The organism is Labrys sp. E2SS-1L, assembly GCF_057073705.1.
This window is the reverse complement of the sequence record NZ_CP172712.1, coordinates 2,828,143-2,883,369: the sequence shown is the minus strand read 5'-3', so window position 1 is coordinate 2,883,369 and position 55,227 is coordinate 2,828,143. Positions and strand designations below refer to the sequence as shown.

Here is a 55,227-nt window from a genome sequence, read left to right as displayed (position 1 = left end):
TCAACCAAGTCCGACGAGTGGCGACGGCGAGCCGGCGGACATATTACCAGCTATCGGCACCGACGGGTGGCATCGATGGCAAACCAGCCTTCACGCCGCATCGATCTTATGGATCAGGTTCATGATGCCTTCGCTCATGGCGCCGTAGTCGCGGCTGTTGTGCAGGTCTCCCGCCACCCGGTAACCGTTCATCACCACGATCCGATCGGCCAAGGCGATCATCTCCGGCATATCGGAGGTGATCAGCAGGATCGAGGTGCCGGCATCCGACAGTTCGCGAATCAATTCATGCAGATAGGCCTTGGTCTTGATGTCGATTCCAACCGAGGGTTCGTCGATGATCAGGAGCCGCACCCCCGCGGCCAGCCACTTGGCCACGCTGATCTTCTGCTGGTTGCCGCCGGAAAGATTGCCGACGGTCTGCCCCAGCGAAGGCGTGCGCACCTCCAGCTTGCGGATATAGGGCTCGATAGCCTTGCGCACGGTGCGATCGGTGAGCAGGCCGCCGAAACCGGCGAGCTTGCGCCAGATCGCGATGCCGGCATTGTCCAGTACCGAATGCAGCAGGATGAGCCCCTCCTGCTTGCGATCCTCGCTGACATAGCCGAGCCGGTGGGTGTGGATCGCCTCGCCGACACTGGTGATGGTCACCTGCTTGCCGTCGAGCCGGATGGTACCCGCTGTCGCCGGCTGCAGCCCCATGATCGACTTGGCGAGCTCGGTGCGCCCTGCCCCGACCAGGCCATAGAGCCCGACGATCTCGCCGCGACGCACGGTGAGATCGATGTCGCGATGGCCGAAGGGTGTCGCCACCTTGTCGAGCTGCAGCACCGCCGCCGCCCTGGCATGGTCGCGCGGTTTCCAGTCCGGGATCTGCTCGCTGCGCCCGATCATCAGGCGCACCAGGTCCTGGCGGCCGAGCCCTTCCATCGAGCGGCTGTCGCAGGCATTGCGCCCGTCGCGGAGCACGGTGACCTGATCGCAGATCTCCTGCACCTCCTCCAGCTTGTGGCTGACGAAGAGCATGCTGACGCCCTCGTCCCTGAGCTTCTTGAGGAGAGCGAACAGGGCGACGGTCTCGTGCGGCGTCAGGGAGGCGGTCGGCTCGTCGAGCAGCAACACACGCGAACGCAGTGACAGCGCCTTGGCGATCTCGACGAGCTGCATCTTGGCCACGCTGAGCTGCGAGACCGGCGTTGCCGGGTCGAGGTCGAGCCCGAGCACGTCGAGCCAGCGCCGCGCCTCGGCATTCACTGCGGCATAGTCGATCGGCTTGAACAGGCTGGCGCTCAGGCGCTCCAGCATGATGTTCTCGCCCACCGAAAAGCGCGGGATGAGGTTGCGTTCCTGATGCACGACGCCGATGCCCCTGGCGATGGCGTCGCGGGTCGAGGCGAAATGTGCGGGCTCACCATCGACCACCAGTTCGCCCTCGTCGGGCCTGAGCACGCCGGTGATCAGCTTGATCAGCGTGGATTTGCCGGCACCGTTCTCGCCCAGCAAGGCATGGATCGAGCCGGGGCGCAGCGAGATCGAGACGCCTTCCAGCGCCTTGACGCCCGGGAAGAACTTGCTGACGCCGCGCGCCTGGAAAACCGGTGCCGAAGTCTCTGTCGCCATGTTCAGATCCTCTTCAGGCCGCGGCTGACGCGAATCTCGCGCCAGCGGTTCATGCCGACAGCCCACAGGATCAGCGCGCCGAGAACGACCTGCACCAGGAAGGGGTCGATATGGAAGAGCACGAGCGCCTGGGTGATGATGGCAACGATGATCACGCCGAGCAGCGTGGCAAAGCTGGAGACGTGACCGCCCGCGAGCACGGCACCACCGATCACCGGTGCGGCGAAGGAGAGGATCAGCCAGTCGTCACCGATGGTCGGCTGGCCGATCTCCAGCCGCGCCACCAGCGCGATACCGGCCAGGGCTGCCAGCAGGCCCGAAATGGCATGGGCCGATATCACCGTCCGCGACACCGAAATGCCCGACAGTTCGGCCGAATGGGCATTGCCGCCCACGGCCAGGATGAAGCGCCCGAGCGGCAGGCGGTTGAGCAGGTACCACATCGCTGCGAACACGATGGCTGCGGGGATCACCAGCCAGGGCAGAGGTCCCAGGACGGTGGTGTTGCCGAAATCCTTGACGCTCTGCGGCACGCCATAGAAGGGCTGCGCCTTGGTGATGGCGAGGTTGATGCCCTTGAACACCGACAGGGTGGCCAGGGTGATCACGAAGGCCGAGATGCCGGTGCCGGCGATGAAGGCCCCGTTGACGATGCCGGCCAGCAGGCCGATTCCCGCCGCCAGCAGGGCGGCCAGCGGCGCAGGCAAACCCCAGACCTGCATCATGCCGGCAAAGGAGATCGCGGCGAGTCCCCCGATAGCCCCGACCGCCAGGTTCATCTGCCCGATAGCGATGATGATCATCTGCGAAAAGGCGATCAGCATGTTCACGGTGATGGCGAGCAGCAGCACCTGGATGTTGAGTGGCGACAGGAAGGACGGATTGAAGCTGCCAATGAGGGCGATGGCCACCACTGCGATGGCCAGGGGGCCGAACCAGTCTGTCTGCATGAAACGGGGCATCACACCATCCTCCGATGGGCGAGATAGGAACGGCGCGCTTTGTCGATCAGCACGGCGGTGAGCAACAGGCAGCCGAGGCACGCCTGCACCCAGAACTCACCGATCTGTAAGAGCAGCAGGCCGTTGGTGAGCATCGTCACCAGGATGGCACCGAGCACCGTGCCGCTGACCGAGACCCGCCCGCCGCTGAGCAGCGTGCCGCCGAGCACCGGGCCGAGAAAGGCGGGCAGCAGCCAGTCCTGCCCCAACTGTCCAGCCATCGAGGGAATGGCGGCCCCGGTACGCGCCACAACGAGCATGGCCGTGATGGCGGCGAGCGCGCCCGACAGCATGTGGCAGAGGATGAAGATGCGTCCGACTCGCACGCCTGAAAGTTCGGCAGCCTCGGGCCGGGCGCCGGCCGCCAGCATCTCGCGGCCGAGAACGGTGAAGCGGTAGAGCACGCCGAGCGCCACGGCCACGACAAGGGCGACGACGAGAAGCGGCGAGACCAGGCCGAACAAACGCAGCCGCCCGAAATTGGAGAAGTCCGCCGGTATGCCGCGGAAGGATTGCGCCTTGGTCAGATAGATCATCATTCCGAAGAAGATGCTCATGCTGGCCAGGGTGATGATGAAGCTGTGTAGGCCGGAACGCACCACCACGAAACCGTTGATCCAGCCGAGCGCCGCCGCCAGGGCGATGGCGCCGAGGGCGGCAACCGGCCAGGGCAGGCCCACCAATTCCACCAGGGCCCCGAAGGCCATGGCCGCGCAGACGCCGATGGCACCGACAGCCAGGTTCAGGCCGCCGGTGACGATCACCACCATCATGGACAGGCCGACCATGATGTTGACGGCGGCGACGCGCCCCAGCGTGAACTGGTTGAAGGGGGAGAAGAAGCCCTTGGTGGCGAGGCCGAACAGGCAGGCGAAGACCACGATCAGGACCAGCAGGCCGAACTCGTTGGTCAGGTAGAAGCGCACCGTGCCGCTTTGCATCGGCTTGCCGGTCGCCGGGGCGAGCGTTGCGGTTGGGGATTCGTCACCGGCCATCGGCGGTCTCGAGCTCCATCGGAAGAGAGTTGCAGTCGGGCGCCCGATCTCGTTGCGATCGAGATCGGCACGGCTCGCGGGATCGATCGCGAATAGAAGCTTCTTTTGTCTCGTCGCGCTGCCCCTCACCCTTCCCCTCTCCCGCAAGAGCGGGGCGAGGGAGGCGCAAGCGTCGCGATTTATCCTCAAAGCTCTCATCTGGCTTGGCGGTTGGGCCAGGTGATTGCGTTTCGGCACAAACAGGCCGTCGAAGTCCCCCTCGCCCCGCTTTTGCGGGGAGAGGGTAAGGGTGAGGGGCTGCACACCCGTCAAACAATGCGGCAGTCCTCCGCCCGCTTACTTGCAGGTCAGATAGGTCTTCTCGAAGCTCGCCAGCAGCGTCTTGGTGATGCCCTGCATGGCCGAGATGTAATTGTCGACGCCTGAGGCATCGACGAAGACCGTGCCCGAATCGATGAAGTGGCTGGTCAGCGCATTGGACTTCCAGGGCGCATCGGCCTTCACGGTGCAGCCATTGCGCAGCTTGTCGGCGGCGAAGGAACCGATATAGCCCTGGCCATAGGGGTTCTGCAGCATGGTGCCGCTGACGAAACCGTCCTTGATCGCCTTGAGCACCACCTCGTCATGGTCGATGCCGACCATCTTGATGCGCTTGTCACCGATCTTGCGCAAGGCGTTGGAGGCGACCACCGCCGGCACCCAGGCCGTGGTGACGATACCGTCGATCTCGCCGGCATGGGCGGCGAGATAGGCATTGATCTTCTCTTCCGCCGGCTCGGGCGCGTCGATGTCGGCGATGACCTGCACCACCTGCCCGCCTTCTTCCTCGGCGGCCTTCTTCACCGCATCGATGCGGAGCTGGGTGTTCGGGTCGACCAGGAAGCCGGTGAAATGAGCGATACGCTTCTTGCCGCCCATCGCCTTGAACAATTCCTTGGTGCCGAGATAGGCCGAATTGCCGGTATCGGTGCCGAGGCAGAAGGCCGCCTTGGAGGGATCCTTCAGACAGCCGGCCAGCGCCATCACCGGCGCGCCGGTATCGGCCAGTTCATTGGCGGTGGCCACCGAGCCGACCGGATCGCCCGGGAAGATCAGGAAGGCATTGTAGCCCTGCGTGACCAGGCTCTCGAGCAGTTCGTTCTGCTGGCTGAGCTCCCATTTCTGCGGAACCTTGTAGTCGGCTGCGCCAAGGCCGAAATCCTTGGCCGCATCCTTGCCGGCCTGGTCCCAGGCGGCGAAATAGGGATGCGGACCACCGGGCACCAGCGCCACCTTGGTATCGTCGGCGGCCAGGGCCGGCAGGGTACTGGCAAACAGGGCAGCCACAGCCGCGCAAGCAAAGAGCTGACGTCGAACGAACATGAAATTCCCTCCCTCTGGGCATGACGTGCCGCGGGCGCTCCTCACATTGCTCGGCCCGCTTGACAGAGATGGATACTAGGATCCAAGCTCGACATATGCAACAGTGTTTGCGAGATGATGGTCGCGAACGTCACCTTTCCTGCATGCCATTCCGATTCAGGATGAAGCGCCATATCATTGCGATCATTACGGTTTTAAAGGAGCCGGCCGATGTCTGCCTTGCCCAATAAACAGCCCGGGCCGGACGATGACGGGCTGGGCTTTGCCGTCGACATCAATCGCAAGCACCCGGTGGGCGATCAGATCTACGAGGCCCTGAAGCAGGCCATCATCACGGTGAGGCTGATGCCCGGCACCTCGATCAGTGAGAATCGCATCTGCCGCCATTTCGGCGTCTCGCGCACGCCAGTGCGTTCGGCGGTGGTACGGTTGAGCGAGGACGGCCTGATCGACGTCTATCCCCAGCAGGGCAGCTTCGTCTCTCCCATTCGCCTGGCCGAAGTGCGCGACAGCCATTTCATCCGCAAGCATCTGGAGCTGGCCCTGCTGCGCGAGGCGGCGGCCCGCTGGACATCGGCCAAGAGCGCCGAGGCCCGCGCCATCGTGGAAACGCAGCGCCAGGCCATGCTCGCCGATGACAAGGATCGCTTCTTCGAGCAGGACGAGCGCTTCCACTATGCCTTTGCCGGTTTTGCCGAGCGCGAAGGCGTCTGGCCGACCATCCTGCAGGTCCGTGCCCGCCTCGCCCGCTTCGTGCGGCTGTTCGGCACGCCATCCCGTCTGCCCCTGGTGCTGGAGGAGCACCTGGCCGTCCTCGATGCCCTCGACGATGGCAGGACGAACGAGGCCGCCGATCGGCTGGAACGGCATCTCGACATGATCTTCACCATGCTTGCCCAGTTGCCGGACGAGTACGGACCCTATGTTACGGAGTAGCTCGATGCGTCTCAACGCCACGACCCTCGCCCGCCTCAAACCCGGCATCGCCACGCCGCGCTACGATCGGGCCGCCATCCGGCCCGGCATCGTGCATCTAGGCACCGGCGCCTTCCATCGGGCGCATCAGGCCGTCGCCATCGATGATTGCCTGGCACGCGGCGAGACGGATTGGGCCATTCTCGGGAGTTCGCTGCGCGGCACGCAAACGCGGGACGCCCTTGCTCCCCAGGACGGGTTGTACACTCTCGCCATACGCGACAGCGGCCGCGAAGAGTTGCGCGTGATCGGTTCCGTGCTCGGCGTTACCGTTGCGCCGGAAAATCCAACCGTCCTCCTCGACCAGCTTACAGACCCGGCCATCCGGATCGTCACGCTGACCATCACCGAAAAAGGCTATGCCGTCGATCTCGGCAGCGGCGGCCTGAGGCAGGACCATCCCGACATCGTGCATGATCTTGCCAATCCGCAGGCGCCCCGCTCGGCCCTCGGCTTCCTGGTGGAAGCGATCGCACGCCGCCGCCGCGACGGCAGCCGCCCCTTCACCGTCCTGTCCTGCGACAATCTTCCGCAAAACGGACGGACGCTGAAACGCGTGCTCGGCGAGTTCGCAACGTTGCGGGACAAGGATCTGGCGGCCTATATCGCCGGCGAGATCCCCTGCCCCTCCTCCATGGTCGACCGCATCGTGCCGGCGACGACAGATGCCGATCGCGCGGCCATTTCCGCTTCGCTCGGTCTCGAGGACGCTTGGCCGGTGCTGGGCGAGCCGTTCAGCCAATGGGTGATCGAGGATCGCTTTGCCGCCGGACGGCCGCGGCTGGAGGAAAGCGGCGTCGAGTTCACCGACGATGTCGAGCCCTTCGAGCATATGAAGCTGCGCCTGCTCAACGGCACCCATTCCACTATCGCCGCAGTAGGGCGGCTGGCCGGCCACGACTTCGTGGCGCAGGCGATCGCCGATCCGACCATCCGCGACCTGATCGAACGCTATTGGCAATGTGCGATCCCGACGCTCGCCATCCCGGCTGATCGGGCCTTCGCCTATACGAGGCAGCTTCTCGCCCGCTACGGGAACACCTCGCTGCATCACCGCACCGCGCAGATCGCCTCCGACGCGTCGCAGAAATTGCCGCAGCGTATTCTGTCGCCCTTACGCGATTGCCTCGCCAAGCGCCTGCCCTGCGGTCCGCTCGTCTTCGCCGTCGCCGCCTGGATCCGTTCCTGCGGCGGCAGCGACGACCAGGGCCGTCCTCTCCCCCTCAACGATCCGACCTTCGAAGCCTGGACCGGCCGACCCGACCAGCGCAGCACCGCGCCGCAGGCCGTAGTCGAGGCTTTTCTCGGCCTTTCCGCCATTTTCGGCGGAGACCTGCCGCGCAATGCGGCCTTTGTCGACGATCTGCAGGCGGCCTATCGGGCGATCGCCGCCCAGGGCGTCCTTGGCGCCGCCCAATCCTGGAGGCAGAAATGAGAGCCCTGAGCTGCGACGAACCCGGCAAGCTGAGCATCATCCGGCGCGACGAGCCGCGCCCTGCCGGGAACGAGGTGCTGGTGCGCATTCGCCATGTCGGCGTCTGCGGCACCGACTATCACATCTTCCACGGCAACCAGCCCTATCTGAGCTATCCACGTGTCATCGGACATGAGCTCGGAGCCGAGGTCGTCAGCGCGCCGCCGGGATCGGCCCTGCGCACCGGCCAGATCGTCTCGATCATGCCGACGATCTATTGCGGCCACTGCCGCGCCTGCCGGATGGGCAAGACCAATTGCTGCCAGCACCTGGAAGTCCTCGGCGTGCATCGTGACGGCGGGGCCTGCGACTTCATCGCCGTGCCGGAAGCCAACGTCATTCCAGCCGATGGCCTTACGGCGAGGCAGGCGGCCATGGTGGAATTCCTGGCCATCGGTGCCCACGGCGTGGCACGCGGCGGCATCGGGCCGGGGCAGCGCGTGGCCATCGTCGGCGCAGGCCCCATCGGCATCGCCGCCGCCGTCTTCTCCAAGGTGGCCGGCGCCCATGTCAGCGTGGTCGACATGAATCCGCGCCGCCTCGCCTTCTGCGCGGACGAATTGGGGGCGGATGCCGTCTTCGAAGCTTCGGCCGATATCCGCGACCGCCTCGGCCAGGCGACGGGCGGCGATTTCTTCGATTGCGTCATCGACGCCACCGGCAGCCCCGGCGCCATGCAGAAAGGGTTCGATCTCGTCGGCCATGGCGGCGCCTATGTGCTGCTGTCGCTGGTGCGCGCGGACATCGCCTTCAGCGATCCCGAATTCCACAAGCGCGAAACCACACTCTATGCCAGCCGCAATGCGGTCCGGCAGGATTTCGAAACCGTGCTGCAGGCCATGCGGAACGGCAAGGTGCCCCTGCAGGCGCTTGCCAGCCACGAGGGCAGCCTGGACGACGCGCCGGGCCTGATACCGGAATGGTCCAGGCCGGAGACCGGCGTGATCAAGGCGATTCTGAGCGTTTAGGACTTGAGAAAATCGTGTATCGGCTGGTTGTCATCCCCGGCGAGGCCGAAGGCCGAGGGAAGGGGATCCAGGGCTCATTAGGCGCAGTTCCTGGTCCCTGGATCCCCTTCCCTTCGCCCTCTACTCGCTTTGCTCGCGAGTGGCTCAGCCGGGGATGACGGAGCACTTGTTTCTGGACGCCTCCTCAGGGCGTATGGGCGGGCGACAGCCTTTCAGGGTGCCACCGTCAGCAGATTGCCCGCCAGCTTGGCGACCTGCTGGCGGATATCCGGCACGGCGACGATCTCCCAGAACGTGCCTGAGGTGATCGGCCCCACGGCGAAGAGCCGATTCGAGGACACGCCATCGGCCCCCAGCACACCGCAGTCGAGACCGACATCCAGCCCGAGGCCGAGCCTGTCGGGCCGTACCAAGCCCTCGGCGAGCAACTGGCGCAGAATCGGATTCTCGGTGGCGGTGACGTCGGCCGCACGCCCGCGGCATTCGAAGACGGCATCGGCATCGATCCGCCTTTCGGACGCGCCGGTACGGGCAGTATAGCGCACCACGACGCGACCGCCCTGCGGATCGAAGCCGGTAACGCGCCCCGCCACGATGGCGAGTTGTCCGGTCTGGCGCGCGGCCTCGATCCGCGCTGCGGCGTCCGGCGCCATGCGATGGCGATGGATGTCCCACCAGGCCCGGGCATGGCGCAGAAAACGCCGGCGGGCCTCCTGCGACAGGCTGCGCCACAGAGGTTGGGTATAGGGACGCAGCCCATCGACGATGGCTCGCCAGTCGCCCCCCGCCTTCTGGTGTTCGGCTACGAGCCGGCGCAGCCAGCGCGTCAGGTAGACGATGCCCGTGCCATAGGGGATGTCGGCGGCGTCGAGGCGCAGCGGCTGCACCGGCCTGTGTGCATGCGGGCTGAGGCCGCGCCTGGAAATCGCGGTGATCCGGCCGCGATGCCCAGCATGCAGCAATGACAGGACCCGGTCGGCCATGGTGAGGCCGGTCCCGACGATGACGACATCGGCATCGGGGGAAAAGGCCGCCGGACCTGCGTCGAACCAGCCGTCGAAACGCCACGGAGCCGGCGGCAGCTTGGGGCCCTCATTGCCGGTGGCGAGAATGGCGATGTCGGCGTGTAGCCGCTCGCCCCCGCCCAGTTGCACAACGACGCCCTGCCCCGTGTCGGCAAAACCCACCGCCTCGTCCTGCACGATGGCGAGGCGTCGGCTGCCGGGCCGCTGCACGAGATGCGGCGAGAGCAGATCGGCGAGATAGTCACGATAGAGACGCCGCGGCGCGAAGGACTGCGCGTCCGGACAATGGCTGCTGCTGTGCTCGCCGACCCAGCGCCAGAAATGGTCGGGATCGTCAGGATAGGCGCCCATATTGGCAGCGCGCACATTCAGGAGATGATCGGGATGGCTGGTGCCGTAGGCGATACCGGCGCCAAGCTCCCGGCTCTTCTCCACCAGCGTCACACGCAGTTCGGGATGGTGATGACGCAGGAGATGGGCCGTCATCAGCACCCCGCTCGCTCCGCCTCCGATGACCACGATATGCCTGGAGGAGACGGAAGGGCTGGTCGACATGCTGCACGCTTCAATTAATCTACCATTTTGATAGATCAAACACGTGCGTCCGACAAGCTGTCCCGGTCAGCGAATTGCAGGCAAACGCCCCTGTTGCCGGCCAATCGGTCAGATGTGGTACATCAGGGTCAGGTCGTCGAGATCCGCCAGCGCCCGCATTTCGGCAAGGGTGCGGTTGTCGAGCACGGTGGAAATGGCCTGGCGCACTTCGAGCATCATCAGGCGCACGGCGCACTGGCTCTCGTCGGAACAGTCGTCACAACGCTGATAGGCCGTTCGGCTGGCGCAGGGAATGGGTGCGAGCGGGCCGTCCAACACACGCACGATATGGCCGACGCGGATCTCGCTTGCCGGCCGGCCCAGGACATAGCCGCCACCCTTGCCCTTCTTCGAATGCAGGAAGCCCGCGTTCTTCAATTCACCCAGAATCGTATCGAGGAACTTCTTGGGAATGCCGTTCTGTTCGGCGATATCGGAGACAAGACAAGGCTTGCCCGGCTCAGCGCCGGCCAGATGCACCATTGCCTTGAGGCCATATTTGCCCTTTTTCGTCAGCATGCGGCCCCCGGACTGCGATTCGGAATTCCCCTTCCGCCCTCTGGTAATCGTAAAAGGGCTGATTTGCTACTCATGCCGTCTCTAAAGCCTGCCAAAGCTGGCGATAATCTGCTGCCGTATGACTTTCTGACAGGCGCGCAGAGCCGCCGAAGAGCTTCTGGCGTAGGGCGCCTTCGGCATAGGCCGTCTTGTAACGTCCCCGCCGCTGCAGTTCCGGCACCAGCAGATCGGCGACATCGCGGAAGGTCTCCGGGCGCACCGCAAAGGCGAGGTTGAAGCCGTCGATCCCCGTTTCATCGACCCAGGCTTCCAGTTCGTCGGCAACTCTGGCGGGCGAGCCGACAACGAGCGGGCCGATGCCGCCGATCGCCACATGCTCGGCGACTTCGCGTACCGTCCAGCGGCGATCGGGATCGGCGCGGGTGATATTCTCGAGCGCCGAACGGCCGGCCTCGTTCTCGACATGCTCGACGATCGCATCGGGATCAAGCTGCGAGAAATCGACACCGGTCCAGCCCGACATCAGGGTCAGAGCCCCCTCGTGATCGGCATAACGGCGATAATCGGCGAGCTTCGCCCTCGCCTCTTCATCCGAGGGCGCCACGATCACGGTCAGCAGCGTAAAGATCAGAATGCTGGCGGGATCGCGGCCAATCCGCGCGGCCGCCTGCCGGATGGCAGCCACCCGGCTGGCGATCACCTTGCGGCTCGGCCCGGAAATGAAGACGCATTCGGCATGCCTCGCCGCAAAGCCCAGCCCCGCCGGCGAGGTCCCGGCCTGGTAGAGCACGGGCGTGCGTTGCGGCGAAGGTTCGCTCAGATGCAGGGCGTCGATGCGGAAATGCGGTCCGTCATGCTGCACCTTGCGTACCCGCTCGGGTACGGTGAAGACGCCGGCTTCAGCGTCCGCGACCACGGCGTCGTCGGCCCAGCTTCCCTCCCAGAGCTTGTAGACCGCGGCCATATAGTCCTCGGCGATGGCGTAGCGATCGTCATGCGCCGTCTGCCTGTCCTTGCCGGCACCACGAGCCGCGCTGTCGAGATAGCCGGTGACGATGTTCCAGCCGATACGCCCTTCCGTCAGATGGTCGAGCGTCGACATGCGGCGCGCGAAACCATAGGGCGGCTCATAGCTCAGATTGACGGTGACGCCGAAACCCAGATGCCGCGTCACTGCCGCCATGGCCGGCACGAGCAGCAGGGGGTCGTTCACCGGGATCTGCGTGGCATGCTGCAGGGCCGCCGCGCCATTGCCGCCATAGACATCGTAGACCCCCAGCACGTCAGCCAGGAACAGCCCGTCGAACAGGCCCCGCTCCAGAATGCGGGCGAGGTCGAGCCAATAATCGAGCCGGTTATAGGAGCGCGAACGATCCCTTGGATGGCGCCACAGCCCGGGGGACTGGTGCGCCACGCAATTCATCTCGAAGGCATTGAAACGGATGGGTTTGGACATCACTTGGCTTCTTTACCCTCCCCTGGAGGGGGAGGGTCGGCCTGAAAGGCCGGGGTGGGGTGAAGAGGCACTGGTCGCGATGATGATGGAAACAGCTCTATCCTGCAAAGAAATCACCCCACCCCGGACTTCGTCCGACCCTCCCCCTCCAGGGGAGGGTAAGAACCTATCCCGCTGCTGTCTTGCGATGAGAAGGCGCCACGACATTGGCGATGACCTCGCCGAAGGGGCCGGCATTGCGCGCGGGCCCGAAATCATTGCCGGTGGTCTTCTTCAAGGGAAGCTTGGGGAAGACCAGCTCGGCGAAGCGATAGCACTCCTCCAGATGCGGGTAGCCGGAGAGGATGAAGCGGTCGATGCCGAGCGCCATATATTCCTTCATGCGCTCGGCGACCTCGTCGGGATTGCCGACCAGAGCCGTGCCCGCCCCGCCGCGCACCAGGCCGACGCCGGCCCATAGATTGGGGCTGATCTCCAGCTTGTCGCGCGAACCGCCATGCAAAGCCCGCATGCGGCTCTGCCCCACCGAATCCATGCGCGAGAACACCTTCTGGGCCGTGGCGATGGTCTCGTCGTCGAGCTTGGAGATCAACGCGTCCGCAGCACGCCAAGCCTCGGCCGAAGTTTCACGCACGATCACATGCAGGCGGATGCCGAAAGAGAGCGTGCGTCCATATCTGGCGGCAACCGCCTTGGCATTGGCGATCTTCTCGGCCACCTGCTGGGGCGGCTCGCCCCAAGTCAGGTAGACGTCGACATGCTTGCCGGCGACCTCGTTGCCGGCCTCCGACGAGCCACCGAAATAAAGCGGCGGATAGGGCTGATTCACGGGAGGATAGAGCAGCACGCCATCCTCGATGCGCAGGTGCTTGCCCTCGCGGGTGACCTTGCCGCCCTGCAGCAGCTCGCGCCAGATGTCGAGGAATTCGTCGGTAACCTCGTAGCGTTCCTTGTGGTCGAGGAAGACGCCGTCCCCCTTCAATTCCACGGGATCGCCGCCGGTGACGACATTGATGAGCAGGCGACCATCCGAGAGCCGGTCGAGCGTCGCCGCCGAGCGGACTGCGAAGGCCGGCGTGGTCAGGCCGGGACGGATCGCCACCAGGAAACGCAGGCGCTTGGTCAGCGGCACCATGGCCGAGGCGATGACCCAGCTGTCTTCGCAGGATCGCCCGGTGGGCAGCAGCACCCCGAAATAGCCGAGGTCGTCGGCGGCCTTGGCAATCTGCGAGAGGTAGCCGAGCGAGACATGCCGGGCCCCCTGCTCGCTGCCGAGATAGCGCCCGTCGCCATGGGTCGGCAGGAACCAGAGCACGTCGGTTTCCTGGGCAGGCGGGGGCAGGTCGAGATCATAGGGCATGGTAAAGTCTCTGGTCGTATACTTGGACATTGCCGGGAAGCGACGAAAGCGCCGACTTTGTCAGGAAAGGAGCTGGATTGCCGGGTCAAGCCCGGCAATGACAAAGGTCGAGCGGGTTGGATTTCCAGTGTTCATGGACAATCCTCCGGTCAGATGGCGCCGTGGCGTGGCGGGTTGATGCCATTGAGCCAGTAGTCGCCGATGGCGCGATATTTCCAACGCACGGGATCGTGCACGGTGTGGGTGCGGGCGTTGCGCCAGAAGCGGTCGAAACCGAACTGGGTCTGAGTGGCGCGCGAGCCGGCGAATTCGATCAACTTGCTGCCGGCCAGCAGCGACGCCTCGGTTGAGGCAACCTTGGCCTCGGCAACGGCCACCGAAGCAGCCGCGACCGTTTCCACCGTGGGATCGGCCACGGCAATGTCGGAAAAGCGCCCTGCCCGCTCCAGCAAGGCATCGGAGGCGGCCACGCGGATCTTCACCTCGCCAATGCCGGCGATGGTGTAGGGATCCTCGTAGCCGTGATCGAGGCCGCTGTCCTTCCAGGGACGAGCATGCTTCTTCACGAAGCTCAAGGTCTCGGCGAGGGCAGCCCGTGCGATGCCGGCTTCGACAGCGGCGTGCATGATCTGCGCCACCGGCCCCATCGATGTGGGCCGATCGAAGACGGCCTTCAGCGAGATCACCGAAAAGGGATGCACCTCGACATTGTCGAGCGTGGTGGTGCCCGAGCCGGTGACCCTTTGGCCGAAGCCGGCCCAATCGTCGATGACCTCGAGACCCGGGGTCTGGCGCGGCACGAAGGAGATGGTGGAACGACCCTCGTCGTCATTGGCGACCACGGCCACCCAATGGGCGAACAAGGCACCGGTGCAATAGAATTTGCGCCCGTTGAGCCGCAGCACCGGCCCGTCCTTGCTGAGGCGGGTGTTGTGGTCCTGCGCCGTCTTGGTGCCGATCTCGGACAGGGCATTGCCGATGCGCTCGCCGGCCAGGATGCGACCGTAGAAGAAGCGTTTCTGCTCTTCGCTGCCTTCCAGGCGCAAGGCGTGCAGGATGAAGAAGTGGTTCTGCGGAATCTGGCCGATCGAGCCATCCGCCGCGGAGAGAAGAGCGATCACCTCGGCCAGCGTACCGGACGATACTTCGGCACCGCCATAGGCCTTTGGCACGGTGATGGCGAGGAGGCCTGCATCGGACAGCCAGTCGAGTTCCTCGTAAGGCAAGCGCCGCTCGCGGTCGCGCTCGATCGCGGTTTCGGCAATCCTGGCCGCGACCTCACGCGCGGCAGCGAGCGCCTCGGCATCGTCCTTGATGATATGGGCCTTGCCGGCCCGCAGGGGTGGTGCCCGGAACGCGACGAGGCGCTCGGGCGGGGTATCGGCGGTCAGGGCGGCGGCGGTGGGCATGATTGAGTCCTATTCCGGGTGCGCGGGCGTCTCGCCCGCTCTTTCTTCCGGTTGGTTCGATGTTTCCAAAAGCGGGCGGGACGCCCGCGCACCCGGAGAAATCAACTCCAGGGATGGCGCGGCGGGCTCACGCCATTCAGGGCGTGGTTGCCGACATGATAGAATTTCCAACGCACCGGATCGTGCAGCGTATGGGTGCGCGCGTTGCGCCAATGCCGGTCCAGATTGTACTGGCCCAGGGTCGAGCGCGTGCCGCCCAGTTCGTGCAGCTTGTTGGTGGCGAGGATGGCGATCTCGGTGGTCAGCACCTTGGCCTCGGCAACCGCGACGGCAGCCGTCGTCACGCCCTCCTCGGTCGGCTGCTCCACGATCGCGTCAACAGCCCGTCCCGCCTTCTCCAGCAGGGCCTCTGCGGCATGAAGCTTGACCTTGAGGTCACCGATCTGGGCGATGGTGAAGACATCCTCATAGCCATGCTCCTGACCACTATCGATCCAGGGACGGACATTGTTGCGCACGAACTTGATGGTGTCCTCGATGGTGCCGCGCGCGATGCCGGCATCGACGGCCGCCTGGATGATCTGGGAGACCGCTCCGTTGGTCGAGGGATTCTCGCCGCCGAGATAGGCCGGTATCACCCCCTCGGCCCCCACCCGCACATTGTCGATATGGACATTGCCGCTCGCGGTGGTGCGCTGACCGAAGCTCGACCAATTGTCGATGATGGTAAGCCCCTCGGCGTCACGCGGCACGATGGCCAGATTCACCTTGCCGGCCGGATCGACGGCGCCGATATGGATGTAATGCGCGAACAGCGCCCCGGTGGCATAGAATTTCTCGCCCTTGACCCGATAGCCGTCGCCATCCGGGGTCAGCGTGGTCTCGAAGGCGCCGACATGCTTGGACTTGGCCTCGGAGAAGGCGTTGCCGAGCCGATAGCCCGCGAGCACGCGGCCGAACCACAACTTCTTCTGCTCTTCCGAAGCGGTGGACCTGATGACGTCAACCGCAGCAAGGTGGTTCTGCGGGATCTGGCCGATGGAAGGATCGGCGGCCGAGATCAGCTTGATCACCTCCGTCAGCGTCACCCAGGAGACGCCGGCGCCGCCATAGGCCTTGGGAATGGTGATGCCCCAAAGGCCGCTCTTGGAGAAACGGTCGAGCTCGGCTGCCGGCAGGATACGGTCGCGGTCGCGCAACGCCGCCCCGGCTGCGAATTCAGCCGCCAGGGTCGTGGCTGTTTCGATCGCCTCGGCATCGGAGGCGATGACATGGGCCTGGGGCTCGAGGTCGAATTGGGGCGGCGCAGAGGTGAGCGGCGGCGCAACGGAAATGGTCATGGTGATCCCGGTCTTGTTCAATCAGGCAGGGTGGAAGCCGCCATAGCCACCCTGTGCATAGACGAGCGGCCTACCATCGGCGGTGCGGATGCCGCGCACGGCGCCGATGATGATGGAGTGGCTGTGACGGTCGATGAATTCCTCGACCTCGCAATCGACGGAGGCGAGCGCTCCCTCAAGCGCCAGGGCGCCGGTGAACAGGCGGTTCCAGCCGGCGTTCTCATAGCGGGCGGCACCCTTGATACCGCCCCGCCCCGCAAAGCGGTCGGCGATGTGGCGCTGATGGTCTGCCAGGATGTTCACGCAATAATGGCCGTAGCGGCGGATGACCGGCCAGGCCGAGGCATCGCGATTGACGCAGATGATCATGGTCGGCGGCTCGACCGACAGCGACACGGCCGAGGTCGCCGTGAGACCGGTACGCTCGTCCCCTTCACCCGCGGTGATCACGCTGACGCCGCCGGCAACCAACCGCATGGCGTCGCGCAGATTCGGCCCCGTAACCGGCGGCAGCTTCACGGCGATATTCATGTTCGTATCCGTCATCTGAAAGAAGCAGCGGAGGCCTCGCCTCCCCTTTCTTGGTGCACCCAGCGGCGCGTCGTGGGCGGATCGTGCAACAGCAACAATCTTATGTCTATAGATTTTATAGAATTTATGGCCAAAAAATTACGAAGGACCTCCCTTCGCAACGATCAATATAACGCTGTGACAGCCGACACGGCCAGCAGGAGCCGCCCATCGTCCCGGCTGATTATACCGGCAGCGACTCGACCTTTGTCATTGCCGGGCTTGACCCGGCAATCCAGGCTGTAGCGCAGTCCTTCTACCGCCGGCCTTATGGATGCCCGGGCCAAGCCCGGGCATGACAAAGGTCAGCGCCTTTATGGTTCTGGCTCAGACACGCCGCTGCACGAGACAGCAACGTGCATTCGACCAATGCCACCCTACCAGGCCGGCTGGATCGCGCCCTTGAAGTTGGCGTTGATGAAATCGGCCACTTCCTGATTCTGATAGGAGGCCACCAGCTTCTTGAAGATCGGCTTGTCCTTGTCGGCCTCGCGCACGGCGATGAAGTTGCCATAGGGATTGTTGGTGCGGCTTTCCTGGATCAGCGCATCCTTGGCTGGCGTCAGGCCGGCGCCGAGGGCGTAGTTGGTGTTGATCACTGCGCCGTCGAGGTCGGGCAGCAGATTAGCAAGCTGCGAGGCCTCGATCTCCTTGAACTCGACCTTCTTGGGATTGTCGGTAACGTCGAGCACGCTCGGCACCTGGCCTTCGGCGGTCTTCAGCTTGATCAGGCCGTTGGCTTCCAGGAGCTTGAGGGCCCGGCCGCCATTGGACGGATCGTTGGGAATGCCGATGACGGCGCCTTCCTTCAGATCGGCAAAAGCCTTCAGCTTCTTCGAATAGAGGGCGATCGGCTGCACCAGCGTATAGCCGATCGGCACGATCTTGTAGCCGCGGGCCGCGATCTGGCTGTCGAGATAGGGCTTGTGCTGGAAGGCGTTGGCGTCGAGGTCGCCCTTCTCGAGTGCCTCGTTGGGAATGGCGTAGTCGGAGAAGGAGACCAGTTCGATGTCGAGGCCATCCTTGGCGGCGACCTTCTTGGCCACCTCCCAGATGCGCTCCTCGTCACCACCCATGACACCGAGCTTGAGCTTCTCGGCGGCAAAGGCCGCGCCGGCCGGAGCCAGAGCGAAGACCAGGGCCAGGGCGGCGCCGGCGAGGCGGCGGCGTGTCAATGTGTAGGCGGACATGGAAGTCTTTCCTGTTTTAGATAGACGTTGAATCATGCCGAGAGACCGTGGAAACGACCCTCGATTCCCTCCCGCAAATCACGGCTTTCATCCAATGATCCGCGAGGTGTTCCGGTCCCGGATGCTACGGCATCGTCGGGACTGACATCAGTCCTGTCGCACGCGCTTGTTGAGCTTGCGGGCAGCCAGGTCGCCCGCCGACTGCACGCCCTGCACGAGCAGGATGAGAATGACGACCACGGCGCCCATCACTTCGGGCATGAAGCGCTGATAGCCATAGCGGATGGCGACGTCGCCCAACCCGCCACCGCCGACCACGCCGGCCATGGCCGAATAGCCGATCAGGCTGACCGTGGTGAGGGTGAGGCCAAGCACGAGACCCGGCAGCGCCTCGGGAAACAGCACCTTGCGGATGATCTGGAACGGTGTGGCGCCGAAGGAACGCGCCGCCTCGATCAGCCCGGCGTCGACCTCGCGAATGGCGCTCTCGACGATGCGTGCGATGAAGGGCGCCACCGCGATGGTCAGGGGCACGATCACGCCTTTCAGGCCGATCGAACTGCCGACCAGCAGCCTTGTGAACGGAATGATCGCGACGATGAGGATGATGAAAGGCACCGAGCGCACCGCGTTGACGACCGCGCCAAGCACCGCATTCACCTTGGGAGAAGCCAGCAATTCGCCACGCCGGCTGGTGGCGAGGAAGATGCCGAGGGGCAGGCCCAGGATCGTCCCGAACAGGATGGACACGCCGACCATGATCAGGGAATCGCCGGTCGCGCCCCAGATAACCTTGAGGATCTCAGGCGACATAACCGATCACCTCCCCTTGCAGATTGAGCCTCTCCACCGCCGAGACCACGGCAAGCCGGGTCGCTTCGTCGCCGGGCACCGAAACCAGAAGCGCCCCGAAGGGTTCGCCGCCGATCGTGTCGATGCGGCCGGCCAGGATGTTGATGTCGATGCCGAGAATGGTGGTCAAACGGCTGACCACCGGCGCTGTGGCGTGCGAGCCGGTGAAGGTGATGCGCAACACCGCCTGGCTGCCCGGGCTCGGCTGGTCCGAGAGCCGGCGGGCGAGATCGGCCGGCAGTTCGACACCGGTGACCCCGCGCACGAAACTGGCCGTGGTGGCGTGGCGCGGCTGGGTCAGCACCTCGAAGGCCCGCCCCGTCTCGATCAGCTTGCCGGCTTCCAGCACGGCAACCCGATGGCAGATCTCCTTGATCACCGACATTTCGTGGGTGATCAGTACGATGGTGACGCCGAGGCGCTGGTTGATATCGGCCAGCAGGGCCAGAATGGAGGCCGTCGTCTCCGGGTCGAGCGCCGAGGTCACCTCGTCGCCGAGCAGGATCTTGGGCCGGGTCGCCAAGGCGCGGGCGATGCCGACGCGCTGCTTCTGGCCGCCCGACAGCTCCGCCGGATAGCGGTTGCGTTTGTCTGAGAGCCCGACAAGGTCGAGCAACGGCTCGACGCGGTCCCGGATTTCGGCGACGCCGATACCGGCCACTTCCAGGGGAAGCGCCACATTCTCGAAGACCGTGCGCGAGGACAAAAGATTGAAATGCTGGAACACCATGCCAATGGACCGGCGGACCGGGCGCAACTGGCTTTCGCTCAGGGCATCGACCTCGATGCCGTCGACGACGACACGGCCATTTGTCGGCCGCTCCAGCCCATTGATCAGCCGCAGCAGCGTCGATTTGCCGGCACCGCTGCGCCCGATCACGCCGAAGATCTCGCCGCGCGGGATTTCCAGGCTGAGATCGTCGAGCGCGAACACGGCCGCACTGCCCTTGCGCGCAGCAAAGGAACGCGACACGCGCTCGAAGCGCACGATCGGCCCGCCTGCCTCCGCCTCACCAGGCAAGGTCAGGTTTTCCACTCTCACAGGTGCGTTCACGCGACCAGTTCCTCCAGCAGGGAGTGCAGGCGCCTGGCGACCTGGCCTGAAAGATAGCGTTCGGCATCACGCGGACCCACGAAGGTCATGCCGTCGAACCGGCTGAAGCGCCGGCTGGCGGCATGAAACGCAAAGCGGCGCGCCTGGGGTTCGCGCACCACGATGCCGACTGCGGCACCGGAGATCTCAATAACATAGGATTCGGAATTGGAGGGATGGGACATGGATAAAGCCGCCACCTGGTGGCGCTCCGAAAAAACAGGGAATGCATGTGATTATACGGGCTTCAGCAACAACAGCAGCCGCAACACATCTTTCCGTCTGGCTTTCCGATATCCGTTCCGCTGACAACGATCATGGGACACTTCCTGTCTGGAGCCCACGACATCAGCCGTGGCGCTTTAGCGTTTGATGACGCGGCGCAAGCTGCTCGCTCAAATCCCCGCGACCGACTCCCTGGGAAGCCGATGACACAAAAATAAATAGTCCACAAAATTAGTCAACTGTTGTTCGGCGATTTTTTCGATGTCCACAACCGGGCATCCCGAACAGCGCTGCGCCTTTACATAAACCGCTGTCGGGCGGAACTCAACCTACCGTAATGATCAGACAATAAGCGCAAAGCAGGCCGGCAACGCTTCGAGTCACTAGTCGAAACCGCACGCTCGCCATATACAGGGCATAATTGCGTGTTTTGCGTCGACGAGACACGACGAAAGACGCCATATCGTCCTGCCTCCGCCCTTCACCGGCAGGTCGATGACGGTATTTGTGCCGGAATTTCTGTCCGGCACGGCCAGCATTCCGCCCTCCGGCGGCTTCTTCCTCTTACAGATATTTGCGAAAGACCTTCCAGCCCAGCCTGCCGTCGGGCCCCTTGTGCCACGAGCCAAAGCAGCAGAGATTGGAACGGTTTGAGGCTGGCACCCTGCCGCGTCAGATCATCGGCGGCAGCCATTCCTCCCGGGATGACAAAATACGGCCGCCGGAGCAGATGCTTTCAGGTTGGGACGCGCTTCCTGCCCGAAATCATCTGCTTGAATATTGAGAAAATGCAGTACGTGCTGGCTTCGTCCGAGCGATGAAACCGGAGGTTCTGCAAGGGGAGTCATAACGCTCGGCAGAGGCCAAGCCCGGAGTGGCGACCGCAATCGCTTCACCGGGAAGGGTCAGGCGCGCGACTTTGGTCGTGCGGGTGCCGCAAGAGAGGAAGCGAGACGTGCTGGACGCGTTTTTCAAACTGAAGGAACAGGGCACTTCGGTGCGGACGGAGGTGATCGCCGGCATCACCACCTTCCTCACCATGGCCTACATCATCTTCGTCAATCCGGAGATCCTGTCGACCACCGGCATGGACCGCAATGCGGTCTTCGTCGCGACCTGCCTGGCAGCCGCCCTCGGCTCGCTGATCATGGGCCTGGTCGCCCGGTGGCCGATCGGCATGGCGCCGGGCATGGGCCTGAACGCCTTCTTTGCCTTCACCGTCGTCGCCACCATGGGCTTTACCTGGCAGCAGGCCCTCGGCGCGGTGTTCATCTCCGGCTGTATCTTCCTGCTCCTGACCGTCACCGGCGTGCGCAGTTGGCTGATCGCCGGCATTCCGCATTCGATGCGATCGGCCATCGCGGCCGGCATCGGCCTGTTCCTCGGCATCATCGCCCTCAAGAGCTCGGGCATCGTGGTCGCCAGCCCCGCCACGCTGGTGACCCTGGGGTCGCTCAAGGAAACCGGCACGCTGCTGGCCATCCTCGGCTTCTTCATCATCGCAGCCCTCGACGTGCTCAAGGTACGCGGCGCCATCCTGATCGGTATTCTCGTCATCACCGCGCTTTCGATCGCGCTCGGCGTCAGCAAGTTCGGTGGCGTCATTTCCATGCCGCCCTCCATCCTGCCGACCTTCCTGCAGCTCGACCTCGTGGGCGCCATGCATGCGGGCCTGGTGCATGTCATCCTGGTGTTCGTGCTGGTCGAGGTGTTCGATGCGACCGGTACGCTGATCGGTGTCGCCAAGCGCGCCGGCCTGATCCAGCCCGACAAGCCCAACCGGCTCGGCCGCGCTTTGCTGGCCGACAGCTCCGCCATCCTCGCCGGCTCGCTGCTCGGCACCTCCTCGACCACCGCCTATGTCGAGAGCGTGTCCGGCGTGCAGGCCGGCGGGCGCACCGGCCTTACCGCCATCGTCATCGCCATCCTGTTCCTGGCCGCCCTGTTCTTCTCACCGCTCGCCGGTTCCGTGCCGGTCTATGCCACCGCGCCAGCCCTACTCTATGTCGCCTGCTTGATGATGCGCGAACTGCTCGAGGTGGAGTGGGACGACATCACCGAGGCCGCTCCGGCCGCGCTGACCGCGCTGATGATGCCCTTTACCTACTCCATCGCCAACGGCCTTGCCTTCGGCTTCATCAGCTATTGCGCCCTCAAGACCCTCACCGGCCGCCCGCAGCAGGTGCATCTGGCCACCTGGCTGGTCGCCGTCCTGTTCGTGGTCCGCTTCGCCTTCTTCTCGGGTGGTTGAGATTCCGATCGTCGGAGAACGGCACAAACAAAAGGGCCGGGGCAGCATCGCTGCCCCGGCTTTTTCGTATAAGCGGCAGGATCAGACGTAGGAGAGAATGCGGCTTGCCAATTGCGAATTGCGGTCCTCGTCGCGGCGCGGGCGCGGCAGCTCGACGGCCAGGTCGAGCGCGACGGCGCCTTCACGCAGCACGATGACCCGGTCGGCCAGCGCGACCGCTTCCGACACGTCGTGGGTGATCAGGATGGCGGTGAAGCCATGCTCGCGCCAGATCCGCGAGAGCAATTGATGCATCTCCACCCGCGTCATGGCATCGAGCGCGCCGAAGGGCTCGTCGAGCAGCAGGATGTCGGGCCGGCTGACCAAGGCGCGCGCCAGGGCAACACGCTGCCTCTGCCCACCCGACAACACGCTCGGCCATTCATTGGCCCGGTCTCCCAGCCCTACTTCATCGAGCGCGGCCTGGGCCAGGCCGCGCCAATTGGGGCCACGCGCAATGCCGACATTGCCGATCACACGCTGCCAGGGCAGCAGCCGCGCATCCTGAAACATCAGCCTTGCGCCGGCATGGGCTCCCTGAAAGGCCGCTCCGCCCACCGAGACCTCGCCGGCGCTGGGTCGATCGAGACCCGCGATGAGGCGCAGAAGCGTGGATTTGCCGCCGCCCGAGCGCCCGACCACGGCGACGAATTCGCCGGGCTCGATGGTGAGGTTGAGCCTGTCGAGCACCACGCGATGATCGAAGGCCTTGGAAGCCCCCTTCAACTCGATCGCCAGCCCCTTGGGCTTCGGCGCCGGCCGGGCGAAATCGGACGGGGCCAGGCTGTTACGCGTCAGTTCGGGGGCGAAATAGCCATCCTCTATAGGGAGCAGAGCATTGGTCATGCCAGTGCCTCCCGGCGGGGCCGCGCATAGGTGGGATGCCATTGCAGGGCAGCCTGTTCGAGCAGCTTCACCAAAGTGTCCGAGAGCTTGCCGAGCACGGCATAGATGATCACGCCGAGCAGGATGACGTCCGTCTGCAGGAATTCACGGGCATTCATGGTCATGTAGCCGATGCCGGAGGAGGCCGAGATGGTCTCGGCCACGATCAGCGTCAGCCACATGATGCCGAGGCCGTAGCGCAGGCCCACGAAGACCGATGGCAGGGCGCCTGGCAGGATTACCCGCCAGAACCGGGCCACCGGCCCCAGGCCGTAGACGCGTGCCATCTCGGTGAGATGCGGATCGATGGTGCGGATGCCGTGATAGGTATTGATGTAGACGGGAAAGAGCACGCCGAGAACGACCAGGAAGATCTTGGCGCTTTCGCCGATGCCGAACCACAGGATCACCAGCGGAATGATGGCCAGATGCGGCACGTTGCGCAGCATCTGCAAAGTGGAGTCGAGCAGCAATTCGGCCGGACGCCAGACGCCGTTGGCGACGCCGAGCGCGAAGCCGATCAGGCCGCCAATGGCCAGGCCCTGCAGGGCGCGTCCGGCACTGACACCGACATTGTGCAGGAGGGTGCCATCCTGGAGGGTCTGCCAGAAGGCGAGCGCCACTGCGCTCGGCGCCGACAATACTCGCGCCTGCAGCCAGCCGAGATCGGCGGCAAGCTCCCAGCCGGCCAGCAGCAGCACCGGCAGCAACCAGGGCACTAGGCGACGGGCCAGTCCATTCAAGCGTCGCGAAGCCATCGGCCCCTCCCTTGTCAGAGCGTCACGCCGGGGCGGAGCGCATCGGCGATCTTGATCGCCTTGGGGATGAGGCCGAGCTTATGGAAGGTATCGGCGATCTGCTGCTGGGCGGCCACCGTCTCGGCCGTGATCGGCTGCACGTTCCAGGATTGCCGGCCGAGCGCCAGCTTGAGCACGGGGGCCGGAATGCCGACGGCGGGGGCCAACTCTTTCGCCGCTTCGTCGACATGGTCCTTCGCCCATTGGTCGATCTCGTTGATGGCGGCGAGGACGGCGTCGATCGCGGCCGGATTGGCTTCGGTGAAGGAGCGCTCGCCCAGATAGAACTGCCGGTTGGCGACCAGGCCCTCGCCATTGGCAAGCTGGCGCGCCTCGACGGCGATCTCCGCCGCTGCCTGGAAGGGATCCCAGATCACCCAGGCATCGATGTCGCCATGCTCGAAGGCGGCCCGCGCATCGGAAGGTGTGAGGAACACCGTCTGGATGTCGCCATAGGCCAGTCCGGCCTTTTCCAGCGCCTTGACCAGAAGATAGTGAACGTTCGATCCCTTGTTGAGCCCGACCTTCTTGCCCTTGAGTTCCGCCACCGATTGCAGCGGACTGTCCTTGCGCACCAGGATCGCCTCGCTGAGGGGAGCCGCCGGTTCGTTGGCGACATAGACCAGCGGTGCGCCGGCCGCCTGGGCGAAGATCGGCGGGGCCTCGCCGGTGATGCCGAAATCCAGCGCGCCGACATTCAGGGCTTCCAGCAATTGCGGACCGCCGGGAAACTCCGTCCAGGTCACGCCGAAACCCAGAGGCTCGAGCTTGCGTTCAAGATTGCCGCGCGCCTTCAGCAACAGGAAAGTGCCGTATTTCTGGTAGCCGACACGGATCGTCTTCGTCGCGGCGCGCGCGGGTCCGAGGGCGGCGGTCACGGCGAAGGCGGGCGCGGCGGCAAGCAGAGAGCGGCGGGTCCAGAGCGCAGTCATCAGGTCATCCTTGAGGGTATCGGCGCCATAATCCCAATAGTTGATAGATTTAGTCAATAATTAATTTCCTGTCTCGACTGCATGAATTTTGCCCACGATTCAGGTCGCGTTTCCCTCACGGACTGTTCGCGACCTGATTCCGATCCAGCATCTAACTCTTTGCTATGAAAGCTTAATTTCGGCAGATTTCTTTTATAATTCTATATAGTCTATAAAATCAGTTGACTTATAAATACCGCCATGGTCGATTTCACATAGAGATTCAACCGAACGGTCCAATGCCATGACGACTTCAGCCGAAAGCCTGCCTATCCTCGATTTCCGTTGGTTCGAGGCCGGAGCCGCAGAGCGCGCGGCCTTCCTCCAGAACCTGCGCGAGGCAGCTCGCGGTCCCGGCTTCTTCTACCTGACCGGCCACGGCGTCCCCCAGCAGTTGATCGATGATGTGCTGCGCCTGTCGCGCCGCTTCTTCGACCTGCCCGAACAGGACAAGCTGGCGATCGAAATGATCAACTCGCCGCATTTCCGCGGCTACAACCGGGCCGGCTTCGAGCATACGCGCGGCAAGCCGGACTGGCGCGAGCAGGTGGATATCGGCGCCGAAAAGAGGGCCCGCCCCCTCGATCCCACCGCACCGGCCTGGCATCGCCTGCAGGGGCCCAATCAATGGCCTGAAGCCTTGCCCGAACTGCAGCTCATCACACTGCGCTATCTCCAGGAGGTCACCCAGCTCGGCATTCGCGTGCTCAGCGCCTTCGCGCTCGCCTTGGGCCAGAAGGCCGATGCCTTCCAGCCGATCTACACGCCCGAACCCAACCAGCTCCTCAAGATCGTGCGCTATCCCGGTCGTGAAGCCGGTGAGGATGACCAAGGCGTCGGCGCGCACAAGGATTCGGGCTTCCTCACGCTGCTTCTGCAGGATGTCCAGGGCGGTCTGCAGGTCGAGGGCGCGCATGGCTGGATCGAGGCTCCCCCTATCCCCGGCACTTTCGTCGTCAATATCGGCGAGATCCTGGAACTGGCCTCGAATGGCTATCTGCGCGCCAACGTCCATCGCGTCGTCTCGCCACCGGCCGGTACCGATCGGCTGTCGGTGCCCTTCTTCCTCGGTGCCAATCTTGAGGCCGAAGTACCGCTGCTAACGCTGGCACCGGAGTTTGCCGCCCAAGCACGCGGCCTGACGCAGGACCCGCTCAATCCGCTCTTCCGAGAGGCTGGGCGCAACTATCTCAAGAGCCGCCTGCGTTCCCATCCCGACGTCGCCCGCCGCCACCATCCCGACCTGATCGACACCAGCAAGCCGGTGCAGGTCGCCTCCGCCTACTGATTTTCGGTTCGATCTTCAAAGCCACGCTTCAGGAGCCATTGGCATGACCACCGATTCCCGACATTTCGAGACCCTTGCCCTGCATGGCGGCAGCTATCGCGCTGACCCGGCCACCGGCGCCGTGGCGGTGCCGATCTACCAGACCACCTCCTACCAGTTCCAGGATACCGGCCACGCCGCGCGTCTTTTCGCACTCGAGGAACTCGGCAATATCTATACGCGCGTGCAGAACCCGACGACCGACGCGCTGGAGCAGCGCATTGCCGCCCTCGAAGGTGGCGCGGCCGCGTTGGCCGTTTCGTCGGGACAGACGGCCTCGGCCTATTCGATCCTCAATCTGGCCCAGGCCGGCGACAACGTCGTCTCGTCCACCGACCTCTATGGCGGCACCTGGACCCTGTTCGCCTCGACACTCAAGCAATTCGGCGTCGAAGTCCGCTTCGTCGATCCCTCCGATCCGGAGAATTTCCGCCGAGCAAGCGACGACAAAACCCGTGCCTTCTACGCCGAAACGCTGCCCAATCCCAAGCTGCAGGTACTGCCGATCCGCGAGATCGCCGATATCGGCCGCTCGCTCGGCATTCCGCTCATCGTCGACAACACCGCCGCGCCGCTGATCGCCCGCCCGCTCGAACATGGCGCCGCCGTCGTGGTCTATTCGGCGACCAAATATATCGGCGGCCACGGCACCTCCATCGGCGGCCTGATCGTCGACGGCGGCAATTTCCCCTGGGAGGACCATGCCGACCGCTTTCCGCTGCTGACCCAGCCGGACGAGGCCTATCACGGCGCGATCTGGACCGAGGCCGCCAAGCCGCTCGGGCCGATCGCCTATATCCTGCGCGTGCGGGTGAAGCTGCTGCGCGACGTCGGTGCGGCCCTGTCGCCCTTCAACGCCTTCCAGCTGCTGCAGGGGCTGGAAACCCTGCCGCTGCGCCTGCGCCAGCACAATGAGAACGCCGTCAAGGTGGCGGACTTCCTCGCCAAGCAGGCCACCGTCAGCCACGTCATCTTCCCCGGCCTGCAGTCGGACGAGAACCGCCGTCGCGCCGAGGCCTATCTCAAGGGCGGCTATGGTGCCCTGGTCGGCTTCGAGCTCAAGGGCGGTGTGGAGGCCGGCAAACGCTTCATCGACGCACTCAAGCTGCTCTACCACGTCGCCAATATCGGTGATGCCCGCTCGCTCGCCATCCACCCGGCCTCGACCACCCATCAGCAGCTGACGCCGGAAGACCAGCTCGCCACCGGCGTGACGCCCGGCTATGTGCGCTTGTCCATCGGCATCGAGCACCCGGACGACATCATCGCCGACCTGACCCAGGCCCTGGCCGCTGCCGAAGGCGAGCACGACGCGGCGGAACGCAAGGCGGCTTGAGACATGGTCCGGGAATAATGAACCACCACCTTTGTCATGCCCGGGCTTGATCCGGGCATCCAGGAGCCTCCGTCTTCGACGTGTGGAAGGGAAACTGGATTGCCGGGTCAAGCCCGGCAATGACAAACGTCGAGCCAATTCGTTTCGTTGATCGATGGATCAGCCCCAAGCAGCCGGCCACGGATGGAACCCATGTCCAGACTTCCCGCTTTCTCGCGCCGCAAGGCCCTCAAACTGGCCGGAGCGGCCGGTGCCCTCGCCTCTCTCTCCGCCGTCGGCGGCCGCATCTTCTCGCCAGCGATCGCAGCGCCGGCGCCGAAGATCCGCCTGGCCTGGACGGAGGTGGCGGCCTGCCACTCGCCGCTCGGTTTCGGCGTGGCCAAGGGCATCTACGCCAAGCACAATCTCGACGTCGAACTGTTCTACCAGGGCGCCAGCGGCCAGACGCTGATCCAGGCACTCGCCACCGGCAAGGCGGATGCCGGCGCCGGCCTGATCGGCGATTGGCTGAAGCCCCTGGAGCAGGGCTTCGACGTCAAGCTCTTCGTCGGCTCCCATGGCGGCTGCCAGCGCCTGCTGGCGCGCAAGGATTCCGGCATCAAGACGCTGGCCGACGCCAAGGGCAAGACCATCGCCACCTATGGCATCGGTGCCCCGCCCCAGGTCGCCTTCCAGGTCAGCTTCGCCAAGGCCGGTCTCGATCCTGAAACCGACGTGACCTGGAAGGCCGTGCCCTTCGAGCTCGTCGGCGAGACGCTCAACCGGGGCGATGTCGAGCTTGCCGCCCATCTCGATCCCTGGGCCTGGGCCATCGAAAAGCAGTTCGATTTCGTCAAGATCGCCGACACCCAGACCGGCTATTACGAGAACCACACCTGCTGCGTCCTCGGTGCCAACGGCCCCTTCCTGGAGGCCAACAAGGATGGCCTGCGGCGCCTGGCCGAGGCCAATATCGAGATCCACGAATATACCGCCAACCATCCCGACGAAGTGGCGCAGTGGTATTTCGACACGCTCAAGCCGGCCGGTCTGACGGCGGCCCAGCTCACCGAAATCCTGGGAACGCTAGTCTATCACAACCACCCGATCGGCCAGCCCCTGGTCGACCAGATCCGCCTGGCGGCCGAGGACCTCAAACTGGTCAAGGTGCTCGATTCCACCACCGATCCCAAGGAGTTCGCCGAGCGGGTCACCATCAACCTGCTCGCCTGAGGCCTTGCGATGAGCGATACCCTGCGCGCCCCCAATCCCGGACTCCTCAAGGCGGCGCCCCCGTCACAGGCATCCCTGCGTAGCCTATGGGGCGGCGTGTGGAAGCATGGGCTCCTGGCCTCGGTGACCCTGGCCGCCACGGCGGCCATCACGATCGGCTTGCCGGACGTGGTGCCGTGGGGCAGTGCCGGTCTGTTCGCCGCCATCACCGGCACGGCAGGGCTGATCTTCCTGGTGGTGGCCTTCACCGTCCATCGCCTCGGCGGGTTGGGACGCACGCTCCTGCATTATGGCCCCTGGTTCGCCGCCATCAGCGTCTGGCTGGCCTTGTGGGAGCTATCGACGGCCAAGACCGGCTGGCTGCCCAAGCCTTTCTTCTCGCCGCCGCACGGCCTGCTCCATGTCTATGTCACCGAGAGCCAGCGCCTTCTCATCTGCATCGCCTATTCCTTGCGCCTGTGGTCCGTCGGCTTCTTCTGCGGCATCGCGGTGGGTTATGGGCTCGGCGTGGCGCTCGGCTGGTCGAAGCGGTTCAGCTATTGGGGCATGCCGGTGCTGAAGCTGATCGGCCCGGTTCCGGCCACGGCCTGGATCCCCTGCACTTTCTATTTCTTCCCCAACACCTTCGATGCCAGCGTCTTCATCGTGGCGCTGGCCTCCGGCATTCCCGTCGCCATCCTGACGGCCTCCGGCGTCGCCTCGGTGAACCGCGCCTATTACGACGTCAGTCGCATCTTCGGCGCCGGCAGCTGGTACCTGATCCGCAACATCGCCATTCCCGCCTCCCTGCCGCATGTCTTCGTCGGCCTGTTCATGGGCCTCTATTATTCCTTCGCAGTGCTGGTGGTGGCCGAGATGCTCGGCGCGAAATACGGGCTCGGCTGGTACATCCAGTTCCAGACCGCCTATTCGGGCTATGCCAATGTCTACGCGACGCTGCTGATCATGTCGGTGATCTGCGCGGGCATCGTGAAGCTGCTCTTCGTCATACGCGATCACCTCCTCACCTGGCAGAAGGGCTTTATCTGATGGCTGCCTCGAGCCACAGCATCGGCATCGACGTCCACGGCGTCAGCCATCATTTCGACCTCTCGGGTGCGGAGTTGCCGGTGCTGGATAGCGTCGACCTCAAGGTCGAACCGGGTGAATTCGTTGCCCTGCTGGGCCCTTCGGGTTGCGGCAAGTCGACCTTGCTGCGCCTCATCGCCGGATTGGAGCCGCCCGCTGCCGGCGCCATCCTGGCCGACGGCCAGGCGGTCACGGCCCCCGATCCCGCCCGTATCCTGGTGTTCCAGGACCCGACCTTGTTTCCCTGGCTGACGGTCCGCAAGAACGTCGCGGCGGGGCTGGAGGCGCGCGGCGTGCTCGCCCGCCAGCGCCATCGCATCGGCCAGGCCCTGTCGCTGGTCGGGCTCGAGCGCTTCGCCGACGCTTATCCCCACCAGCTTTCGGGCGGCATGGCGCAGCGCGCCTCGCTGGCGCGGGCGCTGGTGCACGATCCCTCCCTTCTGCTGCTCGACGAGCCGCTGGGCAAGCTCGATTCCCTGACGCGCCTCGCTTTGCAGGACGAATTGGTGTCGCTCTGGCAACGTACGGGCTTCACGGCGTTGCTGGTAACCCACGACGTCGAAGAGGCGCTGCTGCTTGCTTCCCGCGTGATCGTGTTTTCCGACAGGCCCGCACGGATCAAGGCGGAGTTTGCCGTCGACAAGCCCTATCCGCGCCATCGCGACGATACGGAATTGGTCCATCTGCGTCGGGAGATCCTGCAGGCGCTCGGATTGCAGCTTTCATGAGTGCCCTGCCCGCCTTCACCCGCCTTCTGCAGATCTTCGGGGCTGGTATCGTCGCGCTGTCCCTCGCCTGGTGGTGGATTACCTATCAGGATGTGATCGGCTACAATTACCTCTCGCTCCCGGATGCCGGGCTCTGCCTTGTCAGCAACAGCGATATTTGCCAGCTTGCGAGATCGCTGTGCCGCAGCACCCATCCCCTGGCCATCATCGCCTATTGGTCGGCGAGCCTGTGGATCGGTGTCGCCGCCCTGTGCGCCAGCCTCGCGACGGGGACGGCAGGAGACGCCTGAACCAAGACTGCCGGCGCGCGTTCCGGAGTCGGATCAACAAGATGCGGGGCTTCGCTCAACTTCAGAATCTGAATCATCGGCCGCCGGCACAGCCCTTCCAGCTTCCGGCGTCGCTCAAAGGACACCAAGAGGATCACAAGATGCCATTCTCGCTTCCCCTCCGCTCCCTCATCGGCAAGAGGGTGCACCGGCTGACAGCCGCAGCGGCCGCCGCCGCCATGATGGCGACCGCTGGCATGGCCCAGGCCGCCGACGTCACCGTCGCCTCCAAGATCGATACCGAAGGCAATCTGCTCGGAAACCTGATCGTACAGGTCCTGGAAGCCAATGGCCTCAAGGTCAACAACCGCGTGGGCCTGGGCACCACACCAATCGTGCGCAAGGCCCTGGTAGCCGGCGACATCGATCTCTATCCCGAATATACCGGCAATGCCGGCTTCTTCTTCAATAAGGCCGATGACGGCCTGTGGAAGGACGCCGCCAAAGGCTATGCCGAGGCCAAGAAGCTCGATTACGACGCCAACAAGCTGGTGTGGCTCGATCCCGCGCCCGCCAACAACACCTGGGCCATCGCCATCCGCAAGGACGTGGCCGACACCAACAAGCTGAAGTCGCTCGACGATTTCGGCAAGTTCGTCACCGGCGGCGGCAAGGTGAAGCTGATCGCCTCGGCCGAGTTCGTCAACAGCGCCGGCGCCCTGCCCGCCTTCCAGACCACCTATAGCTTCAAGCTCTCCTCCGACCAGCTCGTGGTGCTTTCGGGCGGCGACACCGCAGCCACCATCAAGGCAGCCGCCGAGCAGACGGACGGCGTCAACACAGCCATGGTCTACGGCACGGATGGCGGCATCGCAGCCGGCAATCTCGTGGTGCTCGACGACGACAAGTCGGTGCAGCCCGTCTACGCCCCGGCACCGGTCATTCGGGAATCCGTGCTCAAGGCCCATCCTCAGATCGCCGACTGGCTGAAGCCGGTCTTCGCCAGCCTCGACCTCACCACGCTGCAGGAGCTCAACGGCCGCATCCAGGTCGATGGCGAGGCGGCCAAGGATGTCGCGGCCGATTATCTGAAGAAGAAGGGCCTGGTGAAGTGAGTTCAAGCGCCGGGGATGTTCACGCCGACAAGAGCGCTTTCCCGGCGCCCCCCGCCGTCACGGGCACGGGTGCCCTGACCTCGGGCTTCGACAAGCTCGGCGTCGTGATGGCGCTGATCGCCGCCGCGGCGCTGGCGCTGCCCTTTGCCAATTTCCGGCCGAGTCGCATCGGCCAGGCCCAGGGCATCGGCTTCATCCAGGCACTTCCTGCGGGTCTTGCCTGGGTCAGCCTCGCACTGCTCGTCGTGGGGCTGATCGCGCTCCTCCGCCGGGCCGATCCGCGCCTGCGGCTGGTGGTGGCCGCCAGTGCTTTACTAATCCTTGCCGTGCTGATCGGCCTGGTACCCGGGGTCCTGATTCCCCCCGGCAATATCAGGCCACGGGTGGGGCCCGCCGCCGGCTTCTGGCTTCTCGCCTTCTCCTTTGCCATCCTGCTCACGGACGCGCTGGTCAAGCTGTCGCTGCGGCCAGCCCAGCGGGTGCTCGCGCTCGTGCTGACGCTTGCGGTCTTTCTTGCCTTCCTGTTCTCCGGCCACTGGAACGGGCTGTCGATCATGAAGGAATATGCCACCAACGGTTCGGGCTTTGCCGCGAATGCCGCGGTGCATGTCACCCTCGCCTTGGCCTCGCTTTTCGGCGCCCTGGTCGTCGGCCTGCCGCTCGGCATCGTCTGCCAGCGCCATCGGGGGCTGCGCGGCGTGGTGCTGCCGGCCCTCAACATGATCCAGACGATCCCGTCCCTGGCGCTGTTCGGCCTGATGATCGCCCCTCTGACCTACCTGGCCAAGACCTATCCCCTCATCGAAGCCGTCGGCGTGCATGGCACCGGCTCGTCGCCGGCTCTGATCGCCCTTTTCCTCTATGCCCTGCTGCCGGTGGTCTCCAACACGGCGATCGGCCTCGACTCCGTCTCTCCCAACGTCGTCGACGCCGCCCGCGGCATGGGCATGACCCAGTGGCAGCGCCTGTTCCAGGTCGAGCTGCCCCTCGCCTTCCCCGTCATCCTGACAGGCGTGCGCATCGTGCTGGTGCAGAATATCGGCCTCGCGACCATCGCAGCCTGGATCGGCGGCGGCGGATTCGGCGTCTATGTGCAGAACGGCATGGGCGCCACCGCCATCGATCTCGTCCTGCTCGGCGCCATTCCCACCATCGCCCTCGCCTTTTCGGCAGCCATCATCCTCGATGCACTCGTCGACATACTCAAAGGACGGCACGCATGATCGAAGTCAGGCAAGTCAGCCGTCGTTTCGGCTCCCAGCTGGCCGTCGACAACGTCTCGCTTACCATCGAGCGCGGCACGATCACCGTGCTGGTCGGCACCTCCGGCAGCGGCAAGTCCACATTGCTGCGCATCATCAACCGGCTGATCGAGCCGACCTCAGGCACCGTTTTGATCAACGGCCAGGACACTTCCACCCTGTCGGGCGAGGAACTGCGGCGCGGCATCGGCTACGCCATTCAGGGCCACGGCCTATTCCCGCACTGGACGGTGGCACGCAATATCGGCACCGTGCCGAGCCTGCTCGGCTGGGACCAGGCTCGAACAGCCAGGCGGGTCGACGAACTGCTCCGCCTGTTCGATCTCGACCCGGCCCTCTACGCCGAGAAGCTGCCGCACCAATTGTCCGGCGGCCAGCAGCAGCGTGTCGGCGTCGCCCGCGCGCTGGCGGCCGAACCCGCCGTGCTGCTGATGGACGAACCTTTCGGCGCGCTCGATCCGATCATCCGCGCCAAGGCGCAGGACGATTTGCTTGCCTTGCAGCGCCGCCTCGGCATCACCGTGGTCCTGGTCACCCACGACATGGAAGAGGCCATGCTGCTGGGCAACCGCATCGCCGTAATGGATAACGGCAAGCTCCTGCAATATGCCACGCCGACCGAGATCCTCACCAACCCGGCGCCCGGTTTCGTCGAGCGCCTGATCGGTGGCCCCGACCGTTCGCTGCGCCTGCTCTCTTTGCTCAAAGTCGCCGATTCCGTGCAACCCGGCACTGCCGAGGGCAAGCCCGTGCAGGAAAACGCGACACTGCGCGACGCCCTCTCCGAATTGCTGTGGGCTCGGGCCCAGGCCCTGCCCGTCACGGCGGCCGACGGCACCCCGCGTGGGCGCATCACCCTGCCTGCCATCCTCGACCTGGCCGGAGCCGATGCGCATCGCGCCGAGGATACGCCGGCATGAAGTGGCTCGGCTACGGCGCTCGCGCGCTCGCTCTCGTCCTGCTGCTGCTCCTGCTGTTCGACACGGATCTGTTCGTGCCGATCCTGGCACCGCTCAACGACAATGGGGCGCCGCCGGTCTATCGCCAGGGCAGCCTGCTGTTCCTCTCTTTGAGCCATCTCGGCCTGGTCGCCGTCTCCACCCTCATCGGCGGGACATTGGCCTTGCTCGCCGGCATCTTCGTGACCCGACCGGCCGGCGCCGAATTCCTGCCTTTGTCGCGAACCATCGTGAATATCGGCCAGACCTTTCCGCCGATCGCCGTGCTCGCCATCGCGGTGCCCTCGCTCGGCTTCGGGGCGGAGCCGACCCTGCTCGCCCTCACCCTCTACGGGCTGCTGCCGATCTTCGAAAACACCATGGCCGGCCTCAGGAGCGTTCCCCCTACCGCACTCGATGCGGCCCGCGGCATGGGCATGACCGGCTGGCAGCGCCTGATCAAGGTCGAGCTGCCGCTCGCCCTCCCCGTGATCCTCACCGGCATAAGGCTCTCCTTCGTGGTCAATCTCGGTACGGCCACCATCGGCTCCACCGTGGGCGCCAAAAGCCTCGGCGAGGTGATCATGGCCGGCATCACCACCACCAACACCGCCTATATCCTGCAAGGCGGTGTCCTCGTCGCGCTCCTGGCCGTGCTCATCTACGATGCGCTCGGCAGCCTCGAGCGCTCTCTCGCCAAGCGTACCGGCACGGCCGGCATACGCTGATCGGAGGGGCCATCATGAATGCCTCGCATCGAAGCAAGCTCTCGCGCCGGACCGGAAGACCGGGCGCCGTATCCGACCTGATCTGGGAGAGGCTGGTGGACGAGGCGCAGGACGCCATTGCCGCCGAGCCGCAGCTTGCCACGCAATTCTATGCCAGCGTGCTCGATCATGCCTCCTTCGAGGACGCCCTGATCCAGCGCCTGGTCCAGCGTATCGAGCATCCGGACATGCCGGCCTCGGTGCTGCGCCATGCCTTCCGCACAGCAATCGCGGCCGATCCCGGCATCTGCCTGGCTATCCGTGCCGACATCCAGGCCGTGCTCGAGCGCGACCCGGCCTGCAAGCGCTATCTGGAGCCCCTGCTCTACTTCAAGGGCTTCCACGCCTTGCAACTGCATCGCCTCGCTCATTGGCTCTGGCAGGAGGACCAGCGCAATTTCGCACTCTATCTGCAAAGCCGCGTCTCGGAGGTGCTGCAGGTCGATATCCACCCCGCCGTTCCGATCGGGCGTGGCATCTTCTTCGACCACGCCACCGGCATCGTCATCGGCGAGACGGCGGTGATCGAGGACGACGTCTCGATCCTGCAATCGGTGACGCTGGGCGGCAGCGGCATCCGCTCGGGCCAGCGCCACCCCAGGATCCGCAAGGGCGTCCTCATCGGCTCAGGCGCCAAGCTGATCGGCAATATCGAGATCGGCGAAGGTGCCCGCATCGGCGCCGGCTCGGTGGTGACGGCGCCGGTGCCCCCGCACAAGACCGTGGCGGGCGTGCCGGCCCGGATCATCGGGGACACGCCGGGTGCCGATCCGGGGCGGACGATGGACCAGATCTTCTTCGATGTCGGCCTCTGAGGCAGGGCACAACACCCAATTTCACGCTGTTTATTAGTTTATAAAACCAGTAGACAATGTGTAATAAATCATTCTACGATCACATTCTGCTGAATGGATGAAACAGCTGACAGGAATTGGGGCGGTCACCGCCGATCTTGCCATCGCGGTACAATCGCCCGATCATGCCTCGAAGCAACGACATCCTTCCGAAAACCATCGGCCTCTGCGCATGCCGCCAGGCTGGTAAAACAAGAGAGCAACGGGGCGCCTTGCCGTGGATATCGACCGGCAGGGAATGAAAGGGACTTTCATGCTGAACTCAGTCAAACGCGGCTTCACGCGTAGCGCCGGCATCGCCATCGCGGCGCTCGCAGCCGGCTTCATCGCAGCGGCACCGGCCCAGGCAGGCCCCACGCTCGACAAGATCAAGGAGCGTGGCGTCATCAAGGTCGGCGTCGGCAGCCAGGCCGGGTTCTTTGCGCCTGACGCCAATGGCCGCTGGCAGGGCTTCTTCGTCGATTTCGGCCGGGCTCTCGCCATCACCGTGTTCAACGATCCCGACAAGGTCGAGTTCACCAATTCCTCGCCCCAGCAGCGTCTGCCCGCCCTGCAGGCCGGCCAGTTCGATATCCTGCTCTCGGCGGTGACCCAGACAATCACCCGCGCCTTCAAGCTCAATTTCCACTTCGGCCCGGTGGTGTTCTATGACGGCCAGGGCATCCTGGTGAAGAAGTCGCTGGGCGTGACCAAGGCGGCCGAACTCGACGGCGCCACCATCGGCGTGCAGAGCGGGACCACGGGTGAACAGAACATCGCCGATTTCTTCAAGAAGACCGGCAAGACCTACAAATCCGTGGTGATCGAGGATACGGCGACCTTCACCCAGGCCTTGACCTCCGGCCGTGTCGACGCGCTGACGCAGGACGGCACCGATCTCGGCCTGCGCCGTGCCGCGCTGCCCAATCCGGACGAATATGTGCTGCTGCCCGAGCGCCTGTCCAAGGAACCCCTGGCGCCGGCGGTGCTGGGCGGTGACGATCGCTGGCTGGAGATCGTGAACTGGACGGTCTATGCCACCATCCAGGCCGAGGAATTCGGCATCACCAGCCAGAATGTCGACACTTTCCTGACCAGCGACGACCCGGCCATCAAGCGCTTCCTCGGCGTCGATCCCTCGCTCGGCCAGGCCATCGGGCTCGATCCGAAATTCGCCTACAACATCATCAAGAAGGTCGGCAACTACGGTGAGATCTTCGAGCGCAATCTCGGCAAGAGCACCAAGATCGGCTTCGAGCGTGGCCTCAACAATTTGTGGACCCAGGGCGGCCTGATCTATTCGCCGCCCTTCCGATAATAAAGGGGGGTGGGTCTTCAGACCCGCCTCTCCTTGCCGGCAAGCGAGCCGGTTCCAGGCGGGTCCCGCTCCATCATTTGATGGAGCTGAGAAGACCCGCCCCCATGGGATCTCTTCATGGCCGATACGATCAGCATAGTCTCCCCCGACACGCCCGGCCCCGTCGGCAAGATCCGTCTCTGGTGGGGCGCCCATCCCTATGGCCAGCTCCTGCTGATCGCCGCACTGGCGCTGGTCCTCGGCCTCCTTTGCCACAACATCCTGGCCAGCATGCATCGCCTGGGCATGGCGCCAGGGCTCGACTATCTCTGGCAGCCGGCCAATTTCGACATCACCGAAAGCCTGCTCGTCTACCAGGCCGGCGACAGCTATGCGCGTGCCATCGCGGTCGGCCTGCTCAACACGCTCAAGCTCGCCGTGCTCGGCTGCCTGTTCGCCACCATTCTCGGCACGACTCTCGGCATCGCCCGCCTTTCCGGCAATCTGCTTCTCTCCCGCCTCGTGCAGGCCTATGTCGAGCTGATCCGCAACACGCCCCTGCCCCTGCAACTGTTCTTCTGGATCGCCCTGACCCAGGCCCTGCCACCCACCAGGCAAGCCCTGCAGCCCTTCAGCTCAACCTTCCTGTCGGTGCGCGGCATCTTCCTGCCCTGGGTCGAGATCGGCAATGGCCAAAGCCTGTGGCTGCTGGCCGCCGTGCTGGTACTGCTCGCTTTCGCTGCCAGGGCCTTCATCCGTCGCCTGCAGCATCCCCTGTCGGCTCTCGGCTTCCTCGGCCTGCTTGCACTCTTTCCGGCCATCGCACTCGCCTGGATCTTCGTCGCCGGTATCACCTTCACGCCGGATCTGCCCGTGCTGCAGGGCTTCAACATCCGCGGCGGCATTACTTTGACGCCGGAATTCGCCGCCATGCTCGTCGGACTGACGATCTACTATTCCGCCAGCATCTCCGAAAGCGTGCGCAGCGGCATCGAATCCGTCAATGTCGGCCAATGGGAAGCCGGCCGGGCGATCGGCCTGCCGCGCGGACGCATCATGCGCCTCATCGTGATGCCGCAGGCGATGCGGGTGATCACGCCCCTGATGACTTCGAGCTATCTCGACCTCACCAAGGACACCACGCTCGGCATCCTCATCGGTTTCACCGAGGTGACTGCCATCATCAAGACCAGCGCCAACAACACCGGCAACGCCGTCGAGACCATCATCGTGCTCGTCGCCGTCTTCCTGGCCGTGAGCATGCCGACCTCCTATCTGATCAATCTCTATAATCGCAGCCTGGCCAAGCGCGGGATCATCGCCAAATGAGTTCGATGTCCCTCCCCGATGCAGCACGGATCCGCTCGAGCCGGCGTTGGCAGACCCTCAAGGCGGGCCTGTTCTCCTCGCCTCTCAACACGACGATCACACTCGTCGTCCTGGCCCTGATCGCTTGGGTCGGCTCGCATCTGGTCGACTGGGCCTTCATCCGAGCGACGTGGTCCGGCACCGCGCAGGATTGCCAGGCCAATGGCGGTGCCTGCTGGGCCTTCGTCGGCGTCAATCTCAAGCTGATGCTGTTCTGGACCTACCCGTCCGACCTCCTCTGGCGCCCGATCCTCGGCCTGGTGCTGATGTTCGGCCTGGCCGGCCTCAGCACCATCCCGCGTTTCTGGGGACGCGGTCTGATCCTGGCCTGGATCGCGGTGCCCCTCCTCACCTGCCTGCTGCTGCGCGGATATTTCTCCGGTATCACCGTCTCCACCAATGATTGGGGCGGCCTGCCATTGACCATGCTGATCTGGACGATCGCCTATGCCTCGTCCTTCCTGATCGCCATTCCCCTCGCCCTCGGGCGCCGCTCGAGCATGGGCGGCGTGCGGCTGGTCAGCACCGGCTTCATCGAAATCGTGCGCGGCATGCCGATGCTGGTGGTGCTCTATGTTTCCAGCCTGATCGTGCCGATGGCGCTGCCCTATTTCGACGTGAACCTGTTCTTCAGCGTCGAGGTCGCCCTCACCCTCTTCATCGCCTGCTATCTGGCCGAGGTAATCCGGGCCGGCATGCAGGCCCTGCCGGCCGGGCAGAGCGAGGCGGCACGGGCGCTGGGCCTGAGCTACTGGCAAACCACCGGCCTCGTCATCCTGCCGCAGGCCCTGCGCGCCATCATCCCGCCTTTGGTCAATCTGGGCATCGGCGTCCTCCTCAGCACCCCGCTGATCGGATTCATCGGCATGATCGACTTCCTGACCGCCGTCAGGAACACGGCCGCCACCAATGAGCAGATCTGGCCGCACTGCTATCCGGAAGCCTATGCCTTCGCGGCCCTCGTCTATTTCCTGATCTGCTTTCCGGCCTCGCGCTACAGCCTGTGGCTCGAACGGCGCCTGAAGGCATCGACCAGCCATCAGGCGAAGGAGAAGTGAGCTGCGATGGCTGTCGTTGGTGTGCCGGTCTTCAGACCGGCATCTTTGGACCACAATTGCCGGTCTGAAGACCGGCACACCAATCACACAGCGATCTATTCTTGACAAAATAATACGGTCGTACATATTGGCGCAATGGCACGCGCATCGAACCGTGAAAAGCTCCTCGTCGCCGGGCTCGGCCTGATCCACGAGCATGGCTACAACGCTACCAGTGTGCGTGACGTCGTGCGTGCGGCCGGCGTGCCGCAGGGCTGCTTCACCAACCATTTCACCTCCAAGGAAGCCTTCGGCCTCGAGGTGCTGGGTCTCTATCGCGCCGAAAAGCGGGAGGATGCCCACAAGACGCTGCTGGACGACAACCAGCCACCGCTGCAGCGCATCCGCGCCTATATCGACGCCAGGACAGAGCGCTTCAAGCAGAACGGCATGCGCTGCGGCTGCATGTTCGGCAATTTCGCGGCCGAATCCAGCAGCGAGAGCGAGGCGATCCGCCTTGAACTGCTCGACATCTTCGCCGAGAGCCGGCGTGCCATGCGCTACTGTCTGGAGGCCGCCGTGAGGGTTGGCGACCTGCCGCAGGCGTTCGACTGCGACGATGCCGCCGCCCTTATCCTCTCCTCGCTCCAGGGAGCCTTCCTGACGGCCAAGACGGAGCGCGGCGCGGCACCGGTCGAACGCTTCAAGAAATTTCTGTTCGCTTCCATCCTGCGTTGATGCCCCGGCTTCACGCATCGTATTTCGCACAAAATAATACGTTCGTACGTATTTTATCCTTTTCAGAACGAGGCTCTGCAATGCCAGACTCGGCACTCTCTCCCTCCGATATCGTTCGACAGGCCGGCCCGGCGCCCGACCCGCGCCGTTGGTCGGCCCTGGCCATCCTGCTGACAGGCGCCTTCCTGGCCCCCCTCGACTTCTTCATCGTCAACGTCGCCATGCCGGCCATCACCACCGGCCTCCACAGCACGGCCGCCGACGTGCAGATGGTGATCTCCGGCTATGCCGTGGTCTATGCCGTCTTTCTGATCACCGGCGGAAGGCTTGGCGACATCTTCGGCCGCAAGGCGATCTTCATGACCGGCCTCGCCGGGTTCGCCGCGGCCTCCGCCCTGTGCGGCCTCGCCTGGTCCCCCACCGTCCTGATCGCCGCGCGGATGCTGCAAGGCCTCGCCGCGGCCGCCATGGCGCCCCAGGCCCTGGCCTCTGTCCATGCGCTCTTTCCGGCCCATGAACGCGGGCGGGCCCTCAGCATCTACGGCATCGTGCTCGGCGTGTCCTCCATCATCGGCCAGTTGCTCGGCGGCGCGCTCGTTGGCGCCGATCTCGACGGCTTCGGCTGGCGGCTGATCTTCCTGATCAACCTGCCCATCGCCCTTGTCGCTTTCCTCGCGGCGATCCCGCTGCTGCGCGAGACGCGCGGCGAGACCAGACCTCGTCTCGACCTCGGCGGCGTGGTGCTTTCGAGCCTGGCACTCAGCAGCCTGGTGGTGCCGCTGGTCGAGGGCCGCGAGCGCGGCTGGCCCTGGTGGTCGATCGTCATGCTGGCGACGACCCCCGTCTTCGTGGAACTCTTCCGCCGTTACGAGCAGCGCCTCGCCAGGGCTGGCGGCGATCCCCTTATCGATCTCGGCATCTTCCGCCTGCCGGGCCTGGTCCGCGGCATCAGCGCCATCCTCGCGCTCTATGCCATGGCGACCTTCTTCCTGACCTATTCGCTCTATTTGCAAGGCTCCCTGGGCTATACCGCGTGGGAAGCCGGGCTTGCCATCCTGCCCTTCTCGGCCGGGTTCCTGGCCGGATCCACTTTCAGCCCCACGATCAGTCGTCTGGTCGGTGGCTCCGCCCCCGCTTTCGGCTTCGCCAGCTCGGCCTTCGGCACAGCCGCAACGGCCCTGCTCGTGCTGGGCTTTCCGGCCGGAACCATGCCGCCGCTCCTGCTGATGGCGCCGGCCATCGGCTTCATCGGGCTGGGCATGGGAACATCGATGCCGACCATGATGCGGGCGATTGTCGAGCGGGTCGGGCCGCATCACGCCGGCCTTGTCGGCGGCATCGTCAACTCGACGCTGCAGGTGAGCGCCGCCATCAGCGTGGCGGTGCTGGGCGGGCTGTTCTATACCCTGGTGGGCACGAGAACCGACGCCGCCAGCATCGGCCATGCCTTCGCCTGGACCTTGCTGGCCATCGCGGCCTGCCACTCCGTCGGCGCCTATCTTGCGGCAGGCCTCGGCCGACGCGAGGCCGTGGGCGCGCAGGCGGTTCCCTCCGCCGCGGATTGAAGAAAGGACAGGTCATGACGAACAAAGTGATGAAGACTCCAGGTCCCGACCATCCCATCAGCGTCGAGCCCAGCGGGGAGCGTATCGTCGTCAGCCTCGGCGGCCGGGTAATCGCCGACAGCCGGCAGGCGTTGCGCTTGCAGGAAGCCACCTATCCCGCCGTCTTCTATATTCCGCGCGATGATGTCGACATGGGCGCACTCGTGCGCAGCGAGCATGCCACCTACTGCCCCTACAAGGGCGACTGCTCCTATTTCAGCCTTCCGGCCGGCGGCGACCGCTCGGTCAATGCCGTCTGGAGCTACGAAACCCCCTATCCTGCGGTATCGGCCATCAAGGATCATCTCGCCTTCTATCCGGACCGGGTCGACGCCATCGAGCGGCTGCCGATCGGGTGAGGACAAGGCAGCCGGCCGCGCCCCTCACGCTTTGCCGTGCCAGGGCACCAGCAGCTTCTCGGCCAGCCGGACGATCCACTCGAAGCCGATCGCCACCAGGGCGATCACGAAGATGCCGAGGACGACTATATCGGTCTGCAGGAAGTCCGAGGCCGTCTTGATCATGATGCCGAGCCCTTGGGAGGCGGCAACCAATTCCGCCGCAATCAGCGTCGACCAGCCGACGCCAAGCCCGATGCGTATTCCCGTCAGGATCGACGGCAAGGCATTGGGCAGGATGACATGCCAGAGCACCTGCCAGCGCCGGGCGCCGAGCGCACGGCCCGCGTCAATCCGGTCGGGCGGCACGGTGGCGACGCCGGCGGCGGTGGTGATGGCCACCGGCGCGAAGATGGCTATCAGGATGATCAGGACCTTGGTGGTTTCACCGATGCCGCACCAGATCACCATCAGCGGCAGATAGGCGAGCGGCGGCACCGGGCGCAGGAATTCGATGATCGGATCGAGAATGCCGCGGGCGATCGGGCTGAGGCCGATGGCGATGCCGGCCGGCACGGCCGTCACCAGCGCGATCAGCAGAGCAGCGAGGATGCGCGCCAGGCTGGCGTCGAAATGCTGCAGCAAGGTCGCATCGGCATAGCCCTCCGTTGCGACCGTGAAGAGTTGCTCCACCACCGCCCGGGGCGACGGCAGATAGAAGGCCGGCAGCCATTCGAAATAGGTGGCGAGCGACCAGGTGAGCAGCAGCCCGAGAATGGTGAGGATGCGCACCGGCGTCGCCCCGAGTGGCGAAGCGGATTTGCGCGAGCCAATCTTGCCGTTCTGCTCCTCGACATCGTCCAGACTGACGGAATTGGCGAGATCGCTCATGCATCCGCTCCCTTCAGGACGGCGGCGAGCACCTGCTCGCGCAGGGCGATGAAGGCCGGGTCCGACTTGATCGACCGGCTGCTCTCTCCGGCCAGGACCCGGCGTGAGAAATCGGTATGGAATTCGCACGTGATGCGTCCCGGGCGTGGGGAGAGCACCACGATGCGGGTGGCCAGGAAGATCGCCTCCTCGACACTATGCGTGATCAGGAAGACGCTGCGTCGCGTGCGGTCCCACAGATGGATCAGCAATTCCTGCATTTTCTCGCGTGTCAGCGCATCGAGCGCGCCGAGCGGCTCATCCATCAGCAAGATATCCGGTTCGTTGGCGAGAGCCCGGGCCATGCCGACGCGCTGGCGCATGCCGCCCGACAACTCCCAGATCCGATGATCGGCGAATTCACCAAGCCCGACCAACTCGATGATGCGTCCGCAGCGCTGCCTGCGTTCGGCCCTGTCGAGCCCGGCCAGCCTGGGACCAAACTCGATATTGCCGCGCACCGAAAGCCAGGGAAACAGGGCATCGTCCTGGAAGACGACGCCGCGTTCACCGCCAGGCCCCTTCACCGGCTTGTCGCCGAGCGTGATCGCGCCCGAACTCGGCGGCAGAAACCCGGCGAACAGCTTGAGCAAGGTGGTCTTGCCGCAGCCGGAGGCCCCGACCGCCACGACGAACTCGCCGGATTCGATGGTGAGGGAAACATTGCTGAGGGCGGTGACGGAGCGCCCTCCTCTTCCGGAATAGACGACGTTGACGTCACGGGCGGACAGAGCGGACACGGGAACCTCTTTCAGCCCCTGGAACGTCATTGCGAGCATAGCCAAGCAATCCACGCCCTTGCGCGAAGCAGGACTGCATTGCTTGGCTATGCTCGCAATGACGATGCGGGGCACCGTTTTCAATTCATTGAATAAGGCCCGCCCCGGGAGGGAGGAGATCCCGGGGCGGGCGAGCCTGCGAAAATCTATTGGGAAGAGAGTTTCGTCAGGGCCTGTGCGGCGAAAGCCTTGTTCACATAGGCGGAATAGTCCGGCAGCACCGCCGGGATCTTTTTCTGCTCGGCCAGGAAGCCCGCCGTGTCGGCGATCGCCTTGACCGTAGCGCCGCCCAGCAGATCGGGCGAGGATTGCTCGGCCAGGAGCGGCCAGACATTGGCCTTCAGCAGGCCCGGCACATCTTCGGGCTTGGAGCCGGTGAGCCTGGCAATCGCCTTGGCCTGGTCCGAGGCGGCGCTCCAGGCATCGGGATTGTCGCGATAGGTCTTGTAGGCCTCGCCGGTGACCTTGACGAAGGAGGTCACCACGTCGGGATGGGCCTTGGCGAAATCCTTCGAAGCGATCCAGGCGTCGAAGGTGGGCGCACCCCATTTGGCGACGTCGGCCGACGATACCAGCACCTTGCCCTTTTCCTTGAGCTTGCCCAGGGCCGGATCCCAGACATAGCCGCCGTCGATATCACCGCGCTCGAAGGCGGCGGCCAGTTCCGGAGGACGCAGATTGAGGATCTGCACGGATTTCGGTGCGATGTCCCAATGCTTGAGCGCCGCCAGCAGGCTGTAATGCGAGGTGGAGACGAAAGGCACGCCGATCTTCTTGCCGGCGAGGTCCTTGGGATCCTTGATGGTGTCGCGCACCACCAGTTCCTCGGAATCGCCCAGGAGGGCGGCGACGAAAATCGTCTCGATCGGCAATTGGCGGCTGGCGGCCGCGGCGAGCGGGCTCGAGCCGACATAGCCGATCTGCACGTCGCCCGAGGCGATGGCCGCGATCACGTCGGCGCCGGAGTCGAATTTGCGCCAGGCGATCTGCCAGCCGGTCGCCTTTTCATAGGCACCTGCGGCCTGCGCGGCCTTGGCCGGATCGACGCCGGTCTGGAAGCCGATGGTGACCTTGTTATCGGCGGCATGGGCCGTACCGCCAAAAGCGGTGCCGAGCGCCAGGCCAGCGGCCAGGAACAGGCGGCGGTTGAGGAACGTCATATGAGATCCTTGAAGACACGATCCGTCATGCGCTGCGCAGAAGCACCATGAGATGCCCGGCAACGTCGATGCGGTGATGAAGGTTATGGGTGATGCAACGCCGGTCCGGCGTCCGAATGCAAAGGACTCAGCAGCGACAACAACTGGTCATGGCGATCCCCTCCACAGGTTCCGCTTGCGGGGAAATCAGGGCTGCCCGCTCGTCGTGGTGGAAGGGTGCGTCAGCAACATGAACGTGTCAATTATTTTCTATAGAATTAGTATAAAATTAAAATTCAAAAAAGACGGATCCAATGGACCCGCCTTGAAAGGTGTGTGCCCCCGGGGGGCAAGGCGCACTCAAACCGAGCGCATCTCGTGGTGCCTATCAGGCCGGCAACCTGTCGATCGGCTCAGCCGACGATCTCGTTGCCCGAGAAGAACTGGCCGATCTCGATCTTGGCATTGTCGAGCGAGTCCGAGCCATGCACCGAGTTCTCGCCGACGGAGAGCGCGAAGAGCTTGCGGACGGTGCCTTCGGCGGCATTGGCCGGGTTGGTGGCGCCCATCACTTCGCGATGCTTGGCAACGGCATTCTCGCCTTCCAGCACCTGCACGACGACGGGAGCCGAGATCATGAACTCGACGAGTTCACCGAAGAAGGGACGCTCCTTGTGCACGCCGTAGAAGGTCTCCGCCTGCCCGCGGGTCATGCGGACGCGCTTCTGGGCGACGATACGCAGGCCAGCCTTCTCGAACACGGCATTGATGGCGCCGGTGAGGTTGCGGTTGGTCGCGTCGGGCTTGATGATCGAAAAGGTGCGCTCGAGAGCCATGGTCGTCCTGGTTTCTTTGGGTTGAGGTGAGCGGCTTATAGCCATGCCCCTGCCAGGCTTCAACCCCCACCGCGAAGCGCATTCGCGGAGAACGCTTGTTTACTCCGGTTCCCGGCAGTGGCCGCGCCGTCGCCCTTCCTGCCGGCGCCGTCAAATCGGTGGGCGCCATGGCAGCACCAACCTCTGATGCTCTCACACAAAAAAGCGGCGACCGGATGAACCGATCGCCGCTTGAAACCCCCCTATCCGGGCGTGCCTCAGGCCTGCTCGGGCTCCAGCAGCACCTTCCAGATCAGACCGCCCACGATGGCGCCGACCAGAGGCGCAACCCAGAACAGCCAGAGCTGGTTCACCGCACCGGTCTGCGCGAAGAAGGCGACAGCCGTCGAACGGGCCGGATTGACCGAGGTGTTGGTGACCGGGATCGAGATCAGATGGATCAGCGTCAGGCCAAGGCCGATGGCAATCGGCGCAAAGCCGGCCGGCGCCACCTTCGAGGTCGAGCCCAGGATGATGACGAGGAAGGCTGCCGTCAGTACGATCTCGGCGATCAGGCAGGCGATCATGTTGTATTTGCCGGGCGAGAGGTCGCCATAGCCGTTGGACGCAAAGCCGCCGACCTCGAAGCCGGGCTTGCCGGTGGCGATGGCATAGAGCACCGCCGCGCCGACGAGGCCGCCCACGACCTGTGCGATCCAGTAGGGAATGAGCTCAGCCCAGCTGAACCGGCCACCGACGGCCAAGCCCAGCGAGACGGCTGGATTGAAGTGGCCGCCGGAGATACCGCCGACCGCGAAAGCCATGGTCAGGACGGTCAGGCCGAAGGCCAGGGCGACGCCCGCGAAACCGATGCCCAGTTCCGGGAAAGCCGCCGAAAGCACGGCGGCACCGCAACCGCCGAAAACCAACCAGAACGTTCCGAAGAACTCTGCCGCGAGTTTTTTAATCATGTCTCATCCATTTGGGCTTGTCTAACGAGAGGTTGCTTGGTTCACGCCGTGAATGACTCATCTTCATGGACCAATTTTTTCTGTCGCCCGGCATATAAAACTGACGTTGGGGAATGCGCTAATATTCTACCTCCCCACTCGCCACAGACAGATGAAGTATCATGATTCTGGCGCAACACCATGAATCAAATGCTGGATTCGTGAGTGCAATCCCAGCAATTGGTTAAAAATTGCGGTGGCGGACTGCCAGATTCAGCAAGACCAAGTCCCTACCTCACGAAGCGGAAGGTCGGGAAAGTTCTCCTTGCGGACTACTAAAAAGCGAAGGCCCCCTCTCCCATGCCCTGTGGCTTCCGCGCCGCGTCCTCACGCCGGCGGCAGAAAGGCCGGATTGAAAACGACCTCCCAAAGATGCTCGTCCGGATCCTGGAAATAGCCTGCATATCCGCCCCAGAAGGTCTTCTGGGCTGGCTTGACCAGGCGTGCTCCTGCTGCGATCGCCCGCTGCATCACGGTATCGACCTCGGCCTCGCTGCCGACATTGTGACCGAGGGTGAATTCGGTCGGACTGCGCGCCGACTGCGCGATCCCGGCATCGTGGGCGATGTTGGCGCGCGGAAATAAGGCGAGCTTCAGGCCGTTCTGCAGATCGAAGAAAGCCACCGAGCCATGCTTGAATTCGCGACCGATGATGCCTTCGGTCGGCAGGCCGAGGCCGTCACGATAGAAATGCAAGGCGGCTTCCAGATCGTCCACGCCGATGCTCAGGACGCTTACATACGGTTTCATGATGAAAACTCCTCCTCCGTACATGGCTTGCGGGGAATCCGCGATATTCGCTTATGCCAACCGTCTGAAACGCCCGACTCGATCGTCATTGCGAGCAGAGCGAAGCAATCCAGGGTCGGAAAACGGCGCACTCATGGCTCCTGGATTGCTTCGCTGCGCTCGCAATGACGGAGAAGAATAAGCCGCAAATCAAATTCCGACCGTCATACTGTGCCATCATCCCGATGCCTGCCTTGAAGATTTCGGCCAAATACGCATGCAGCTCGAGGATAGGGCCATTGCATGATTGCCCTGCCGCCCGGCTCATGCCAAAAGCCCGGCCATGTTGCATGTGAACGGCCTTACTTATCGCCTGGGATCGCGCGTCCTGTTCGACAACGCCACCGTGGCGCTGCCACCGGATGCGCGCGTCGGCTTCCTCGGACGCAACGGCACCGGCAAGACCACCCTGTTCCGGATGATCATGGGCGAGGTTTCGCCCGATCTCGGCAGCGTCTCGGTGCCGCGCGGCATGCGCATCGGCCGTGTCGCCCAGGAAGCGCCGGGCGGGCCGGAAACCCTGATCGAGGTGGTGCTGGCGGCCGACGAGGAACGCACGGCCCTGCTGGCCGAGGCGGAGACCGCCAGCGATCCCCATCGCATCGCCGAGATCCAGACCCGCCTCGCCGACAAGAATTCCCATGCTGCGCCGGCGCGGGCCGCCACCATCCTGGCAGGCCTGGGCTTCGACCATGCCGCGCAAAGCCGCGCCTGCTCGGAATTCTCCGGCGGCTGGCGCATGCGCGTGGCGCTGGCCGCCCTGCTCTTCACCGAGCCGGACCTGTTGCTTCTGGACGAACCGACCAACTATCTCGACCTCGAAGGCACGCTCTGGCTGCAGGATTATCTCGCCTCCTACCCGCACACCGTGGTGGTGATCAGCCATGACCGCGATCTCCTCAACGCCTCGGTCGACTACATCCTGCACCTGACCGAGGGCCGGCTCGAACTCTATCGCGGCGGCTATGACGGCTTCGAAAAGCAGCGTCGGGAAAAGCAGGCGCTCAGCCTGAAGCTGAGGAAGAAGCAGGAAGACCAGCGCCGCCACATCCAGTCCTTCATCGACCGTTTCAAGGCCAAGGCCACCAAGGCGGCCCAGGCCCAGTCGCGCATGAAGATGCTGGCACGCATGGAGCCGGTGGCGGCGATCGTCGACGAGGAAGTCAGGCCGTTCGACTTTCCGCCGCCCGCCAAGGAATTGTCGCCGCCGATCATCGCTCTGGAAGGCGCCAGTGTCGGCTATGGCGAGCGCACCGTGCTGTCGCGGCTCGACCTGTCCGTCGACAGCGAGGACCGCATCGGCCTGCTCGGGTCCAACGGCAACGGCAAGTCGACCTTCGCCAAGCTGCTGGCCGGGCGCCTCGCGGCGATGGCGGGGCGCATGCGGCGCTCCTCGGCGCTGAAGGTTGCCTATTTCGCCCAGCACCAACTCGACGAACTCAATCCGCAGGCCTCGGCCCGCGACCATGTCGCCGAGATGATGGTCGGCGCCACCGAAGCGCAGATCCGCGCCCGCACCGCCCAGATCGGTTTCGGCGCCGACAAGGCCGATACGCCGGTCGCCAACATTTCCGGCGGCGAGAAGGCCCGCCTGCTGATGGGCCTGGCCACCTTTGGCGGCCCGCATCTGCTCATCCTGGACGAGCCGACCAACCATCTCGACATCGACAGCCGCCAGGCCCTGATCCAGGCGCTCAACGACTATCCCGGCGCGGTGATCCTGATCAGCCATGACCGCTATCTGCTCGAAGCCTGCGTCGACCGGCTCTGGCTGGTGGCGAACGGCACGGTCAAGGGCTTCGACGGCGACATGGAGGATTATCGTCGCCTGGTCCTTGCCAAGCCGGTCGTGGAGAAGAACGAGCGCAACGGCGAGCCGACGCAGCGCCAGGCCAATGCCGCCCGGCGGGCGCAAACCGCAGCCGACCGCGAAAAAGTCCGGCAGATCGAGGCGGCGATGGAGAAGCTGCAGGCCATCATCGTGGATCTCGACGAGAAGCTGTCGCGTCCCGGCCTGTTCGAGCGCTCGCCCGACAAGGCGGCCGAAATGGCTAGGGCACGCGCGACCGCCGAAGAGAGGCTGCTCCTGGCGGAGGAAGCCTGGCTCGAAGCCAGCGCCGCTCTGGAGGAAGCGTCTTCATAAGACCTAAGCTGGAGACAGATATGGATGATCGGCGCAGACTAGCGATCCTGGGCGGGCTGGCCCTTGCAGGCGGCGTGAGCCTGTCGGCGCAGGCGCAGGAACCCAACGCCGCCGAGCGCTTCGCGGCCCGGCTGAATGCCCACGACATTAACGGTTTTGCCGCCCTGTTCGCGCAGAGCTACATCAACAACCAGTCCAGCGCCGCCGCTCCGGCCCGCAAGGACCTCAGCGCCAAGCAGGCGACGGTGGCCTTCTTCCAGGCCCGCCTCACCGCCATGCCCGATCTGCAGGTGACGATCGAGACGCAGGTGAGCCAGGGCAACAAGATAGCGGCCAGCTTCGTCTACAGCGGTACGCACAAGGGCCTCTATTTCGGCATCGCCCCCACCGGCAAGCACCTGCGCTTCACCTCATGCGACATCTTCCGCGTCGAGGCCGGGCTGATCGCCGAACATTGGGGCATGGGCGACATCGCCGGCGTCATGGCGCAGTTGAAGGGGTAGGCTTACGATCGTAAGATCTGCTGCTGTTAAGGCTTCATATCAACCCGCATCGGAGTTGATTGGCCTGCAGGATTTAGCTCTCCGTCATTCCCGACTCCGCCGGAGGCGGCGGGAAGGGAATTCAGGGGCTGCGTGTCGTGCGTTTGTTCTGGATCCCCTCCCCTCGCTCTGCTCGGCCGGGGATGACAAATTCGGCATTCCGTTTAGAAACTGTTGCGCTCGTTATAGGTCCGCAGGAAGGACTGGATGCGCTTGTCGGCCGGGTTGTGGAAGATCGCCGACGGCGTATCGACCGCGACCAGTTCGCCCGCTTCCATGAAGGCCACCTGATCGCCGACATGGGCGGCAAAGCCCATTTCATGGGTGACGACCACCATGGTCATGCCCTCGGCGGCAAGCTGCTTCATCACATTCAGCACCTCGCCGACCAGTTCGGGATCGAGCGCCGAGGTCGGCTCGTCGAACAGCATGAGCTTGGGCTCCATGGCGATGGCACGGGCGATGGCGACGCGCTGCTGCTGCCCGCCCGAAAGCCGGCCGGGATGGCTCGCCATCTTGTCGGCAAGGCCGACCTTGCGCAACGCCTCCGCCGCACGTGCCTGGGCCTCGGCTTTGGAGAAACCGCGCACCTGGACAAGCCCTTCGGCGACGTTCTGCAGCGCCGTCATATGCGGCCAGAGATTGAACTGCTGGAAGACCATGCCGATGCGCCGGCGCATCTCGCGCAATTTGCCCGAACCCATGCGCTTGCCGCCCGGGGTCTCGTAGCCGATCAGCCGGCCATCGATGCGAATCTCGCCGGCATCATACTCTTCCAGAAAGTTGATGCAGCGCAGCAGGGTCGACTTGCCCGATCCGGACGGCCCGATCAGGCAGGTGACCTTGCCGGGAGGTATCGAGGCCGAGATCTGCTTCAAGGCCTGGAACGGCCCGTAGAACTTGTCGACCTTGCGGATCTCGACGGAGGAAGCCTGTTCCATCTCAGCGTCTTTCGATCATGTAGTGGGTCACGCGGCCTTCCAGCCAGCGGCCGAGCCGGGAGACCAGTTCCACCAGGCCCCAGAAGAACAAGGCCAACGCCAAGGTGGCCTCGAAATAGCGGAAGGTCTCGGTGATCATCCGGTCCACCTGGTAGCGCAACTCCGGCACCGTGATGGTGGAGAGCACCACCGTTTCCTTGGTCAGGATGATGGCGAAATTGACCAGCGCCGGCAGGGACGAAACCAGGGCGAGCGGCAAGAGAATGCGCCTGACGATGGCGAACTCGCTCATGCCGATGGTGCGCGCCGCCTCGATCTGCCCCACCGGGACTGCATTGAAGCCCGAGCGGAAGATCTCGGCGAAATAGGGGCTGCCATAGATCGACAGCCCGATCAGGCCCGCCGGCAGGGCATCCAGCCGCAAGCCGAAGGCGGGACCGCCATAATAGAGCACGTAGAGCTGGACCAGGAAGGGCGTGCCGCGAATGGCCTCGACATAACCGACCAGCAGCCAGCGCAACGGCGCCGGCCCATAGCGCTGGGCCAGGGCGATGACGAGGCCCAGGACCACCGAACAGGCGGTGCCGACCAGCCAGCACAGCACCGTCATGCCGAAACCGCGCAGCAGTGCCGGTCCGTAGTGAACGATCAGCTCCATTACGCCGCCGTCCTTCGTTCCAGGTACCGGCCGAGCGCGGCCAGGCACAGATTGATCACGAGATAGAGGCATCCCGCCGCGACATAGGCTTCGAGCGGGCGATAGCTTGCACCGGCCTCCGCCTGGCTGGCACGCGTGATCTCCCAGATGCCGACCAGGGAGACCAGCGAGGAGGCCTTCACGAGCAGGATGAGCTCGTTGACCAGCGCCGGCAGCGACAGCCGGACCGCCTGCGGCAGGATGATCCGTGTCCAGATCGAACGCGGCAGCATGCCGATGGCGACGGCCGCCTCGGCCTGCCCGCGCGGCAGCGCGTTGATGGCCCCACGCCAGATTTCGGCGACATAGGCGCTGGAGCACAAGCCGACGGCCAACACGGCCGCCACCATCGGCGGCACGTTGATGCCGGCAACCGGCAGGAGGTAGAACATCAAGAGCAGCTGTACCATCAGCGGCACGCCGCGAAAGAAGCTGATCCAGACCGCAGCAACCCGCCGCAATACAGGCGAGAGCGACAGGGCGCCGGCACAGATCAATGCGCCGACGAGAAGCCCGATCGCGATGCCCAACAGCGAGACGATCAGGGTACTGGGTACTCCCAGCGCCAGCGCATGGAAGCTTTTGACGAAGGCATTCAGCGAAAACATGCGAACGGGACCAGCGACCGAAGCGCGGCGTCACCAGGATGCCGTGCGTTCCCAAAGCAAGGTGTGATCCTCGCGAATCGCACCTTGCTCCGGCTCTTCATTGCGACGTGCCTTTCCGATCCGACGAGTTCCGTCAAACCGGAAAACACCTCAGGTCACTTGGCCGGCACTTCCAGCGGCAGCTCGGTATATTTGCCGAGCCACTTTTCCTGGATCGCCTTGACGCGGCCATCCTTGGTCATCTTGACGATGGCATCCTTGATGGCGCCAGCAAAGCTGGCGCTGTCGTCGCCCTTGCGGAGCACCCAGGCAAAATAGGTCGGCTTGCCGAAGGTCGACACTTCAGGCAGGGCGAACACATCGCCGCGCTGCTTGACGAGATAGGCAAGATTGGGCGCCGAGCCCGCCACGGCATCGAGGCGGCCGGCGGCCAGATCGGCATAGGCCTCATCGGTCGTGCCATATTCCTTGATGGTCACATTGCCGACCTTGGTGCCGAATTCCTGCAACTGTTTGAACTGCGCCGTGCCCTGCTGCACGCCGACGGTCTTGCCGGCGATGTCTTCGGGCTTATTGATATCCTTGTTGGCGGCGGCCTTGACGATGCCGACGGTCGCATCGGCGATCGGCAGGGTGAAGGTATAGCGCTCGAGCCGTTCGGGCGTGATCGTCACCGGCGCGATGACGATGTCGAATTTCGACACTTCGAGGCCGGGAAGCTGGGAGGTCCAGGGCAGGTCCTGATAGACGGGTTCGACGCCGATCTCCTTGGCGACATTGTCGAACAGGTCCTTGGTCATGCCCTGATAGGTGCCGTCGACGACCATGTCGAACGGCGCATAGTGCATGTCCGTTGCCGTCACGATCTTACCGGCGCTCTTGACGCTGGCCAGCTGATCGGCCGACGCCGCCAGTCCCGAGCCGCCGACAAGGGCAAGCCCGAGCAGCGCACCGCGCAATAAGGTTCCGATTTTCATTATGTTCTCCACCTGGATAGGCTTTGGATTGAACCCGCTTTTTTTGGCATCGTCGAGAGCGGATTTCGCAATCGCCCCGCAACAGTTTCTAAGCGGCGACGGCCCCGCATCGATCATGGGGAGGTATCACCATCAAGACGTTGGAGCGCAAGGCAAGCTTCGGCAAAACCACATGCTTGCCCCCCCTTCGTTGCAGCACGCCTTTACGATTTGAGATCTCCATCAACTCGCGGAACATTCAGGCGAGCAGCATGCGCGCTATGATGTTGCGCTGTATCTCCGAGGAGCCCTCGTAAATGCGCATGATGCGGACATCGCGCGCCATCCGTTCCAGGGGCAATTCCTGGGAATAGCCATAGCCGCCATGGATCTGCAGGGCGCGGTCGATGATCGCCCCGGCCTTTTCCGAGGCAAACAGCTTGGCCATGGAGGCTTCCTTCGAAAAGCGCTCGCCCTTCTCGCGCAGGGAGGCGGCTCTCAGCCCCATCAGGCGCGCCGCATCGAGTTCGGTCGCCATGTCGGCGAGCATCCATTGCAGTCCCTGGAATTCGCCGATGGGGTGGCCGCCGACCCGTCGGGTCCTGGCCCATTCCACCGCCATGGCCAGGGCCTCACCGGCCATTCCAGTACACATGGCAGCGACTTCGGTGCGACCATTGTCGAGCGTTTTCAATGCGGTCCTGAAGCCGCTTCCCTCCGGCCCGAGCATCTCCTGCTCGCCGACGCGGCAGTCGAACTCGACCTCGAACACATGCCCGCCGCGCAGGCCCATCGTCTTTTCGGGGGAACCGATTCTCACACCCCCTTTTGCGGGCTCGACCACGAAGGCGCTGATGCCGCGTGCGTCCGCCGCCGCATCGGTCTTGGCGAAGACGACGATGAAATCGGCATGCGCTGCGTTGGAGATGAAATGCTTGACGCCGCGCAGGTGATACGATGCGCCGTCCCGTATGGCTCGGGTCGTCATGTCGGCCGGATTGGAACCGGCCCCCGGTTCAGTCAGGCCGAAAGCGCCCAATGTCCTGCCGGCCGCCGCATCCGGCAGATAGCGGCCGCGCTGCGCATCGTCGCCGCCGATGAGGATTGCATCGGTCGCCAGGAAATGCGCGGTCATCATCGAGACGGTGGAGCCGCAACCGGCCGCCAAGGCCTCGACGGCGAGATAGAGCGCCACCGGCGACAGGCCGGGGCCGCCCCATGCCTCCGGCAGGTTCATGCCCATCGCGCCCAGTTCGGCCAGAGCCGGTATGTGCCGTGACGCGAAGGTCCCGTTCGCATCGATCTCGCGGGCGTTCGGCTTGAGGACGTCCTCGGCGAAGCGGCGGATCTGTTCGACCACCGCGAGGGTGTCGGCATCCGGTTCGAAATTCATTGCTGTTCCTCCTGCGCGGCAAGGCGGGCGAGAATGTCGTGCGTGTGCTCGCCGAGCCGCGGGGCTCGCACGGGCCGGCCACGCCGGGAGCCCGAAAAATGGGCGGGCTGCTCCGGCAGGGGAACCGTGCTCCCTTGCCGGAAAAGGCCACGTTCGCGCGCCAGCTCGGAATCGATCGCCTGTGCCACGGTGCTGATCGGCGCCACAGGTATGCCAGCTGCCGCCAGGACCCTCACGACCTCACCGGTCGGCCTTACGCCTGTCCATCGCTCCACAC

54 protein-coding genes (1 of these 54 only partly in view) are annotated in these 55,227 nt (G+C 64.5%); 24 read left to right on the top strand and 30 right to left on the bottom strand.

The genetic code is table 11. The annotated features are described in order from the left end of the window. Positions 1 to 90 precede the first annotated feature (90 nt). The 4 genes from ACIGJE_RS13260 to ACIGJE_RS13245 all read right to left on the bottom strand — a co-directional run bounded on the left by ACIGJE_RS13260 (position 91) and on the right by ACIGJE_RS13245 (position 4,978). Positions 91 to 1,620 carry a sugar ABC transporter ATP-binding protein gene (locus tag ACIGJE_RS13260; protein WP_311933087.1) on the bottom strand — a complete coding sequence of 510 codons (1,530 nt, stop codon included), beginning with the start codon at positions 1,618 to 1,620 and terminating at the stop codon, positions 91 to 93. 2 nt (positions 1,621 to 1,622) lie between these two features. Then, the gene (locus ACIGJE_RS13255; protein ID WP_311933089.1) at positions 1,623 to 2,582 is read right to left on the bottom strand and encodes an ABC transporter permease; all 960 of its coding nucleotides are present in this window, start codon (positions 2,580 to 2,582) and stop codon (positions 1,623 to 1,625) included. Continuing rightward, positions 2,582 to 3,616 carry an ABC transporter permease gene (locus ACIGJE_RS13250; protein WP_367625674.1) on the bottom strand — a complete coding sequence of 345 codons (1,035 nt, stop codon included), beginning with the start codon at positions 3,614 to 3,616 and terminating at the stop codon, positions 2,582 to 2,584. Before ACIGJE_RS13250 ends, ACIGJE_RS13255 begins: the two co-directional genes overlap by 1 nt. A 336-nt stretch (positions 3,617 to 3,952) precedes the next feature. After that, positions 3,953 to 4,978, bottom strand: a complete 1,026-nt coding sequence (locus ACIGJE_RS13245) for a sugar ABC transporter substrate-binding protein (RefSeq protein ID WP_311933092.1) — start codon at positions 4,976 to 4,978, stop codon at positions 3,953 to 3,955. Positions 4,979 to 5,188: 210 nt separating this feature from the next. Between ACIGJE_RS13245 and ACIGJE_RS13240 the strand changes: the two genes are divergently transcribed. Genes ACIGJE_RS13240 through ACIGJE_RS13230 form a run of 3 tightly spaced genes read left to right on the top strand, consistent with a single transcriptional unit; the run spans position 5,189 to position 8,395 of the window. Then, the gene (locus ACIGJE_RS13240) at positions 5,189 to 5,914 is read left to right on the top strand and encodes a GntR family transcriptional regulator (RefSeq protein ID WP_311933093.1); all 726 of its coding nucleotides are present in this window, start codon (positions 5,189 to 5,191) and stop codon (positions 5,912 to 5,914) included. Between the two features lie 4 nt (positions 5,915 to 5,918). Next, positions 5,919 to 7,388 carry a mannitol dehydrogenase family protein gene (locus ACIGJE_RS13235; RefSeq protein ID WP_483677642.1) on the top strand — a complete coding sequence of 490 codons (1,470 nt, stop codon included), beginning with the start codon at positions 5,919 to 5,921 and terminating at the stop codon, positions 7,386 to 7,388. Next, positions 7,385 to 8,395, top strand: a complete 1,011-nt coding sequence (locus ACIGJE_RS13230) for a zinc-binding alcohol dehydrogenase family protein (RefSeq protein ID WP_483677640.1) — start codon at positions 7,385 to 7,387, stop codon at positions 8,393 to 8,395. Before ACIGJE_RS13235 ends, ACIGJE_RS13230 begins: the two co-directional genes overlap by 4 nt. A gap of 212 nt (positions 8,396 to 8,607) precedes the next feature. Here ACIGJE_RS13230 and ACIGJE_RS13225 read toward each other — a convergent pair whose 3' ends face one another. From ACIGJE_RS13225 to ACIGJE_RS13175, 11 genes are all read right to left on the bottom strand, one after another. Then, positions 8,608 to 9,975: an FAD/NAD(P)-binding protein gene (locus ACIGJE_RS13225; protein WP_483677638.1), complete on the bottom strand. Its 1,368-nt coding sequence runs from the start codon at positions 9,973 to 9,975 to the stop codon at positions 8,608 to 8,610. A gap of 108 nt (positions 9,976 to 10,083) precedes the next feature. Continuing rightward, positions 10,084 to 10,533 (bottom strand): RrF2 family transcriptional regulator, encoded by a 450-nt coding sequence (locus ACIGJE_RS13220; RefSeq protein WP_105865248.1) that lies wholly within the window; start codon positions 10,531 to 10,533, stop codon positions 10,084 to 10,086. 70 nt (positions 10,534 to 10,603) lie between these two features. Then, positions 10,604 to 11,989, bottom strand: a complete 1,386-nt coding sequence (locus ACIGJE_RS13215; protein ID WP_415083685.1) for an LLM class flavin-dependent oxidoreductase — start codon at positions 11,987 to 11,989, stop codon at positions 10,604 to 10,606. A 166-nt stretch (positions 11,990 to 12,155) separates the two neighbouring features. After that, the gene (gene ssuD / locus ACIGJE_RS13210) at positions 12,156 to 13,349 is read right to left on the bottom strand and encodes an FMNH2-dependent alkanesulfonate monooxygenase (RefSeq protein ID WP_483677635.1); all 1,194 of its coding nucleotides are present in this window, start codon (positions 13,347 to 13,349) and stop codon (positions 12,156 to 12,158) included. Positions 13,350 to 13,498: 149 nt separating this feature from the next. Continuing rightward, a complete protein-coding gene (locus ACIGJE_RS13205; RefSeq protein ID WP_311933104.1) occupies positions 13,499 to 14,758 on the bottom strand; it encodes an SfnB family sulfur acquisition oxidoreductase in 1,260 nt (419 codons plus the stop codon). 101 nt (positions 14,759 to 14,859) lie between these two features. Beyond that, a complete protein-coding gene (locus ACIGJE_RS13200; protein ID WP_311933105.1) occupies positions 14,860 to 16,098 on the bottom strand; it encodes an SfnB family sulfur acquisition oxidoreductase in 1,239 nt (412 codons plus the stop codon). A 21-nt stretch (positions 16,099 to 16,119) separates the two neighbouring features. Continuing rightward, positions 16,120 to 16,629, bottom strand: a complete 510-nt coding sequence (locus tag ACIGJE_RS13195) for a flavin reductase family protein (protein WP_311933106.1) — start codon at positions 16,627 to 16,629, stop codon at positions 16,120 to 16,122. A 416-nt stretch (positions 16,630 to 17,045) separates the two neighbouring features. Continuing rightward, entirely contained in the window at positions 17,046 to 17,858 is an 813-nt protein-coding gene (locus ACIGJE_RS13190; protein ID WP_311933107.1) for a MetQ/NlpA family ABC transporter substrate-binding protein, read from the bottom strand. Between the two features lie 147 nt (positions 17,859 to 18,005). After that, a complete protein-coding gene (locus ACIGJE_RS13185; protein WP_311933108.1) occupies positions 18,006 to 18,671 on the bottom strand; it encodes a methionine ABC transporter permease in 666 nt (221 codons plus the stop codon). Next, complete coding sequence (locus ACIGJE_RS13180; RefSeq protein ID WP_376717608.1) at positions 18,661 to 19,764, bottom strand: methionine ABC transporter ATP-binding protein; 1,104 nt, start codon at positions 19,762 to 19,764, stop codon at positions 18,661 to 18,663. Before ACIGJE_RS13180 ends, ACIGJE_RS13185 begins: the two co-directional genes overlap by 11 nt. Then, the gene (locus ACIGJE_RS13175) at positions 19,761 to 19,988 is read right to left on the bottom strand and encodes a hypothetical protein (RefSeq protein WP_068287353.1); all 228 of its coding nucleotides are present in this window, start codon (positions 19,986 to 19,988) and stop codon (positions 19,761 to 19,763) included. Before ACIGJE_RS13175 ends, ACIGJE_RS13180 begins: the two co-directional genes overlap by 4 nt. On the opposite strand from ACIGJE_RS13175, the gene ACIGJE_RS13170 reads away from it, so the two are divergent. Together ACIGJE_RS13170 and ACIGJE_RS13165 are read left to right on the top strand one after the other, a co-directional pair. Beyond that, positions 19,987 to 20,112 (top strand): hypothetical protein, encoded by a 126-nt coding sequence (locus tag ACIGJE_RS13170; RefSeq protein WP_311933110.1) that lies wholly within the window; start codon positions 19,987 to 19,989, stop codon positions 20,110 to 20,112. The two genes, ACIGJE_RS13175 and ACIGJE_RS13170, sit on opposite strands and share 2 nt — an antisense overlap. A gap of 871 nt (positions 20,113 to 20,983) precedes the next feature. Continuing rightward, complete coding sequence (locus ACIGJE_RS13165) at positions 20,984 to 22,279, top strand: NCS2 family permease (RefSeq protein WP_311933112.1); 1,296 nt, start codon at positions 20,984 to 20,986, stop codon at positions 22,277 to 22,279. Between the two features lie 81 nt (positions 22,280 to 22,360). Here ACIGJE_RS13165 and ACIGJE_RS13160 read toward each other — a convergent pair whose 3' ends face one another. Genes ACIGJE_RS13160 through ACIGJE_RS13150 form a run of 3 tightly spaced genes read right to left on the bottom strand, consistent with a single transcriptional unit; the run spans position 22,361 to position 24,932 of the window. After that, entirely contained in the window at positions 22,361 to 23,164 is an 804-nt protein-coding gene (locus ACIGJE_RS13160) for an ATP-binding cassette domain-containing protein (protein WP_311933114.1), read from the bottom strand. After that, the gene (locus ACIGJE_RS13155; protein ID WP_311933116.1) at positions 23,161 to 23,961 is read right to left on the bottom strand and encodes an ABC transporter permease subunit; all 801 of its coding nucleotides are present in this window, start codon (positions 23,959 to 23,961) and stop codon (positions 23,161 to 23,163) included. Before ACIGJE_RS13155 ends, ACIGJE_RS13160 begins: the two co-directional genes overlap by 4 nt. Before the next feature lie 14 nt (positions 23,962 to 23,975). Further along, complete coding sequence (locus tag ACIGJE_RS13150; RefSeq protein WP_415083784.1) at positions 23,976 to 24,932, bottom strand: sulfonate ABC transporter substrate-binding protein; 957 nt, start codon at positions 24,930 to 24,932, stop codon at positions 23,976 to 23,978. A gap of 283 nt (positions 24,933 to 25,215) precedes the next feature. Here ACIGJE_RS13150 and ACIGJE_RS13145 point away from each other — a divergent pair, with 283 nt between their 5' ends. The 17 genes from ACIGJE_RS13145 to ACIGJE_RS13065 all read left to right on the top strand — a co-directional run bounded on the left by ACIGJE_RS13145 (position 25,216) and on the right by ACIGJE_RS13065 (position 42,229). Continuing rightward, the gene (locus ACIGJE_RS13145; protein ID WP_415083691.1) at positions 25,216 to 26,259 is read left to right on the top strand and encodes an isopenicillin N synthase family dioxygenase; all 1,044 of its coding nucleotides are present in this window, start codon (positions 25,216 to 25,218) and stop codon (positions 26,257 to 26,259) included. A gap of 43 nt (positions 26,260 to 26,302) precedes the next feature. Then, complete coding sequence (locus tag ACIGJE_RS13140; protein WP_367625664.1) at positions 26,303 to 27,634, top strand: O-acetylhomoserine aminocarboxypropyltransferase/cysteine synthase family protein; 1,332 nt, start codon at positions 26,303 to 26,305, stop codon at positions 27,632 to 27,634. A gap of 192 nt (positions 27,635 to 27,826) precedes the next feature. After that, positions 27,827 to 28,846: an ABC transporter substrate-binding protein gene (locus ACIGJE_RS13135; RefSeq protein WP_415083693.1), complete on the top strand. Its 1,020-nt coding sequence runs from the start codon at positions 27,827 to 27,829 to the stop codon at positions 28,844 to 28,846. A 9-nt stretch (positions 28,847 to 28,855) separates the two neighbouring features. Further along, positions 28,856 to 29,875, top strand: a complete 1,020-nt coding sequence (locus ACIGJE_RS13130) for an ABC transporter permease (protein WP_415083695.1) — start codon at positions 28,856 to 28,858, stop codon at positions 29,873 to 29,875. Then, positions 29,875 to 30,642: an ABC transporter ATP-binding protein gene (locus ACIGJE_RS13125; protein ID WP_311933126.1), complete on the top strand. Its 768-nt coding sequence runs from the start codon at positions 29,875 to 29,877 to the stop codon at positions 30,640 to 30,642. Before ACIGJE_RS13130 ends, ACIGJE_RS13125 begins: the two co-directional genes overlap by 1 nt. Further along, positions 30,639 to 30,932 (top strand): hypothetical protein, encoded by a 294-nt coding sequence (locus tag ACIGJE_RS13120; RefSeq protein WP_311933127.1) that lies wholly within the window; start codon positions 30,639 to 30,641, stop codon positions 30,930 to 30,932. The genes ACIGJE_RS13125 and ACIGJE_RS13120 overlap by 4 nt, the downstream gene beginning before the upstream one ends. 218 nt (positions 30,933 to 31,150) lie before the next feature. Beyond that, positions 31,151 to 32,026 carry a glycine betaine ABC transporter substrate-binding protein OsmF gene (gene osmF, locus ACIGJE_RS13115; RefSeq protein WP_367625752.1) on the top strand — a complete coding sequence of 292 codons (876 nt, stop codon included), beginning with the start codon at positions 31,151 to 31,153 and terminating at the stop codon, positions 32,024 to 32,026. Between the two features lie 107 nt (positions 32,027 to 32,133). Next, positions 32,134 to 33,249 (top strand): ABC transporter permease, encoded by a 1,116-nt coding sequence (locus ACIGJE_RS13110; protein WP_415083787.1) that lies wholly within the window; start codon positions 32,134 to 32,136, stop codon positions 33,247 to 33,249. Further along, on the top strand, positions 33,246 to 34,208 hold the full coding sequence (locus ACIGJE_RS13105; RefSeq protein ID WP_311933130.1) for an ABC transporter ATP-binding protein: 963 nt from the start codon (positions 33,246 to 33,248) through the stop codon (positions 34,206 to 34,208). Before ACIGJE_RS13110 ends, ACIGJE_RS13105 begins: the two co-directional genes overlap by 4 nt. After that, positions 34,205 to 34,954 (top strand): ABC transporter permease, encoded by a 750-nt coding sequence (locus ACIGJE_RS13100; RefSeq protein ID WP_367625661.1) that lies wholly within the window; start codon positions 34,205 to 34,207, stop codon positions 34,952 to 34,954. The genes ACIGJE_RS13105 and ACIGJE_RS13100 overlap by 4 nt, the downstream gene beginning before the upstream one ends. Positions 34,955 to 34,968: 14 nt before the next feature. Beyond that, positions 34,969 to 35,808 (top strand): serine O-acetyltransferase, encoded by an 840-nt coding sequence (gene cysE, locus ACIGJE_RS13095; protein ID WP_415083699.1) that lies wholly within the window; start codon positions 34,969 to 34,971, stop codon positions 35,806 to 35,808. Positions 35,809 to 36,100: 292 nt separating this feature from the next. Next, positions 36,101 to 37,144: an amino acid ABC transporter substrate-binding protein gene (locus tag ACIGJE_RS13090; protein ID WP_068287298.1), complete on the top strand. Its 1,044-nt coding sequence runs from the start codon at positions 36,101 to 36,103 to the stop codon at positions 37,142 to 37,144. 117 nt (positions 37,145 to 37,261) lie between these two features. Further along, positions 37,262 to 38,452 carry an amino acid ABC transporter permease gene (locus tag ACIGJE_RS13085; protein WP_311933138.1) on the top strand — a complete coding sequence of 397 codons (1,191 nt, stop codon included), beginning with the start codon at positions 37,262 to 37,264 and terminating at the stop codon, positions 38,450 to 38,452. Further along, on the top strand, positions 38,449 to 39,549 hold the full coding sequence (locus ACIGJE_RS13080; protein ID WP_394309846.1) for an amino acid ABC transporter permease: 1,101 nt from the start codon (positions 38,449 to 38,451) through the stop codon (positions 39,547 to 39,549). The genes ACIGJE_RS13085 and ACIGJE_RS13080 overlap by 4 nt, the downstream gene beginning before the upstream one ends. A 135-nt stretch (positions 39,550 to 39,684) precedes the next feature. Then, positions 39,685 to 40,266: a TetR/AcrR family transcriptional regulator gene (locus ACIGJE_RS13075; RefSeq protein ID WP_311933144.1), complete on the top strand. Its 582-nt coding sequence runs from the start codon at positions 39,685 to 39,687 to the stop codon at positions 40,264 to 40,266. An 80-nt stretch (positions 40,267 to 40,346) separates the two neighbouring features. Further along, positions 40,347 to 41,831, top strand: a complete 1,485-nt coding sequence (locus ACIGJE_RS13070) for an MFS transporter (protein WP_367625657.1) — start codon at positions 40,347 to 40,349, stop codon at positions 41,829 to 41,831. A gap of 14 nt (positions 41,832 to 41,845) precedes the next feature. Beyond that, positions 41,846 to 42,229 carry a DUF427 domain-containing protein gene (locus ACIGJE_RS13065; protein ID WP_415083703.1) on the top strand — a complete coding sequence of 128 codons (384 nt, stop codon included), beginning with the start codon at positions 41,846 to 41,848 and terminating at the stop codon, positions 42,227 to 42,229. A gap of 24 nt (positions 42,230 to 42,253) precedes the next feature. Here ACIGJE_RS13065 and ACIGJE_RS13060 read toward each other — a convergent pair whose 3' ends face one another. The 6 genes from ACIGJE_RS13060 to ACIGJE_RS13035 form a co-directional block, all read right to left on the bottom strand. Beyond that, a complete protein-coding gene (locus ACIGJE_RS13060; RefSeq protein ID WP_415083705.1) occupies positions 42,254 to 43,099 on the bottom strand; it encodes an ABC transporter permease subunit in 846 nt (281 codons plus the stop codon). Further along, the gene (locus ACIGJE_RS13055) at positions 43,096 to 43,908 is read right to left on the bottom strand and encodes a taurine ABC transporter ATP-binding protein (RefSeq protein WP_415083789.1); all 813 of its coding nucleotides are present in this window, start codon (positions 43,906 to 43,908) and stop codon (positions 43,096 to 43,098) included. Before ACIGJE_RS13055 ends, ACIGJE_RS13060 begins: the two co-directional genes overlap by 4 nt. Positions 43,909 to 44,063: 155 nt before the next feature. Continuing rightward, complete coding sequence (gene tauA / locus ACIGJE_RS13050) at positions 44,064 to 45,077, bottom strand: taurine ABC transporter substrate-binding protein (protein ID WP_415083707.1); 1,014 nt, start codon at positions 45,075 to 45,077, stop codon at positions 44,064 to 44,066. A gap of 392 nt (positions 45,078 to 45,469) precedes the next feature. Then, complete coding sequence (ndk, locus tag ACIGJE_RS13045) at positions 45,470 to 45,892, bottom strand: nucleoside-diphosphate kinase (protein ID WP_483677625.1); 423 nt, start codon at positions 45,890 to 45,892, stop codon at positions 45,470 to 45,472. Positions 45,893 to 46,149: 257 nt separating this feature from the next. Beyond that, a complete protein-coding gene (gene aqpZ / locus ACIGJE_RS13040; protein WP_415083709.1) occupies positions 46,150 to 46,842 on the bottom strand; it encodes an aquaporin Z in 693 nt (230 codons plus the stop codon). 366 nt (positions 46,843 to 47,208) lie between these two features. Next, complete coding sequence (locus tag ACIGJE_RS13035; RefSeq protein WP_311933151.1) at positions 47,209 to 47,631, bottom strand: VOC family protein; 423 nt, start codon at positions 47,629 to 47,631, stop codon at positions 47,209 to 47,211. 322 nt (positions 47,632 to 47,953) lie between these two features. Between ACIGJE_RS13035 and ACIGJE_RS13030 the strand changes: the two genes are divergently transcribed. Together ACIGJE_RS13030 and ACIGJE_RS13025 are read left to right on the top strand one after the other, a co-directional pair. Continuing rightward, a complete protein-coding gene (locus ACIGJE_RS13030) occupies positions 47,954 to 49,813 on the top strand; it encodes an ABC-F family ATP-binding cassette domain-containing protein (protein ID WP_415083712.1) in 1,860 nt (619 codons plus the stop codon). 20 nt (positions 49,814 to 49,833) lie between these two features. Then, the gene (locus ACIGJE_RS13025; protein WP_415083714.1) at positions 49,834 to 50,316 is read left to right on the top strand and encodes an ester cyclase; all 483 of its coding nucleotides are present in this window, start codon (positions 49,834 to 49,836) and stop codon (positions 50,314 to 50,316) included. A 203-nt stretch (positions 50,317 to 50,519) separates the two neighbouring features. On the opposite strand, the gene ACIGJE_RS13020 is transcribed toward ACIGJE_RS13025, so the two are convergent. From ACIGJE_RS13020 to ACIGJE_RS12995, 6 genes are all read right to left on the bottom strand, one after another. After that, positions 50,520 to 51,296: an amino acid ABC transporter ATP-binding protein gene (locus ACIGJE_RS13020; protein WP_415083716.1), complete on the bottom strand. Its 777-nt coding sequence runs from the start codon at positions 51,294 to 51,296 to the stop codon at positions 50,520 to 50,522. A gap of 1 nt (position 51,297) precedes the next feature. Next, positions 51,298 to 51,954: an amino acid ABC transporter permease gene (locus tag ACIGJE_RS13015; protein WP_311933157.1), complete on the bottom strand. Its 657-nt coding sequence runs from the start codon at positions 51,952 to 51,954 to the stop codon at positions 51,298 to 51,300. After that, positions 51,954 to 52,601: an amino acid ABC transporter permease gene (locus ACIGJE_RS13010; protein ID WP_367625649.1), complete on the bottom strand. Its 648-nt coding sequence runs from the start codon at positions 52,599 to 52,601 to the stop codon at positions 51,954 to 51,956. The genes ACIGJE_RS13015 and ACIGJE_RS13010 overlap by 1 nt, the downstream gene beginning before the upstream one ends. Before the next feature lie 155 nt (positions 52,602 to 52,756). Beyond that, positions 52,757 to 53,578 carry a transporter substrate-binding domain-containing protein gene (locus tag ACIGJE_RS13005; protein WP_311933159.1) on the bottom strand — a complete coding sequence of 274 codons (822 nt, stop codon included), beginning with the start codon at positions 53,576 to 53,578 and terminating at the stop codon, positions 52,757 to 52,759. A 238-nt stretch (positions 53,579 to 53,816) separates the two neighbouring features. Continuing rightward, positions 53,817 to 54,950 (bottom strand): acyl-CoA dehydrogenase family protein, encoded by a 1,134-nt coding sequence (locus ACIGJE_RS13000; RefSeq protein WP_415083719.1) that lies wholly within the window; start codon positions 54,948 to 54,950, stop codon positions 53,817 to 53,819. After that, a protein-coding gene (locus ACIGJE_RS12995; RefSeq protein WP_415083721.1) for a CaiB/BaiF CoA transferase family protein crosses the window boundary here: on the bottom strand, positions 54,947 to 55,227 show its 3' portion. Its footprint extends 868 nt past the window's final position; the window shows 281 of its 1,149 coding nt (coding positions 869-1,149); its start codon lies off the right edge, out of view; its stop codon occupies positions 54,947 to 54,949. Before ACIGJE_RS12995 ends, ACIGJE_RS13000 begins: the two co-directional genes overlap by 4 nt.

Bases quoted from the DNA above. Each gene is read 5' to 3' on its own strand.
- ACIGJE_RS13260 (WP_311933087.1), bottom strand. From the start codon at position 1,620: ATGGCGACAGAGACTTCGGCACCGGTTTTCCAGGCGCGCGGCGTCAGC.
- ACIGJE_RS13255 (WP_311933089.1), bottom strand. From the start codon at position 2,582: ATGCCCCGTTTCATGCAGACAGACTGGTTCGGCCCCCTGGCCATCGCA.
- ACIGJE_RS13250 (WP_367625674.1), bottom strand. From the start codon at position 3,616: ATGGCCGGTGACGAATCCCCAACCGCAACGCTCGCCCCGGCGACCGGC.
- ACIGJE_RS13245 (WP_311933092.1), bottom strand. From the start codon at position 4,978: ATGTTCGTTCGACGTCAGCTCTTTGCTTGCGCGGCTGTGGCTGCCCTG.
- ACIGJE_RS13240 (WP_311933093.1), top strand. From the start codon at position 5,189: ATGTCTGCCTTGCCCAATAAACAGCCCGGGCCGGACGATGACGGGCTG.
- ACIGJE_RS13235 (WP_483677642.1), top strand. From the start codon at position 5,919: ATGCGTCTCAACGCCACGACCCTCGCCCGCCTCAAACCCGGCATCGCC.
- ACIGJE_RS13230 (WP_483677640.1), top strand. From the start codon at position 7,385: ATGAGAGCCCTGAGCTGCGACGAACCCGGCAAGCTGAGCATCATCCGG.
- ACIGJE_RS13225 (WP_483677638.1), bottom strand. From the start codon at position 9,975: ATGTCGACCAGCCCTTCCGTCTCCTCCAGGCATATCGTGGTCATCGGA.
- ACIGJE_RS13220 (WP_105865248.1), bottom strand. From the start codon at position 10,533: ATGCTGACGAAAAAGGGCAAATATGGCCTCAAGGCAATGGTGCATCTG.
- ACIGJE_RS13215 (WP_415083685.1), bottom strand. From the start codon at position 11,989: ATGTCCAAACCCATCCGTTTCAATGCCTTCGAGATGAATTGCGTGGCG.
- ssuD (WP_483677635.1), bottom strand. From the start codon at position 13,349: ATGCCCTATGATCTCGACCTGCCCCCGCCTGCCCAGGAAACCGACGTG.
- ACIGJE_RS13205 (WP_311933104.1), bottom strand. From the start codon at position 14,758: ATGCCCACCGCCGCCGCCCTGACCGCCGATACCCCGCCCGAGCGCCTC.
- ACIGJE_RS13200 (WP_311933105.1), bottom strand. From the start codon at position 16,098: ATGACCATTTCCGTTGCGCCGCCGCTCACCTCTGCGCCGCCCCAATTC.
- ACIGJE_RS13195 (WP_311933106.1), bottom strand. From the start codon at position 16,629: ATGAATATCGCCGTGAAGCTGCCGCCGGTTACGGGGCCGAATCTGCGC.
- ACIGJE_RS13190 (WP_311933107.1), bottom strand. From the start codon at position 17,858: ATGTCCGCCTACACATTGACACGCCGCCGCCTCGCCGGCGCCGCCCTG.
- ACIGJE_RS13185 (WP_311933108.1), bottom strand. From the start codon at position 18,671: ATGTCGCCTGAGATCCTCAAGGTTATCTGGGGCGCGACCGGCGATTCC.
- ACIGJE_RS13170 (WP_311933110.1), top strand. From the start codon at position 19,987: ATGGATAAAGCCGCCACCTGGTGGCGCTCCGAAAAAACAGGGAATGCA.
- ACIGJE_RS13175 (WP_068287353.1), bottom strand. From the start codon at position 19,988: ATGTCCCATCCCTCCAATTCCGAATCCTATGTTATTGAGATCTCCGGT.
- ACIGJE_RS13160 (WP_311933114.1), bottom strand. From the start codon at position 23,164: ATGACCAATGCTCTGCTCCCTATAGAGGATGGCTATTTCGCCCCCGAA.
- ACIGJE_RS13155 (WP_311933116.1), bottom strand. From the start codon at position 23,961: ATGGCTTCGCGACGCTTGAATGGACTGGCCCGTCGCCTAGTGCCCTGG.
- ACIGJE_RS13150 (WP_415083784.1), bottom strand. From the start codon at position 24,932: ATGACTGCGCTCTGGACCCGCCGCTCTCTGCTTGCCGCCGCGCCCGCC.
- ACIGJE_RS13145 (WP_415083691.1), top strand. From the start codon at position 25,216: ATGACGACTTCAGCCGAAAGCCTGCCTATCCTCGATTTCCGTTGGTTC.
- ACIGJE_RS13140 (WP_367625664.1), top strand. From the start codon at position 26,303: ATGACCACCGATTCCCGACATTTCGAGACCCTTGCCCTGCATGGCGGC.
- ACIGJE_RS13135 (WP_415083693.1), top strand. From the start codon at position 27,827: ATGTCCAGACTTCCCGCTTTCTCGCGCCGCAAGGCCCTCAAACTGGCC.
- ACIGJE_RS13130 (WP_415083695.1), top strand. From the start codon at position 28,856: ATGAGCGATACCCTGCGCGCCCCCAATCCCGGACTCCTCAAGGCGGCG.
- ACIGJE_RS13125 (WP_311933126.1), top strand. From the start codon at position 29,875: ATGGCTGCCTCGAGCCACAGCATCGGCATCGACGTCCACGGCGTCAGC.
- ACIGJE_RS13120 (WP_311933127.1), top strand. From the start codon at position 30,639: ATGAGTGCCCTGCCCGCCTTCACCCGCCTTCTGCAGATCTTCGGGGCT.
- osmF (WP_367625752.1), top strand. From the start codon at position 31,151: ATGATGGCGACCGCTGGCATGGCCCAGGCCGCCGACGTCACCGTCGCC.
- ACIGJE_RS13110 (WP_415083787.1), top strand. From the start codon at position 32,134: ATGGCGCTGATCGCCGCCGCGGCGCTGGCGCTGCCCTTTGCCAATTTC.
- ACIGJE_RS13105 (WP_311933130.1), top strand. From the start codon at position 33,246: ATGATCGAAGTCAGGCAAGTCAGCCGTCGTTTCGGCTCCCAGCTGGCC.
- ACIGJE_RS13100 (WP_367625661.1), top strand. From the start codon at position 34,205: ATGAAGTGGCTCGGCTACGGCGCTCGCGCGCTCGCTCTCGTCCTGCTG.
- cysE (WP_415083699.1), top strand. From the start codon at position 34,969: ATGAATGCCTCGCATCGAAGCAAGCTCTCGCGCCGGACCGGAAGACCG.
- ACIGJE_RS13090 (WP_068287298.1), top strand. From the start codon at position 36,101: ATGCTGAACTCAGTCAAACGCGGCTTCACGCGTAGCGCCGGCATCGCC.
- ACIGJE_RS13085 (WP_311933138.1), top strand. From the start codon at position 37,262: ATGGCCGATACGATCAGCATAGTCTCCCCCGACACGCCCGGCCCCGTC.
- ACIGJE_RS13080 (WP_394309846.1), top strand. From the start codon at position 38,449: ATGAGTTCGATGTCCCTCCCCGATGCAGCACGGATCCGCTCGAGCCGG.
- ACIGJE_RS13075 (WP_311933144.1), top strand. From the start codon at position 39,685: ATGGCACGCGCATCGAACCGTGAAAAGCTCCTCGTCGCCGGGCTCGGC.
- ACIGJE_RS13070 (WP_367625657.1), top strand. From the start codon at position 40,347: ATGCCAGACTCGGCACTCTCTCCCTCCGATATCGTTCGACAGGCCGGC.
- ACIGJE_RS13065 (WP_415083703.1), top strand. From the start codon at position 41,846: ATGACGAACAAAGTGATGAAGACTCCAGGTCCCGACCATCCCATCAGC.
- ACIGJE_RS13060 (WP_415083705.1), bottom strand. From the start codon at position 43,099: ATGAGCGATCTCGCCAATTCCGTCAGTCTGGACGATGTCGAGGAGCAG.
- ACIGJE_RS13055 (WP_415083789.1), bottom strand. From the start codon at position 43,908: ATGACGTTCCAGGGGCTGAAAGAGGTTCCCGTGTCCGCTCTGTCCGCC.
- tauA (WP_415083707.1), bottom strand. From the start codon at position 45,077: ATGACGTTCCTCAACCGCCGCCTGTTCCTGGCCGCTGGCCTGGCGCTC.
- ndk (WP_483677625.1), bottom strand. From the start codon at position 45,892: ATGGCTCTCGAGCGCACCTTTTCGATCATCAAGCCCGACGCGACCAAC.
- aqpZ (WP_415083709.1), bottom strand. From the start codon at position 46,842: ATGATTAAAAAACTCGCGGCAGAGTTCTTCGGAACGTTCTGGTTGGTT.
- ACIGJE_RS13035 (WP_311933151.1), bottom strand. From the start codon at position 47,631: ATGAAACCGTATGTAAGCGTCCTGAGCATCGGCGTGGACGATCTGGAA.
- ACIGJE_RS13030 (WP_415083712.1), top strand. From the start codon at position 47,954: ATGTTGCATGTGAACGGCCTTACTTATCGCCTGGGATCGCGCGTCCTG.
- ACIGJE_RS13025 (WP_415083714.1), top strand. From the start codon at position 49,834: ATGGATGATCGGCGCAGACTAGCGATCCTGGGCGGGCTGGCCCTTGCA.
- ACIGJE_RS13020 (WP_415083716.1), bottom strand. From the start codon at position 51,296: ATGGAACAGGCTTCCTCCGTCGAGATCCGCAAGGTCGACAAGTTCTAC.
- ACIGJE_RS13015 (WP_311933157.1), bottom strand. From the start codon at position 51,954: ATGGAGCTGATCGTTCACTACGGACCGGCACTGCTGCGCGGTTTCGGC.
- ACIGJE_RS13010 (WP_367625649.1), bottom strand. From the start codon at position 52,601: ATGTTTTCGCTGAATGCCTTCGTCAAAAGCTTCCATGCGCTGGCGCTG.
- ACIGJE_RS13005 (WP_311933159.1), bottom strand. From the start codon at position 53,578: ATGAAAATCGGAACCTTATTGCGCGGTGCGCTGCTCGGGCTTGCCCTT.
- ACIGJE_RS13000 (WP_415083719.1), bottom strand. From the start codon at position 54,950: ATGAATTTCGAACCGGATGCCGACACCCTCGCGGTGGTCGAACAGATC.